The 57,671-nt window shown below is 30.7% G+C and carries 48 protein-coding genes, 1 other RNA gene and 1 pseudogene (1 of these 50 running past the window's edge); 13 read left to right on the forward strand and 37 right to left on the reverse strand.

Going from position 1 to position 57,671, the window contains the following annotated elements; genetic code table 11:
- Nucleotides 1-123 precede the first annotated feature (123 nt).
- From rpmG to O3884_RS03290, 21 genes are all read right to left on the reverse strand, one after another.
- Nucleotides 124-273: a 50S ribosomal protein L33 gene (rpmG, locus tag O3884_RS03190; RefSeq protein WP_003145675.1), complete on the reverse strand. Its 150-nt coding sequence runs from the start codon at nt 271-273 to the stop codon at nt 124-126.
- A gap of 151 nt (nt 274-424) precedes the next feature.
- Nucleotides 425-1,078 (reverse strand): fructose-6-phosphate aldolase, encoded by a 654-nt coding sequence (gene fsa, locus O3884_RS03195; protein ID WP_314160290.1) that lies wholly within the window; start codon nt 1,076-1,078, stop codon nt 425-427.
- 754 nt (nt 1,079-1,832) lie between these two features.
- On the reverse strand, nt 1,833-2,675 hold the full coding sequence (locus tag O3884_RS03200) for a DegV family protein (RefSeq protein WP_371451602.1): 843 nt from the start codon (nt 2,673-2,675) through the stop codon (nt 1,833-1,835).
- Nucleotides 2,676-2,694: 19 nt separating this feature from the next.
- A complete protein-coding gene (locus tag O3884_RS03205) occupies nt 2,695-3,123 on the reverse strand; it encodes a DUF1836 domain-containing protein (RefSeq protein WP_371451604.1) in 429 nt (142 codons plus the stop codon).
- A 129-nt stretch (nt 3,124-3,252) separates the two neighbouring features.
- Nucleotides 3,253-4,614 carry an MATE family efflux transporter gene (locus O3884_RS03210; RefSeq protein ID WP_371451606.1) on the reverse strand — a complete coding sequence of 454 codons (1,362 nt, stop codon included), beginning with the start codon at nt 4,612-4,614 and terminating at the stop codon, nt 3,253-3,255.
- Between the two features lie 91 nt (nt 4,615-4,705).
- Nucleotides 4,706-4,970, reverse strand: an RNA gene (gene ffs / locus O3884_RS03215) — signal recognition particle sRNA large type.
- Between the two features lie 131 nt (nt 4,971-5,101).
- Nucleotides 5,102-5,362, reverse strand: a complete 261-nt coding sequence (locus O3884_RS03220) for a hypothetical protein (protein WP_371451608.1) — start codon at nt 5,360-5,362, stop codon at nt 5,102-5,104.
- A 45-nt stretch (nt 5,363-5,407) separates the two neighbouring features.
- Nucleotides 5,408-5,857, reverse strand: coding sequence for a threonine/serine exporter family protein (locus O3884_RS03225; RefSeq protein WP_371451610.1), 450 nt, complete (start codon nt 5,855-5,857; stop codon nt 5,408-5,410).
- Between the two features lie 9 nt (nt 5,858-5,866).
- A complete protein-coding gene (locus O3884_RS03230; protein ID WP_371451612.1) occupies nt 5,867-6,637 on the reverse strand; it encodes a threonine/serine exporter family protein in 771 nt (256 codons plus the stop codon).
- A 26-nt stretch (nt 6,638-6,663) separates the two neighbouring features.
- Entirely contained in the window at nt 6,664-7,344 is a 681-nt protein-coding gene (locus O3884_RS03235) for a tRNA (adenine(22)-N(1))-methyltransferase (protein ID WP_371451613.1), read from the reverse strand.
- A gap of 13 nt (nt 7,345-7,357) precedes the next feature.
- Entirely contained in the window at nt 7,358-8,566 is a 1,209-nt protein-coding gene (locus O3884_RS03240) for a DNA polymerase IV (RefSeq protein ID WP_371451614.1), read from the reverse strand.
- A 117-nt stretch (nt 8,567-8,683) separates the two neighbouring features.
- Complete coding sequence (locus O3884_RS03245) at nt 8,684-10,549, reverse strand: ribonuclease J (protein ID WP_371451616.1); 1,866 nt, start codon at nt 10,547-10,549, stop codon at nt 8,684-8,686.
- The gene (locus O3884_RS03250) at nt 10,542-11,318 is read right to left on the reverse strand and encodes a ribonuclease HII (protein WP_371451618.1); all 777 of its coding nucleotides are present in this window, start codon (nt 11,316-11,318) and stop codon (nt 10,542-10,544) included. The genes O3884_RS03245 and O3884_RS03250 overlap by 8 nt, the downstream gene beginning before the upstream one ends.
- The gene (ylqF, locus tag O3884_RS03255; RefSeq protein ID WP_371451620.1) at nt 11,308-12,186 is read right to left on the reverse strand and encodes a ribosome biogenesis GTPase YlqF; all 879 of its coding nucleotides are present in this window, start codon (nt 12,184-12,186) and stop codon (nt 11,308-11,310) included. Before ylqF ends, O3884_RS03250 begins: the two co-directional genes overlap by 11 nt.
- A gap of 236 nt (nt 12,187-12,422) precedes the next feature.
- Nucleotides 12,423-13,085: a methionine ABC transporter permease gene (locus O3884_RS03260; RefSeq protein ID WP_371451622.1), complete on the reverse strand. Its 663-nt coding sequence runs from the start codon at nt 13,083-13,085 to the stop codon at nt 12,423-12,425.
- Nucleotides 13,085-14,098 carry a methionine ABC transporter ATP-binding protein gene (locus O3884_RS03265; protein WP_371451624.1) on the reverse strand — a complete coding sequence of 338 codons (1,014 nt, stop codon included), beginning with the start codon at nt 14,096-14,098 and terminating at the stop codon, nt 13,085-13,087. The genes O3884_RS03260 and O3884_RS03265 overlap by 1 nt, the downstream gene beginning before the upstream one ends.
- Nucleotides 14,099-14,456: 358 nt before the next feature.
- Nucleotides 14,457-15,446 (reverse strand): DHH family phosphoesterase, encoded by a 990-nt coding sequence (locus tag O3884_RS03270; protein WP_371451626.1) that lies wholly within the window; start codon nt 15,444-15,446, stop codon nt 14,457-14,459.
- A gap of 16 nt (nt 15,447-15,462) precedes the next feature.
- Entirely contained in the window at nt 15,463-16,770 is a 1,308-nt protein-coding gene (locus tag O3884_RS03275; RefSeq protein WP_371451628.1) for a DRTGG domain-containing protein, read from the reverse strand.
- A gap of 271 nt (nt 16,771-17,041) precedes the next feature.
- Nucleotides 17,042-18,424: a bifunctional UDP-N-acetylglucosamine diphosphorylase/glucosamine-1-phosphate N-acetyltransferase GlmU gene (glmU, locus tag O3884_RS03280; protein ID WP_371451630.1), complete on the reverse strand. Its 1,383-nt coding sequence runs from the start codon at nt 18,422-18,424 to the stop codon at nt 17,042-17,044.
- Nucleotides 18,414-19,271 (reverse strand): pur operon repressor, encoded by an 858-nt coding sequence (gene purR, locus O3884_RS03285; RefSeq protein ID WP_371451632.1) that lies wholly within the window; start codon nt 19,269-19,271, stop codon nt 18,414-18,416. The genes glmU and purR overlap by 11 nt, the downstream gene beginning before the upstream one ends.
- A 216-nt stretch (nt 19,272-19,487) precedes the next feature.
- Nucleotides 19,488-20,789: a hemolysin family protein gene (locus O3884_RS03290; protein WP_371451634.1), complete on the reverse strand. Its 1,302-nt coding sequence runs from the start codon at nt 20,787-20,789 to the stop codon at nt 19,488-19,490.
- Nucleotides 20,790-21,012: 223 nt separating this feature from the next.
- On the opposite strand from O3884_RS03290, the gene O3884_RS03295 reads away from it, so the two are divergent.
- Complete coding sequence (locus tag O3884_RS03295) at nt 21,013-21,939, forward strand: alpha/beta fold hydrolase (protein ID WP_371451636.1); 927 nt, start codon at nt 21,013-21,015, stop codon at nt 21,937-21,939.
- A gap of 9 nt (nt 21,940-21,948) precedes the next feature.
- On the forward strand, nt 21,949-22,776 hold the full coding sequence (locus tag O3884_RS03300) for an acetylxylan esterase (protein ID WP_371451638.1): 828 nt from the start codon (nt 21,949-21,951) through the stop codon (nt 22,774-22,776).
- Nucleotides 22,777-22,832: 56 nt separating this feature from the next.
- Here O3884_RS03300 and O3884_RS03305 read toward each other — a convergent pair whose 3' ends face one another.
- The 6 genes from O3884_RS03305 to O3884_RS03330 all read right to left on the reverse strand — a co-directional run bounded on the left by O3884_RS03305 (nt 22,833) and on the right by O3884_RS03330 (nt 31,890).
- Nucleotides 22,833-24,092, reverse strand: coding sequence for a Glu/Leu/Phe/Val family dehydrogenase (locus tag O3884_RS03305; RefSeq protein WP_371451639.1), 1,260 nt, complete (start codon nt 24,090-24,092; stop codon nt 22,833-22,835).
- A gap of 222 nt (nt 24,093-24,314) precedes the next feature.
- Nucleotides 24,315-25,241: a homocysteine S-methyltransferase gene (mmuM, locus tag O3884_RS03310; protein WP_371451640.1), complete on the reverse strand. Its 927-nt coding sequence runs from the start codon at nt 25,239-25,241 to the stop codon at nt 24,315-24,317.
- A 10-nt stretch (nt 25,242-25,251) separates the two neighbouring features.
- Nucleotides 25,252-26,619, reverse strand: a complete 1,368-nt coding sequence (locus tag O3884_RS03315) for an amino acid permease (protein WP_371451642.1) — start codon at nt 26,617-26,619, stop codon at nt 25,252-25,254.
- A gap of 212 nt (nt 26,620-26,831) precedes the next feature.
- On the reverse strand, nt 26,832-29,471 hold the full coding sequence (polA, locus tag O3884_RS03320; RefSeq protein ID WP_371451643.1) for a DNA polymerase I: 2,640 nt from the start codon (nt 29,469-29,471) through the stop codon (nt 26,832-26,834).
- Between the two features lie 203 nt (nt 29,472-29,674).
- Nucleotides 29,675-30,877 (reverse strand): glycosyltransferase family 4 protein, encoded by a 1,203-nt coding sequence (locus tag O3884_RS03325; RefSeq protein ID WP_371451645.1) that lies wholly within the window; start codon nt 30,875-30,877, stop codon nt 29,675-29,677.
- 287 nt (nt 30,878-31,164) lie between these two features.
- Nucleotides 31,165-31,890: a rhodanese-like domain-containing protein gene (locus tag O3884_RS03330; RefSeq protein WP_371451647.1), complete on the reverse strand. Its 726-nt coding sequence runs from the start codon at nt 31,888-31,890 to the stop codon at nt 31,165-31,167.
- A 143-nt stretch (nt 31,891-32,033) separates the two neighbouring features.
- Here O3884_RS03330 and O3884_RS03335 point away from each other — a divergent pair, with 143 nt between their 5' ends.
- A complete protein-coding gene (locus O3884_RS03335; RefSeq protein ID WP_371451649.1) occupies nt 32,034-33,557 on the forward strand; it encodes a ClC family H(+)/Cl(-) exchange transporter in 1,524 nt (507 codons plus the stop codon).
- Nucleotides 33,558-33,599: 42 nt separating this feature from the next.
- On the opposite strand, the gene O3884_RS03340 is transcribed toward O3884_RS03335, so the two are convergent.
- On the reverse strand, nt 33,600-34,397 hold the full coding sequence (locus O3884_RS03340) for a Cof-type HAD-IIB family hydrolase (protein WP_371451651.1): 798 nt from the start codon (nt 34,395-34,397) through the stop codon (nt 33,600-33,602).
- Entirely contained in the window at nt 34,390-35,403 is a 1,014-nt protein-coding gene (locus O3884_RS03345) for a LacI family DNA-binding transcriptional regulator (protein ID WP_371451653.1), read from the reverse strand. Before O3884_RS03345 ends, O3884_RS03340 begins: the two co-directional genes overlap by 8 nt.
- A gap of 430 nt (nt 35,404-35,833) precedes the next feature.
- Here O3884_RS03345 and O3884_RS03350 point away from each other — a divergent pair, with 430 nt between their 5' ends.
- The 9 genes and pseudogenes from O3884_RS03350 to O3884_RS03390 form a co-directional block, all read left to right on the forward strand.
- Complete coding sequence (locus tag O3884_RS03350; RefSeq protein ID WP_371451655.1) at nt 35,834-36,568, forward strand: ATP-binding cassette domain-containing protein; 735 nt, start codon at nt 35,834-35,836, stop codon at nt 36,566-36,568.
- The gene (locus O3884_RS03355; RefSeq protein WP_003146663.1) at nt 36,561-37,232 is read left to right on the forward strand and encodes a methionine ABC transporter permease; all 672 of its coding nucleotides are present in this window, start codon (nt 36,561-36,563) and stop codon (nt 37,230-37,232) included. The genes O3884_RS03350 and O3884_RS03355 overlap by 8 nt, the downstream gene beginning before the upstream one ends.
- A 4-nt stretch (nt 37,233-37,236) precedes the next feature.
- Nucleotides 37,237-38,061 (forward strand): MetQ/NlpA family ABC transporter substrate-binding protein, encoded by an 825-nt coding sequence (locus O3884_RS03360; RefSeq protein ID WP_371451658.1) that lies wholly within the window; start codon nt 37,237-37,239, stop codon nt 38,059-38,061.
- 91 nt (nt 38,062-38,152) lie between these two features.
- Entirely contained in the window at nt 38,153-38,986 is an 834-nt protein-coding gene (locus O3884_RS03365) for a MetQ/NlpA family ABC transporter substrate-binding protein (RefSeq protein ID WP_371451659.1), read from the forward strand.
- A gap of 354 nt (nt 38,987-39,340) precedes the next feature.
- Nucleotides 39,341-39,568, forward strand: a complete 228-nt coding sequence (locus O3884_RS03370) for a helix-turn-helix domain-containing protein (protein ID WP_371451661.1) — start codon at nt 39,341-39,343, stop codon at nt 39,566-39,568.
- A 15-nt stretch (nt 39,569-39,583) separates the two neighbouring features.
- On the forward strand, nt 39,584-41,323 hold the full coding sequence (locus O3884_RS03375; protein ID WP_371451663.1) for a type I restriction-modification system subunit M: 1,740 nt from the start codon (nt 39,584-39,586) through the stop codon (nt 41,321-41,323).
- A 1-nt stretch (nt 41,324) separates the two neighbouring features.
- Complete coding sequence (locus tag O3884_RS03380; protein WP_371451664.1) at nt 41,325-42,431, forward strand: restriction endonuclease subunit S; 1,107 nt, start codon at nt 41,325-41,327, stop codon at nt 42,429-42,431.
- A 12-nt stretch (nt 42,432-42,443) separates the two neighbouring features.
- Nucleotides 42,444-45,680: a type I restriction endonuclease subunit R gene (locus O3884_RS03385; protein WP_371451666.1), complete on the forward strand. Its 3,237-nt coding sequence runs from the start codon at nt 42,444-42,446 to the stop codon at nt 45,678-45,680.
- Nucleotides 45,673-45,792 (forward strand): annotated as a pseudogene (locus tag O3884_RS03390) (MetQ/NlpA family ABC transporter substrate-binding protein); the annotation flags it as partial. The gene O3884_RS03385 and the pseudogene O3884_RS03390, both read left to right, overlap by 8 nt.
- 231 nt (nt 45,793-46,023) lie before the next feature.
- Here the strand turns inward: O3884_RS03390 and O3884_RS03395 are convergent.
- The 4 genes from O3884_RS03395 to malQ are packed head-to-tail and all read right to left on the reverse strand — an operon-like array spanning nt 46,024 to nt 52,199.
- Entirely contained in the window at nt 46,024-47,610 is a 1,587-nt protein-coding gene (locus O3884_RS03395) for an alpha-glucoside-specific PTS transporter subunit IIBC (protein ID WP_371451669.1), read from the reverse strand.
- 18 nt (nt 47,611-47,628) lie between these two features.
- Nucleotides 47,629-48,423, reverse strand: coding sequence for an endonuclease/exonuclease/phosphatase family protein (locus O3884_RS03400; protein ID WP_371451670.1), 795 nt, complete (start codon nt 48,421-48,423; stop codon nt 47,629-47,631).
- 25 nt (nt 48,424-48,448) lie between these two features.
- On the reverse strand, nt 48,449-50,707 hold the full coding sequence (gene glgP, locus O3884_RS03405) for a glycogen/starch/alpha-glucan family phosphorylase (protein ID WP_371451671.1): 2,259 nt from the start codon (nt 50,705-50,707) through the stop codon (nt 48,449-48,451).
- A 1-nt stretch (nt 50,708) separates the two neighbouring features.
- On the reverse strand, nt 50,709-52,199 hold the full coding sequence (malQ, locus tag O3884_RS03410; protein ID WP_371451672.1) for a 4-alpha-glucanotransferase: 1,491 nt from the start codon (nt 52,197-52,199) through the stop codon (nt 50,709-50,711).
- Nucleotides 52,200-52,436: 237 nt separating this feature from the next.
- Between malQ and O3884_RS03415 the strand changes: the two genes are divergently transcribed.
- Nucleotides 52,437-53,144 carry a UTRA domain-containing protein gene (locus O3884_RS03415; RefSeq protein WP_003145472.1) on the forward strand — a complete coding sequence of 236 codons (708 nt, stop codon included), beginning with the start codon at nt 52,437-52,439 and terminating at the stop codon, nt 53,142-53,144.
- Between the two features lie 534 nt (nt 53,145-53,678).
- On the opposite strand, the gene O3884_RS03420 is transcribed toward O3884_RS03415, so the two are convergent.
- The 4 genes from O3884_RS03420 to O3884_RS03435 all read right to left on the reverse strand — a co-directional run.
- A complete protein-coding gene (locus O3884_RS03420; RefSeq protein ID WP_371451675.1) occupies nt 53,679-55,028 on the reverse strand; it encodes a glucose-6-phosphate isomerase in 1,350 nt (449 codons plus the stop codon).
- 23 nt (nt 55,029-55,051) lie between these two features.
- On the reverse strand, nt 55,052-56,035 hold the full coding sequence (locus O3884_RS03425; protein ID WP_371451677.1) for a gluconeogenesis factor YvcK family protein: 984 nt from the start codon (nt 56,033-56,035) through the stop codon (nt 55,052-55,054).
- 4 nt (nt 56,036-56,039) lie between these two features.
- Nucleotides 56,040-56,900 (reverse strand): RNase adapter RapZ, encoded by an 861-nt coding sequence (gene rapZ, locus O3884_RS03430; RefSeq protein WP_371451679.1) that lies wholly within the window; start codon nt 56,898-56,900, stop codon nt 56,040-56,042.
- A 185-nt stretch (nt 56,901-57,085) separates the two neighbouring features.
- Nucleotides 57,086-57,671 carry the 3' end of a transglycosylase domain-containing protein gene (locus O3884_RS03435; protein WP_371451681.1) on the reverse strand. It continues 1,961 nt past the right edge of the window, so 586 of the gene's 2,547 nt are visible here — the last part of the coding sequence; the start codon falls outside the window, past its right edge — the gene reads right to left on this strand; the stop codon is at nt 57,086-57,088.

Consider the following 57,671-nt stretch of genomic DNA (forward strand, 5'->3'; position numbering starts at 1 on the left):
ATTTATTATAACATCACATTTTTAAAATTTCATTTATGTTATTTAAATATGTGGGTCAAGTGAGGGTCAAAAGGCAAAACAAAAAGCCTTAAACGTTGATACTTTAAGGCTTCTCTAACTTTATTATTTAGTTTCTCTGTGTAAAGTCACTTTTTTTAATCTTGGACAGTATTTTTTAAGTTCAATACGGTCTGGATTATTTCTTTTGTTCTTTTTAGTAATGTAGTTTCTGTCACCACATTCTGTACAAGCTAATGTTACATTTACGCGCATTAATATAACCTCCTATAAAATTTAATCTTAACAACTTTTTCATACAACAAAATATATTATAACATTACTTTATAAATATTTCTAGTATAAAATACAAAATTTTTAAATTTTTTTAAAGGAAAATTTTTTTGACGTAAAAGTTATCTACTGATTATTCACCAAATACTTTATAATAATCTTGTTTGAATTTTTCAATACCGATATCAGTTAAAGGGTGTTTAACCATTTGTTTAATTACATTATATGGAACAGTAGCAATATCACATCCTAATTTAGCACATTCTGTAACGTGAATTGGATTTCTCACACTCGCTGCAATAATTTGTGTATCAATATCATTATTCGCAAAAATTTCTACTATTTCTTCGATTAATAATAGTCCATTATGAGCAATATCATCTAATCTACCTAAAAATGGAGATACATAAGTTGCTCCTGCTCTTGCAGCTAGTAAAGCTTGAGTTGGGCTAAAAATTAACGTAACATTAGTTTTAATCCCCTCTTTTTTCAGTACATTCACCGCTTTTAGACCATCTTCTGTCATAGGAATTTTAACTACCATATTAGGATGAATTTTAGCAATTTCTCTAGCTTCCTCTACCATATCTTTCCAATCAGTAGTCGTCGCTTTAACTTCTCCACTTATTGGTCCATCTACGATTGACGCAATCTCCTTAATAACTTCTTTGAAATCACGTCCTTCTTTAGCTATTAAAGATGGATTAGTAGTAACTCCACAAACTACCCCTAATTCATTAGCATTTTTAATATCTTCTACATTGGCTGTATCAATAAAAAATTTCATTATTATTGTTCCCCTCTCATTTGTTAATATAATAATCATAGCACATTTAAAAAACGGTTTCAAATTTATAGATTTCATTGCGTATATTTGTTTATTGTTTTTTAATTCAATATATGATAGAATAACACTATAATTAGGAGGCAGATTGATGAAGAAATTTTTAGAAAAAGTACCATATTTAATTTTTTCTTTCTTTTTATTTATAATACTCCCTCTGTGTTCTTATTTTATATCGAATAGATCAGGTATGATAATATTACTACTAATTATCCTATACCCTGTAATTAGTTTTTTAATATCGTTTCTATATGCATATAATAAAGAAGACTTTAGCTATATTTTCTCATTTATTATAGGAATTTTTTACATTATATCTTGTTTAATTATTTTAAACTTCGATATTCTTATATACGGTTTAGGATATATATTCTTCAGCCTTTGTGGTCAAGGGACTGGATTTTTAATTGGGAAGCTGCGCAGAAGTAAAAAAAGAGCTAAACAGAGTTAGTTAAATTCAATAAAAAAAGGAGAAGTGTTTTACACAGAGTAATCACTTTTCCTTTTTTATTATTTTATTTAAATGGGAGTGACTCAAAAATCGTGATTTCGGAGAAATTGATTTTGTCGAGTCACCATTAGATATCTAAAAAGCTTTTATAAAGCGAATTTAGATATCAATAAACCACTGCGTCTATGAGTTTTCATCTGAACTATGTTACATTTTTGGACTTTTGGGTCAGCTCCTATACATATTCTATATTTCATATCCTAAAAGCATTCCGCCTTCTTCTCCGTAGAAACTACAAATCCCAGAAGTAGGCACAGTTATAAATTCTACATCAGAAAATCTTTCTTTTAATTTTTCTTCTATTTTTTTACATATATTTTCGTTATTTCTATGAGTTATTACAGCTCTTCCACCTTTATATCCAGCTTTAATCATCTCATCAACCACTGTTGAAATAGCTTTTTTCTCTCCTCTTACTTTATGTAGTAAGTGTAAAGTCCCTTCATTACTCGCCTCTCCTACCATACGCATATTTAATAATCCTACAACGGCTGCAGCTAATTTAGATAAGCGTCCATTCTTCACCAGATTATCTACTTTTTCTAGAGAAAAAATAAGTTTTGTATTTTTTTGATACTCATTAATTTTTGCGACTACTTCATCGAAAGATAATCCTTCTTTAATTAGTTCATTTATCTTTAGAAGAAATAAGTCATTTTGCCCTCCTGCTGAAAGAGTATTTACAATATGAATATTAACATTCTCATTTTCTTCTTTTAACATTTTTTCGCCAATTACTGCACTATTATAACTTCCTGACATTCCACCAGTTAAAGTTAAAACTATAACATTTTCTGCACCTCTATATGCTGATAGATATGCCTCTGGACTTGGGCAAGCTGATCTTGCTGCTTCTGAACTAGCATACATTTCTCTCATCATTTCGTCAATATCTAGATCTAAAGTGTCTACATATACCTTATCCTCTATTTGCAATGAAAATGGTACCCTCTCATAAGTAACATTTTCAGCTTTATTAGGGATCTCTCTAAAATCGCATGCAGTATCAACTACAATCTTCCACTCCATCATTTACCTCCAAGTGTATTTATTTTAATTTTTCTACTAAATCATGAGTTTTTTTATATAATCTTACAGTATCACAAGCTGCAACTATTACATCTGCTAGCCCATCTCTTTTTTCTCCATTCATACACATAACAAAGTTATCGTACATTTCTTCAGAACTACCTTCTGAAGTTAAACTATTTATTGTCTTACTAATTTCTTGAATTGAAAATACATTTTTTAAACATGTGATAACTATTAATCTTGCTAATTGTTTTCGATTATATTTTTTCTTAATCGGTTTATCCAGATGACCATTTTTAACATAATTATTTATCATTGCGGATGTTAAACCTTTATCATCATCTACAATTGAGGAGCTATCTAATTGATTTACGTATAATAACACTTGATCTAAATACAAATCAAGATTTGGCAATTCAGACCATTTTGGATATACTTTGTTCAAATTTTCACCTCCTTTTTATCTAGTTTTAATAATCACATTATATAGTTTTTCAAAATTTAAGTCAAGTGATTATACAAGTGAAAATAAAAAAGATTTTGTAGTATTTACATTTACTACAAAATCTTTACACTATTTAGCTAATTTAATTTTTTTACTAATTCCTCTTCTCATGTATAGATAATAGAATAATACACCTAAGGCATAAGCAGCTAGTCCAATTATCCATCCTATCCATAGACCTTCTATACCAATACCTTGTTTAAATACAAAATAGTATGCTGTAGGGATTCCTACTAAATAATACCCGATAAACATTACAACACATATTGGTACAACTTTTTTATATCCACGTAGAACTCCTGCTAATGCTGAGGCGAATGAGTCACAAATAGCAAAGCCAATAGCGAATAATAATAACTCTGCTGTTAATGTGATTACTCCGCTATCATTAGTATAAAGATACGGGATTTTTGTATCGAAGAAAAATACTATTAATCCTGCTATACTCGAAAATATCATCCCCATTATTACCGTTAGTTTAGTGTACTCAGATGCCATTTTATAGTCTTTTGCCCCTACATGAAATGCTATAATAATTGTTGCAGCATTTGCAACACTAACTGGTAATGTATATAAAAATCCAGAGAAATTTAACGCAGCTTGATGGGACGCAATAACTGTCGTATCAAAACGTGACACCATTAAAGATAACGTTGAAAAGACAACCGTCTCAAGTGCTGTGGCTAGAGCTATTGGAATTCCTAGCTTAAAGATTTCTCCCCACTTTTCAAATCTAATTTTTTCTTTTTCAAATATTTTATACTTATTGATTTTAGGGTTTGTTAAAACTATAAATAATGCAATGAAAAATAGTACTGTATACGTCACTGAAACAGCCACTGCATTTCCTGCACCACCAAGCTCTGGCATACCAAACTTTCCAAAAATAAAACTATAAGCAAAGAATACATTTACAGGCACAGATACTATCATCATTATCATCGATAATCTTGTTAATCCTAAACTATCTATAAACGCTCGTAAAACTACATATAAGAAGATTGATAGCACCCCGAAACTTTCGTAAAATAAATAGTTCTTAGTTATTTCTGCAATATTACTATCCATACCTAACTGATCTACTATAGGTGTTGCTAAAGTATTTAGTCCAATAATCAAGATAATACTAATTATTACAGCTATGTACAGAAACTGTCTAACAACTGTAGGTATTTCTTCTTCTTTATTTTTACCAATCAACTGTGAAACTATTGGGATTAACGCTAAGACGATCGCATTTAAAGTATACATAATTGGATTCCAAATATTAACACCCATACTTACACCAGCTAAATCTGTAGGACTATAATGTCCCGCCATAAATGTTCCAATCATCCCAGATGAATATGAAATTACTTGATAAACTAAAACAGGCAATAGTAATTTAATAAAAATACTTGCACGTTCAGAAAAGTTTTTTCCTTGATGCATAAGCCCTCCTATTATTTACATAATTTTATTTTTTCAAAACACAAAAAAAATCCAAAAGCGAATTTACTTTTAGATATCATCGATTTATACTATATGCAACCGAGACTTGAATAGATTAAAAAACCGTTAGTTTAATCGACAACTCAACCTCGACAAAAACTCACACCCACAATAGACTTACTTAATGCTGCTTCCTTCCGGACCTGACATGGTTCATAAGTATTGCGTCGTAAGGTGCCTTAGTCTCAACATTACGTGTTAAACTCGACATTCCCTATTCTACCCGCATCTCGGTATTCGGTCTTGCTAAAGCGGATTGCAAGTACAGGGCACCGCTAACTCCCCACCTAGCATTTTTTAATTATATCAAATTTAAAAATAAAAAGCAAGGAATAAATGTAAATTCAAAAATAAACTCCAGACTAGGAAATTTTTTAATTAATTCTATAATTAATCATATTATCCCAATTTGGAGTTTACTATTGATTTATTTTTTCAATTTACCTAAATCATTAAGATCCAAGATACATTCATTTTCATTAACAACTAAACAAGGAATACCGATTTTCATATTACCTCTGATTCCTTCAAATTGTGAATATGTGTCTCTGACATACAGAAATTCTTTGAAATTTCTTAATGAAGTCATTACTTCTACTTCTTTATATGTGATTCCTAATTCTGATAATTTTTCTTTGAACGGTGCTGTATCTGGACAAGTTTCTGCAAAATATAAAATATATTCCATTTGTCTTAATCTCCTTCTAAAAATCTTAATTATATTATATCACTTTTATCGTTTTCTTTGTATTTTTACTCTCTGAATTGAAGATGAAAATACTGACGCAAGTAATATCCCCATAGCGATTGCTCCAGCTTGAAGTATTGTTTCAATTCCTACCTTAGACGCAACCCCATAATTCTTAGTTACAATATTTTGCATCGTATTATACATACCATAACCTGGAACTAAAGGTACCATACCCGTATAAATAAATATAGTTGCTGGCAATTTTAATATTCTAGATGCATTAGTAGAAAGAATCCCTACACAAACTGCTCCAAGAAAACTACTTACTACAACATCTGCTAATAACAAATTAGTAACTACATGTACTAACCAACCGATGGCACCAATTAACCCACAAGTAAATATTGATTTCTTAGGTGCATTAAAAAAAATACCAAAAGATGCACTAACCACAAAGCCAGCTATAAATTGTATAAAAATATTATTTTCCATAGTTTCTCCTTACACCAATTTTAATCCCATAACAACCCCAAGTGCAATAGCTGTAGATACAAAGATTGCTGCTTGTATCCCTATCATTCCAGACAGATAATCTCCAGCCATAAAATCACGAACAGCATTTGTAACCTGAACCCCAGGAACAAGAGGCATCAGACTCATAATAATAATACTAAATGGATTATATATTAAGAAAATCTTATTTAATAGCATTACTAATACTGTTGCAATGAATGCTCCCAAGAAATTACTTACAAATAATGTCAGTTTATATTTCGAAGTAAGAGTTATAAACGCAGCCTGTATAGCCATTATTAAAAATGCAACCAGACTATCTTTAAAAGTTCCTCCAAACATTATTGCAAAAAATGGAGCAGATAATGTTAAAGCAACTATAACAGAAGTAGTTGAATATCTTTTTTTCGCCTTTATCTCTTTCATTTTTTTAAATGCATAGTCTAGCGTACAACCACCCATTACCATTTTCCTAGATATATCGTTTAGAAGTGCAATCTTTTCTAAATCACGATCTCCCAAAACAACCCTTCTCATTGTCGTATAAGTGTTGTCATTATATGTAAAAGATACAATAACAAAGTTATAAGTAACTAAACTATTCGCCGCTTTAATATTGTCAAACGACTTATAAATTCTATTAACTGTATCTTCAACCCTATATACTTCTGCTCCGTAAGACAGCATACTTTTAGCAATTTTCACACTAAAATTCAATAACTTTTTAGCTTCTCTTTCGTCATGTAAAGATTGCAACATACCTTTCCCTCCTTAATATAAAATTTTTAAGAAATAATATCTAATATTTTTTTATATTTATTTTTAAATTCAGCTACTTTATTTTCTTGAACTTCATTTGCTTTTTCTAATTGATTTAAAATATATTCAATTTTTGAAAGTTCTTGTTTTTGTTTTTTTACGAACAATTCATTTTTTTCTATTAATAAATACTTACCAAAATTAATTTCATCTTCAGATAACTTCATAACACCAGGTTTTGCAACGATAATTTCATATATATGACCATCTTCTTCAATAATATTCTCTGCTGTTATCTCATACCCTAATTCTTGTAGTTTTTCTCTAACAAAATTTTCTCCAACATTTGGTTGTAGTACTAAATTCGGTTTATTCGCTAATTTTTCTTTACCTTTTTCTAAAATATCTGCAATTAGCTTTCCACCCATACCACAAATTGTTATTACTTCGATATTATCACTTAACTCAATAGCATCCAAACCTGCAGCTTTACGACAATCGATAGTACCAACCAAACCTTCTTCTCTAACATTTTTTATAGAAACTTTATGTGGTCCTTCAACGATTTCTCCCGCTACAGCATAATCAATTTTATTATTCTTAGCTAAATAAATTGGTAAATAGGCATGATCACTTCCAATATCAGCTAATCTTCTGTTTTCTACATATTCAGCCACTAATTGTAATCTCTTATTAATTGCTAACATTCTATCTCCTTTATTAATCTAAAAAATCTTTACTAAAACTTGTCGTTATAATTGACTTATCTTTTTTATCAAAATTTTCAAAATCGGTTATTATTGTATCACCGAACTCTGCTTTTAATTTCTTAGAAAGTTTTCTAAGTTTCTCTTCTTCTTTATAATCCTTTTTATCAAAAATATCAAGCTGAACCTTTAATTCTTTCGCTTTTTTAATTTCATTTAACGAAACTCCAAGTAATCTTACGCCTTGCGAAAAATCATAGTGTTCAAGTAGTAATTCCCAGGCATAATTAAAAATATCATTAGCATTGCAAATAAATTCCGGAATCTTTTTAGATCTAGTAATCGTCTTAAAGTCACTAAATTTAACCATTATCGAAATATTATTTCCTACATAGCTACGTGATTTTACTCTTGAACTAACTTTCTCACTTAATTTTTTAATTTCTTTTAAAATATCATCTTCGTCTATTAAATCATTGGTAAATGTTTTTGAATTACCAATAGATTTTCTATCAACAGTGTACTTCAGTTCAGAATTACCTTCGCCATTAGCCTTATTCTTAAGCCTCAATCCTTGAACACCAAGAAGACTATGTAGAATTACCTCATTTGCTACAGCAATATCACCTATTGTGTTTATTCCAATTTTTTTCAGCTTTTTTGTAGAAGCATTTCCACATCCATGCATCTCTCCTATATCCAGATTCCATAGTATATCTTTATAGTTTTTCTTATTAATAATCGAAAAGCCCAAAGGTTTTTTCAAATTCGATCCCATCTTTGCGAAAAATTTATTAAAAGAAACACCCACTGATGAAGGCATACCTAATTGTTTGTATATTCTTCTTTGAATTGTAGCTATCACCTTTATTGGTTCTGAAAAATCGGTTAAATCAATATATGCTTCATCAACAGAAACTATCTCAATCTTGTCTGTATATTCACGTACTAAATCAAAAATCAACTTAGATTCTTGTTGATATTTAGGCATATCCGGTCGAAGAATTTTTATGTTGGGGTATATCTTCCTAGCATCTCCGACTCGCATTGTTGTCTTAATCCCTAACTCTCTAGCCTCATAGTTAGAGGTTACTATTATTCCATGTCTAGTTTTTACTTCACCTGCAATTGCTAAAGGCTTACCTTTTAATTCAGGATTATACTTTTCTTCAACACTTGCATAGAAGCAATTCATGTCGATATGAGCAATAACTTTTGACATTTTTTCACCCCTTTTAAATAGACTAAAAACGGGAATAATAAGGATCAATTCAAAATAGACTTTATATGAAAGCTATTTGAGTTGTTCCTCATTTCTATTTCCCGTTATGTTTCATTACTAAATTAATGAAAAGTTAATAATTATTATTGGTTTTCGCTTAGTATTATCGTATAGTAAGCTTGAAAGCATACTTCTTATTTCAGCTTTAACAGCTGCACATTCTCTAATACTCTTAATTGGATTATTCTCTAAATATTCAATTACTTTTTCTTCCGCTTCTTTAATTAACTCCATACTCTTCTTAACATAAACGAATCCTTTTGTTTGAATTACTGGTCTTCCAACTAAAGTTTTCTCTTTTCTGCTAATAGCGTAAGAAGCTACAAAGATACCATCATTTGATAAAAGTTTTCTATCTTTTAATACAGTATCTTCCACATCACCAATACCACGTCCATCAACTAGCATATTACCTACTGGAACATTGTTTTGCAATATCTTAGATTTGTTTCCACTTAATTCTAAAGTTGTTCCTTTAGATAAAATATGTATATTTTCAGCAGCAACACCAGTCTCACCTGCGATTTCAGCATGCTTACGAAGATTTCTAAATTCTCCTTGAACTGGAATAAAGTGTTTTGGCATAAGCATGTTTAACATCATTTTCAACTCTTCTTTTGTTGCATGGCTAGCTGCGTGAAGACGTTTAGAAGCTGTTACTACGTTTGCTCCAAGTTTAACTAATAAGTTTAGAGTTTGGAATAACATTACTTCCATATTTGGTGAAGGAGTAGCCGCGATCATGATTGTATCACCAGATTCAATTTGAATTCCTTCAATTTTTTTCTCAGCAATATTCTTCATAGCCTCTATTGGTTCACCTTGATCACCTGAAGAAAGGATACATACTTCATTTTGTGGATAATCTTTTAATTCTTCTATCGAAATTAAGTTACTATCTTCAATTTGTAAATAATTCATATTTCTAGCAGTATTGATTGATGCTTCAATAGCTTGTCCTAGAAGTAATATTTTTCTATTTTGAGCTAATGCTGCTCTTACAATATGAGAAATTGTTAGGAAGTTAGAAGCATAACAAGTTACAATAATACGCTTGTTTGCTTGATAAAATGCATTATCAATTTGTTCTGCCGCTTCGTTTTCAGGAACATTATATCCTTTAACATTAGCATTGCTTGAATCACTTAATAAAGCTAGAACACCTTTTTGACCTAATGTACTAATCTTCACAATATCAGATTTATATTCTTTACTTACTGATTGGTCAAATTTAAACTCACCAGTATAAACAATATTTCCTTGACTAGTTTCAATACAAATACCTAAAGAATCAGGCATTGAATATGTAGTTTTAAAGAATGTAACACTAGCATTATTAAAGTCATACTTATTATTATCTTTTACATAATAAAACTTGATTCTTCTTTTAATTCCTAGTTGTTTAAGGTGATTCTTTAATAAATCTATTGTTAACTTAGAACCATAAACCGGACATTTTAATTTATCAATAATATATGGTACAGCTCCCATAGAACTTACGTGCCCATTAGATAAGAAAATCCCTTTAATTTTTTGTTTATTACGCACTAAGTAACTTATATCAGGTATAACAGCATCAATACCGATCATCTCTGTTTCTGGGAACATTAATCCAGCATCAAGAACAAAGATCTCATCCCCGATTTCAACCATATACATGTTTTTAGCTACTTCTTCCACTCCACCTAATGGAGTAATGCGAATTTTTGCTAATTTCTTAGATTTATTTGCTTGAGATTTATCCTTGTTGACATTATTAATTTTCTTAATAACTTGTTTTGAATTATTATTTTGTTCTTTTGCTACTATTTTATTTTTATTATTAGAGCGACTATTATTTTTCTTCTTTATTTGAGTATTATTTTTTTTACTATTATTATTTTGTAAATTTTTAGAAATACTAATACCACTATTATTACTCATGTTTTCCTCCTTGTACCATCGATTTTATAGGTTCAAAGTCTCTTCTATGGATTGGTGTTACACCATGCTCTTTTAAACCTTCTAAATGTTTTTTTGTTCCATACCCTGCATTATTTTCAAAATCATAATGTGGATATTTTTTTGCATATTCTTTCATTAAATTATCACGATAAACTTTTGCTATTACCGAAGCAGCTGCAATAGACACACTCTTCTCATCACCCTTAACCATACTAAAGTTAGGAATCGGATAATTTTCAAATGGCATAGCATCTATTAGTAAGAAATCTGGCTTAACATCCAATTTCTCTACCGCTCTCTGCATAGCAATACGTGCAGCATTATAAATGTTATATTTTTCTATCTCAATATTGTCTACTTCACAAATTGCATATGCCACAGCTTCTTTTTTTATTTGTTCATATAAATCTTCACGTTTTTTCTCTGATAATTTTTTTGAGTCATTTAATCCTTCGAAATAGCTATCTTGTTTTAAAATTACCGCTGCAGCAACTACTGGTCCAGCAAGCGGTCCTCTTCCTACTTCATCTATTCCGCAAATATACTTACATCCATTATTATAACATTTATTTTCGTAAAATGATTTTTTTTCATACTCTTTTTTATAAAAAAGTTTTTTTTCTTGCTTTTTAGCATAGCTTATAAGTAATTTCTGAACTCCGCTTCTCTCATCTTTTTTTAACTCATTTAGTATTTCTTCGGAAATATTATCCTGATTTAAGAGTTCTTTTACCTCACTAATCTTCATTTTGTTCCTCATTTTCTAATAAATCATTATAATTATCTAATGTAATAAGTCCAAATTTTTGTGTTCTAAAATCTTGAATTAATAGCTTAATCGTTGAATCATAATCATAATCTCCACCGATTTTTTTAAATCTCTTTTCAGCTACTTTTTCCATAATAAACACATTTTCATCTTCACTTGAAACGTTTATTTTATAAAGATTATTTAAATTCTCTAAATAATTATTTTTTAATAATTCTATTAAATATAAACTTACGTCATCAAGTGGTGTAATATCATCCTTTATAGAACCAATCAAACTTAATTTTTTACCAATTTCTTGATTATCGAACTTAGGCATAAGTATCCCTGGTGTGTCTAATAATTCTATATCTTTATTTAATTTTAACCATTGTTGTTTTTTTGTAACACCAGGCTTATTCGCTGTATTGGCGACATTTTTCTTAATAAGTTTATTAATAAATGTCGATTTCCCAACGTTTGGAACACCTATTACCATAGATCTAATTGCTCTTGGTTTAATTCCTTTAGCTACTTGACGTGCAATTTTTTCCGCAAGTTCTTCTTTCGCTTTATCTATTACTTTATTCAAGTTATTACTATTTTTTGCGTCAGTATAAACTACTGTATATCCTTTATTTTCAAAATAACTTTTCCACTTTGCTGTCTCAGCTCTATCACATAGATCAATTTTATTAAATATAATTATTTTCTTCTTATCTTTAACAACTTCATCTAGGTACATATTATGTGAAGAAAGTGGGCAACGTGCATCTACTAATTCGAAAACTATATCTACTAGTTTTAGCTTTTCTTTTACTTCTCTTGTTGCCTTGGCCATGTGACCTGGAAACCATTGAATAACCATAAATTTAACTCCTTATCTTTTTATTTTATAAATTTCTTGATTTAAACAGTCTTTATTATTTTACCACATTTTCAAGTTTTTTTAACCTATTTTGGTGTCAATTATTCGTAAAATATTAATATTTTATAATTTTAATGCATAATAATTTATAAAATTGTTCATTATTTGTTTATAAGTATGATTTTTTTATTAATACACAAAAAAACAAGATAGCTATGCTACCTTGTTCTTCATATTTATCTTTTATCAACTTTCTTAACAATTGTATCACCAAGAATTTGTAGAGCAAATACGATAATTAAGATTAATACAGTTGCAACAAAAGTTAAAGTGCTATTATTACGTTGGAATCCGTCTAAGTAAGCTAAGTTACCAAGTCCACCTGCTCCGATAACACCTGCCATAGCTGTTGATCCAACTAATGCTATAGCCGTAACAGTTAATCCTGAGATTATCGCTGGTAAACTTTCTGGAATTAAAACTTTTAAGATAATAGTCGAATTTTTAGCTCCCATTGCACGAGCTGCTTCAATTACACCTTTATCTACTTCACGAAGACCAATTTCTACTAAACGAGCGTAGAATGGTGCTGCTGAAATAATAAGTGCTGGAATCGCTGCTTGAACACCTATAATTGTACCAATTAAAAACTTAGTAAACGGAATTAATAATACAATTAAGATAATAAATGGAATCGCACGGAAAATATTAACTATTGCAGTAACAACAGCATAAAATCCACGTCCAAATGCACTCTTACTATTAGACGTTAAGTATAATAATAATCCTAAAAATAGTCCAATTATAAACACTGCAATAAGCGATTCAAAAGTCATAATCAGTGTTTCAATTGTTTTGTCTTGTACTTTATCCCAATTTACTCTTGCAAAATCAAACATTATAACACCTCCGTTAAAATACCTAGTTCATTTAATCTAGATATTGCCTTATCTGTATTTTCTTTAGTTCCAATTAATTGAACAAACAGTGTACCAATATTAGCATCCGCAGTTTTATCAATATGTCCATTAATTATTGTAAAGTCAAAATCGATTTCTCGTACTAAAGTACTAAGAATTGGTTTTTTCGATGTATTATTATCAAATGTAAATTTAATAATAACTCCCTCCGTGAATACTTTTTTCCATTCTTCAATATTTTCTCTCTCTTCAAACTCAGAAGCAAATGAAGTTTGAGCTAAGAATTTCTTAGTAACTTCTTGAGTTGGGTGGTAGAACACTTCTGAAACTAATCCATCTTCTGCAATTGTTCCACCATCTATAACAGCAACTTTTGTACATATTGTTTTAATTACGTTCATTTCGTGAGTTATAAGAACAACTGTAATATTAGTTTTACTGTGAATTTCTTTAATTAAGTTTAATACCTCTGCAGTTGTCTCTGGATCAAGAGCACTCGTAGCCTCATCACAAAGTAAGATTGAAGGATTACCAGCTAATGCACGTGCAATACCTACTCTTTGTTTTTGACCTCCAGAAAGTTGAGATGGATAAGCATTTAATCTGTCTTCTAAACCTACTAATTTAGCTAATTCTTCTACTCTTTCTTTAATTTCAGTTTTTGACTTCCCTAGAATTTCTAACGGGAATGCAATATTTTCTGCAACAGTTCTACTCCATAATAGGTTAAAATGTTGGAAAATCATCCCTATTCTTTGTCGTTTTAAACGACGTTGTTCTTCAGTTATTTTGTTGAAATCATCACCATCGATAATTACTTCACCATCTGTCGCTACTTCAAGTCCGTTTAACAGCCTTACTAACGTACTTTTACCAGCTCCAGAATAACCGATTATTCCATAAATATCACCTTTTTCAACTTTTAAATTAATATCTTTTAGCGCATGAACTTTATTATTGTATATCTTATTAACATTTTTTAATTCAATCATGTCTATCTCCTTTCTCTTTTTAAAAATAAAAAAACACCCTTACTCTGAATTTCAGAATAAGGGCGTTATACGCGGTACCACCTTATATTTTACTTATTGCAACTACTAACATAGTCTATCCTATAACGTGGATCGCCGAACAAAGTTTACATTTTATGTTTACCTTATTAACCACTCGAACCATTTTCATAGATTTTATAATATACCTTCTCAGCTAACGGTACTCTCTTAAAATATTCCATCTATTACTTATACGAGTATTGGTTACTATTAATTTCTAATAAGTATACCACTATATTTTTTTGGTGTCAAGTAAGATTTTTGAAAACATTCTATAAAATATTCTGAAAATAATTATCTAATTTTCTATTTTGATATTATTTTCTCTAAGATATTCTGCCACCACTCGAGCCATATCATCTAGTAGATCATCTAACTCTTCCCAGTTTTTCACCGTTGCTCCACTCGCTAACGGATGCCCCCCACCAGCATATTTTTCAGCAAGAGTATTTATCACAGGACCTTTAGAACGTATACGAACACGTACCTTGTTACCTTCATCAATAGCAAAACACCATGCATATAAATCTTCTAGACTTCTAAGTAAGTTGACTCCTGTTGAAACTTCACCAGGATCTACTCCATATTTATCCATATCCTCTTTTGTAATTTTCAGATATGCAACCCCATCTTGATAGACATCGTAATTTTCAAAAATAAATGCTCTAAAACGCATAATATTTTCACTAATTATCTCCATCTTATCTAATAGCGCACTCATATTAAAATCATATTTTATTAATTCTGAAGCAACTCTTAGTGTATCGTTAGAAGTATTCGGGAATAAAAATCTTCCAGTATCTCCAACTATACCAAGGTATAATAATTTAGCAGCTTCATCATTTAATTTAATACCATAATTTTTATTTAAATACTCATAAAAATTATATATTAATTCACTACATGATGAAACATCAGTATTAACTAAATTAATTCCTCCATAATTATCTAAAGGTGGATGATGATCTATTTTTATAAGAAAGTTGTTTTTAGTAAATAGTTTTCCGTCTATTCTAGGGAAGTTTGCTGTATCAGTTACTATCACCAAAGCATCCTTGTAATCTTCTTCAGTTACTTCTGAATTTTTAAACAGAAATTCTAGTGATGGTGAATCTTTACCTACTGTTATAACTGTCTTTTCAGGAAAGTTTTCTTTAATAAGCTGATACATTGCCCCTTGTGAACCATAAGCATCTGGGTCAGGTCTTTCATGTCTATGAATAATTATCTTATCATTTTCTTTTATTTTTTGGAAAATTTCCTCATATAAATTTTCGTATATATCCATTTAATTTCTTCTTTCTTTAATTTCTTTGGAATACTTGACATGTTACCATAGCTTTGGCAACTAATTCTGTTTTATCATAAACTTCTACATCAAATTTAGCAGTCTTTCTACCAATATCCAAGATATTTACTTTCGTAGTTATAGTTCTATCTAATGGTACTGATTTTAAGAAGTAAAGTGTTGTGTTCTGCATTAGAACTTCACTTCTATTATAGTTATAGCTTGTGATATGAATAGATTCATCTATAATACTTAATAAAGCTGAACTTGAAAATGTACCAAACTGATCTAGCATTTGAGGAATAACTTTAACCTGAAGTCCATCCGCTCTTGGAACTATACCTTTACGCATTATTTCATCAAATGTATCATTATTATTTCCATCTTGGAATCTATTATTAGTTAATAAAGAGTTTATTACAATTTTTCTAGTTACAACCCCTAATAACGTATTCTTAGAGTCAATTACAGGCATAAGTTCATAACCCTCAGATAACATAGTATTAGCTACTGAAGATATAGGAGTCTCTAAAGTAGTAGTTTCAACTTTTCTCTCCATAACTTCTTTAATTAACGCATCTTTTTCTTGTAAAAATACATCACGTGCTGTAACTATACCAACTAATTTACCATATTCGTTTACAACTGGATATCTAGTATGTCCTGCTTTCAACTGAAGTTCATACCAATCTTTAACAGTATCATTTAGATTAATAGTATATAGTTTTTCAACTTTTATATAAATACTTTCAACCGTTATTATATCACGTTTGATTATTTGGTCGTTAGTTACCCTATTTATTAAGTGAGTAACAGAGAACGTATCGTGAGGTGTAATTATTAGTGGTAGATTCTTACTATCTGCTAATGCTCTAATTGAATCATTTGGAACATATCCTCCTGTTACTAAAATAGCGCATCCTTTTTCAAGTGACATCTCTATAATTTTCGGACGATTTCCAATTATTAATAATGTACCTTTTCTAATATGTTGACCTACTTGCTCAGAGTCCATTGCACCAATTGCAAAATCTTGTACTATTTCATGTACTCCTCCACGTCCAGCAATTAATTGTCCGCTTACAATATTTACAATTTCAGAATAAGATAATTTTTCTACATTATCTCGTTCTTTCTTCTGAATCCTTACCGTACCAACACGTTCAATAGAAGAAACAAAACCACGATTTTCCGATTCTTTTATCGCTCGATAAGCTGTCCCTTCACTAACTTTTAATTCTTTAGCTACTTGACGAACTGATATTTTACTTCCAATAGGAAGACTCTTAATATATTCTAATATTTTCTGGTGTTTTGATTTCATGATTTTTCCTCCTTATGTTTTTATTATAATACAAACATGTATTTATAACACATTATACTCATATGTAATTATATACTTTTTATAAAACTATTTCAAGATAAAAAAATATGAAAGATAAGTTATTTCACTTATCTTTCATCAATTTAATTAAAAATATTTACTCATATTCTTATCGTTAAAACATATTGAAGTTTTCTCTGTTATTTAACTAATACAGTTTATTTTAGTTTTTTTTACTATAACAATCAAATAAATATTTAACTATAATATTTTACGATTTTCTACCTGCTGGCATTTTTTTAGCATAACCCATTTTATTTTCTTGTTTTACTCGAGCTATTACTAATGTATCATCTGGAGCATTCTCTGTAACTGTTGTTCCTGCTGCGACTACCGCGCCATCTCCAATTTCAAGAGGTGCTATTAAGTTTGAGTTACATCCTATAAATGCATCACTTCCAATTTTTGTACGATATTTATTTTTTCCATCATAGTTAACTGTGATTGTTCCGCAACCAATATTTGTGTTGCTTCCTACTTCTGTATCTCCTAAATAGCTTAAGTGAGCAGTTTTTGACCCGTCTCCGTATATAGTATTTTTTAATTCTACAAAGTTTCCAACTCTCACATGTTCACCTAAATCACAATTATTTCTTATATGCGCATATGGACCTACACTAGTAAAATCTCCGATTTTTGAATCACTAATAGTTGAAGATAATACTTTTACTCCATTTCCTATTTTTGCATTTTCTAAATATGAATTCGGCTTAATTTGGCAATCTTCACCAATAACCGTATTAGATTTAATAGTAACATTTGGATAAATTGTTGTATCACGACCAATAATTGCATTCGGTGCAATGTACGTATTATTAGGATCTACTAATGTAACTCCAGCAAGCATATGCCTAGTATTAATTCTATTTCTCATAACATTTTCTGCATAAGCTAGGGCTACTCTGTCGTTTACTCCAAAAGTCTCATCGAAATCATCACATAGATATGTCTCGATTATTTCTTTTTGTTCACGAATTAAAGCAAGTACATCTGGTAAATAATATTCCCCTTGATTGTTATCATTTTTAACTTTTTCTAACATTTCAAATAACAGTTTATTATCGAAACAGTAGATTCCAGAGTTAATTTCCTTAATTTTTTTCTCTTGTTCTGTTGCATCTTTTTCTTCAACGATCTTCACTAATTTTCCGTTAACATCACGAATTATACGACCATATGCAAATGGATCGTCAGCTATTGCTGTTAATACAGTTGCCTTAGCATTTGTATTCTCATGGTGATCTAGCATACTATTGATGGTTTCAGGACGAATTAGTGGAGTATCTCCATACATTACTATAGTCGTACCTTCTTTGTCTTTAAGTTCATCTTTAGCAACTTTAACAGCATGGGCTGTTCCTAATTGTTCCGCTTGTAGAACAAATTTAGTTCTATCACCTAATACTTCTTTAACTCTTTCTGCTCCGTGACCAACTACAGTGATTACTTCTTGCATTTCTAAATCATTAAGGCTATCTAAAACTAATTCAACCATTGTTCGGTCACAAACTTTGTGTAATACCTTATATAACTTCGACTGCATTCTAGTTCCTTTTCCAGCCGCTAATATAACTGCATATCTATTATTGCTCATTTTCAATATCCTCTTTTTCTACTTGGCGTAATTTTTCTATAACATTCCCTAGTTTAACATCAAATGTTCCATTAAATTCATCGATATTTTCAATTTTTGATAAGTATAAATAATCATCCTCATGTTCTCTTGGCGAATCAAAACATTGCGTGATTATTACTTTTCCAACAACATCAACATCAAATTCACTCATTAGACTTTCCATACCTGTTAGGACTCCCCCTCCACGCATGAAATCATCCACTAATAGTACTTTTGATCCTGTATTTAAACTTCTCTTAGATAAAATCATCGTTTCTATTTTCTTAGTCGAACCTGAAACATAGTTTATTGCAACAGTAGTTCCTTCAGTAACTTTATTATCTCTTCTAATAATAATTACTGGCTTATTCAGTATTGAAGCAATAGCGTAAGCAACAGGAATACCTTTTGTTGCTACTGTAACTACAGCATCAACTTCTTTGTTCTTATAAACTGTAGCAACCACTCGTCCTAGCTTGTTCATTAAACTAGGATCTCCTATTATATCAGACATAAAAATATATCCACCAGCTAATAAACGATTTCCATCATTTATTTTATCAAGAAAACCATTAAGAATTTCTCTAGCATCTTCTTCTACTAATGTCGGTGTAAATAAAACACCTCCACTTACTCCTGCTAGAGTTTTAACTTCTCCGATATTTTCTTCTTTAAAACCATTTTTTATTATGTGGATATCTTCACTAATAGAAGACTTAGCTTGATTGAATTTTGAAACGAAATATGTTAATGGAATTAATTTATTAGGATTATTTAATAAATATTCCGTCATAACTACTATTCTTTCACTTCTCTTTAACTTCATCTTATACTCCTTACATGTACATATAATGATTCACAATCATTATACAAAACATTCAATATATTTTATTCGTATATTATATGTATATAATACCACCATTGTTCGGAATAGTAAAGATATAGCAGAGATTTTTAAGTTCATTTTAACTAATTAAACAATTTGTTACCATATATATAAAAAGAAGAGATAGCATTTTCATTCTATCTCTTCTAATTTCTATTATTTTTCTTTCCAAACTTCTAAAGTTCGTATTTGATTTTCCTCTACTTTTCTAACTACAAATGTTAATTTATCTATAGAGTAAACAGCCCCGACTTTAGCTTCATATTTTTCTAAATATACATAAGCTCCAATAGTATCTACTTCTTCATGAGGTAAATGTACATGGAACAATGCATTTACATCTTGAATTGGAACCCAACCATCAACTAGATAGTGACCGTTTTTTAATTTTTTAATTAAGCTTTGTTCATCTTCATCGAACTCATCTCGAATTTCTCCAGTAATCTCTTCAACTATATCCTCAAGTGTAACTACCCCACTAGTCCCTCCATATTCATCTGTTATAACAATCATATGTTCTCTATTTTGCTTAATAGTTGCTAAAACTTGAGAAATAGGTGTATGCTCAAAGATTTTTATCGCTGGTGTAATGTATTCTTCTAAGTCTTTAGTTGTTTCTATAGGTTTATCTGTAAATAATAATTTCTTAACATTCAAAATTCCTAGAATTTTATCTTTATCTCCATCTTCAATTACCGGATATCTTGTGTATTCTTCTTGCTTTAACTGTCTCATTATAATTCCTAGAGAATCACTCATGTCTATTGCTTCAACTTCAGTTCTAGGTGTCATAATTTCTTTAGCAATTTTATTATCGAACTCAAATACTCTTTCGACATATCTGTATTCTACATCGTTAATTTGACCGTGTAGCCTTGAAGATTTCATAATAGTTCTAAGCTCTTGTTCACTATGAATATCATCATGTTCAGAAGCAGGTTCGAATCCAAACATTTTCGCTATAAGATTAGCTAATGAATTAAGTAACCACACTAACGGTCTCATAACTTTGTCGAACATATACATCGGCCACGCCACTCTCAAACATGTTTTTTCGGCAGATTGAATCGCTATAGTTTTAGGAACTAATTCTCCTAAAACAACATGTAAAAGCGTCATAAACCCAAATGCCACTACTAATGAAATAGTATGCGTAACAGTTTCATTTAAATTTAATAATTCAAAAATAGGATTAAATAAAGCGTGGAATGTTGATTCCCCTATCCAACCTAATCCAAGAGAAACAATTGTAATCCCTAGCTGTGTTGCAGACAAGTAGTGATCTAATTGTTCTACCATCGTAACTAATATTTTTGCAGTTTTATTTCCTGATTCTACTAATTCATTCACCCTTGTTGGTCTAAGTTTAACAAGTGCAAATTCAAACATTACAAATATTGCCGAGGCAATAAGTAATAATACAATTATCAATATTTTAATTAAGATACTGAGATCCATATGGTTTTAATTTAACCTCTTTCCTTATTATTTTTTAGTCATTAATAAATAATTTTACTACATATAAACTTTTTTTTCAATTATTATTGCACCTTTTAAAAACATTGATTTAACAAACATGATGTCTATACTATACTTTTCTTTGAAAATTCATTATATTGGAATTATTTGTTATCGAGTGGTAGTATATAAAATATATGAAAACGCTATAATGAGGTGTCAGATGAAAAATTTTGTAGACTTTAATAATTTTTGGGATAAAAAAATAAAACTTATCGAGGATATACAACTAAAATATGATTTAAATAAAACTTCATTTTCAAAATTTGATAATATTGAATTTTATGATTTAACTTTCACTAGCTATGATAATTCTGTTATTTATGCAAAATATATAAAAAATATAAAATATAGAAAAATCTATCCTCAGAAAAATATTCCTGTATTATTTTATTTTCATGGATATCCTGCATCAAGTAGAAACTGGTTAGAAAAATCAACATTCGCTTCCCTTGGTTACGATGTAGTTGCCTTAGATTTTAGAAATCAAGGTGGCAAAAGTAAAGATTCAAGCAACTCTGCACCCTCAGTATTTGGCCATCTAACAGTTGGACTTGATGAAAATATAGAAAATATGATTTTTTATAAAAATATTTTAGATAGTCTTATTTTATCCAAAATCGTATCATCCTTTGGAGACATTAACGAGAAAGAAATTGTTAGTTTTGGAGCATCTCAAGGAGGAGCATTTTCTATAATATTTTCAGCGCTAAACAAAAACGTTACTAAATGTATTAGCCTCTATCCCTTCCTCGCAAATTTCAAAAATATCTATGAAAAAGACAATAGAAAAAATGCCTATGGTGAATTAACTCACCACGGGCGTTGGTTTAATACAACTGGTGAAAATACTAAAAACTTCTTGAATAACCTTTACTATCTAGATACTATAAATTTCGCAAAAAATTTAAAATGTTCCGTTTTGTTCGGCATCACTAACCTTGATGAAGATTGTCCAAAAGAGACTCAAGAAAAAATATACAATGAGATTACTAGTAGAAAAAAAGCTTGCATCTACAAAAAGTACTATCATGAAAACATCCCGAATTTTAATGATGAAATAGTTAAATTTTTATTAGAAATTGAATAGGAGTCAAACATGAAATTAGAAAAAAATAGAAAACTAGTATACAAAGAAAATATAATTGATATTCCCCATCCATTCATTCAATATAAGAAAATAATTTTTAAAGGAATAGATAATTCACAAATAGAATTAGATTTAGCTATACCTAAGTCAAACATTAAAGGAGTCATAGTTGACTTCCCTGAATTCAAAGTAAAAAATAAAGATTATTTGAATTTAACTAAATACAGTATGCTAGACTATGCTTTAGCCTCTCTCCATATTAGAGGACAAGCAGGTAATAGCGAGAATAAAACACCTTGTTCTCATTTCCCATTTTTAGATAATAGCTCATCACTTTTATATTTTAATTTAGTTTTTCAAGATGCGCTAGACACTATAAGTATTGTAGAAAAACTCTTTACAAATAAAGAAATTATAGTGACTGGACTAGGTCAAGGAGCAGCTATTAGCATTGTTTGTGCTAGTTATTACGATTCTATTAAAGAACTATTCATCTCTGACTGTTCACTTTGTGATATTAAAAATACTTATAACAATAATAAAAAGGATCCTATTTTCAAAAATATTTATAAATTTGAAAGAGATTTTTCTGATAAGATAGATTATTTAAATGCCACACTAAATTCAATAGATATACTAAATTTCAGCAATTCTTTAACTCAAAAAGTACATTATGGATTATCATACCTAGACCCTAGAACGCCTATCGATGCACAATTGAAACTATTAAGCACTCTAGAAAATGTAGAAATTCAACATTATTTATTCTTAGATTATAAAAAAATATTCCAACATCAATTTGATGATTACATACTCGAAGTTCTTTCAAATAAATAGTAAAAGGTGAATCTCTAGAAATTATACCTCCTAGCGATTCACCTTTTAAATTATAATTAGCTTAATTTACCTTTTAGTTTCATGTTTTTAACAATTTTCTCAATAGAATTTACATAAGCAGCTTTTCTCAACGGAATAGCAAATCTTTCTTTCACTTCCCAAATATCATTAAACGCTTTTGTCATAACTCTCGCTTGTTTTTCTACAACTTCTTCTTCTGTCCAGTAGTAACCTTGTAAGTTTTGTACCCATTCAAAGTAAGATACAGTAACACCACCACTGTTCGCAAGAATATCAGGAATTACTATAATTCCTCTTTCTTGTAGAGCTTTATCGCCAGCTAAAGTTGCTGGCCCATTAGCACCTTCAGAAACAACAGTAGCTTTTATTAAATTAGCTTCTTTTTCGTCAATTGCATTCTCTAATGCACAAGGACACACTACATCAACATCTAAAGCCCAAAACTCATCTAAAGTTAAACGTTTTGTGTTTGGTAATGTATGGAATCTTACTCTCTTATCTTTACATTCTTGCAGTTCTGCATATGATAATCCTTCTTCACGATAAACAGCATATTGAACACCATCATCATCACGCTCAGTTACTGCAACTACAGTAGCACCAAACTTCACAGCTGTATCTACAGTATAGCTACCTACGTTACCGAAACCTTGAACAGCAAATCTCGCACCTTCTGTAGATTTACCTAATTTCTCTAGCGCTAATTTTGCAGCAAGTGCTACACCGTATCCAGTCGCTTGAGTTCTACCTAAAGAGCCGCCTAATTCTAATGGTTTCCCAGTTAACGTTCCTATACCTTGTTCTCCAGTAAGAACATTATATTCATCAATCATCCAAGACATAATTTGTCCATTAGTATTAACGTCTGGTGCAGGCACATCTTGTTTTTCACCTAGATATTTGTACAATCCACGAATATATCCACGTGATAATCTTTCTAATTCACCTTTTGATAAATCTTTTGGATCTACTATAATACCACCTTTACCTCCACCATATGGTAGATTAGCAACAGCACATTTAAATGTCATCCAAATTGATAATGCTTTAACTTCATCTTCTGTTACAAGTGGATGGAATCTTAATCCACCTTTTGTAGGACCAATTGCATCATTATGCTGAGAACGGAATCCTTTGAAGTATTTCACCTCACCATTATCCATTCTAACAGGAATAGAAATCTCAATAAATCTTTGTGGATCTTTTAAAGATTCATACACTTCTTCTTTATAACCTAAAACTTCACAAGCACCTTTAATTTGCTCTCTTGCGTTAACTAATGGATTGTTATTCATAATCACATCTCCTTAGAATGTTATTTTACATTTGTCATGTAATATTTTTTATTAATTATAACAAATACAATATATTTTTGTAAACGTTTTTGTTTTCACTTCATATTTTTCTTATTTCTTAATATATTTACTCTTAAAAACAAAAACTTTATAAAAAAAGCTAGTATTACAAATTTTATTTATTGTAATCTAGCTTTTTTATATAACCTATAAATTTAATTATTATTTAATTTTCTCTAACAATGTTTTAGAAAGAACTTCTATATCATCTTTCGTTGTACAACAACAACCACCAATCATCGAACAACCTTTTTCATACCAATCTAGACAATCTTTACTAAATATATGTTCACTACTATCACTATTACTCCATTCTTTTGTTAATGGATCATAAATTGCTCCACCATTCGGATAAGCAATTATTTTTTTCGAACGATTTTTAGACAATATTTCAATTGTTCTAGCAACAAATTCCGGTTTTACACAATTTATTCCGTAACCTATAACTTGATTATTCTCTTCAAGGAGAACCTGTACATCTTCTAATCTATTCCCATCACTTATATGTTCCGAATCTCTTAATGAACAAGTTATCCAAGCAACAACTTCTGGATATTTAGACAATATATTTAATAATACTTTAATTTCTTCTAAATTAGGAATAGTTTCAATAGCAAGTAAATCAACACCTTCTTTAATAAGAATATCAATTCTCTTTTCATGGAATTCTTCTAAAAATTGATTATCAACTGTATAATCTCCTCTATATTCTGAACCATCAGCTAGATATGCACCGTAAGGTCCTACTGAGCCTGCAATCCACATATCTTTATCTGAGACTGCTTCTTCTCTTGCTTCTTTTGCCAATTCGACTGACTTTTTCATAAATTTTTCCGCTTCTTCTTCAGAGTATCCTAAATCTTTAAATCCTAAAATACTCGCTTGATATGTTGATGTTATAGCTACATTAGCACCCGCTTCAAAATACTCTCTATGAACTTCTTTTATTTTTTCTGGCTTTTCTACCAGTACCTTCGCCGTCCATAGTTTATGATTTAAATCCATACCTTTTTTCTCTAATGCTGTAGACATAGCACCATCAATCACAACATATTTTTGATTATTCAACCATTCTCTAAATTTACTCATAAGATAACTCCTATTTTTTATTTTTAAACACTAATTGATAATATCCAAAACATAATATAACAAAAGGAATAAATATTATTAATCCTATTCGTTGATTAGGGTCAATCGCTATACCCACCATAGATACTAAACATAGAGTAATTACTAAAATAGGCACTACTGGATATAAAGGCGCTTTATATTTTAAATCATTTATAAGCCCACCGTTTCGAATATATTGTTTTCTAAAATTATAATGTGACCATCCTATTCCTAACCATACCCCTACTACAGCTAAACCTGAAATAGATGTTAAAGCTAAATAAACTGTTTCTGCCGCATAAATACTTGAAAATAACGATAAGAAACCTCCTAGCATAGTAAGTGCTAAACCATAAACGGGCAATCCTTTTTTATTTAATTTAGAAAATGATTTCGGTAAAGTATTTTGATTAGATAATGACCAAAGCATTCTTGAAGCTGCATATAATCCTGAATTAGCTGCAGATAATAAAGTTACAATCAAAATAAAATTCATTATATCTCCAATATACGGAATACCTATATTAGTTAATATTGTTACAAATGGACTCTCATCTAATCCTGCTTTTTCTTGTGGTAATAAAGCTCCAATAACAACAATCGTTCCAATAAATAGTACGATTAATATTACCAATGTTTGGAATATTGCCTTTGGAACACTTTTCTCAGGATTTTTTGTTTCACCTGCTGCAACCCCGATAATTTCAGCTCCTGAAAAAGCAAAGTTAGCTGATAATATAGCTAAAGCTATTGCACCAAATCCATTTGGAAAAACACCATTTTTAGTAAATTCTTTAAATAAAGGGGCTTCAGATGCACTTTGATATTTTAAAACACCAAAAATTGCTAATAAACCTAAAACTAAAATAACAGCTAATGCTATAACTTTTATAAACGACATCCAAAACTCACTATTAGCAAATAATTTTAAGTTGAAAATATTTAAACCTAAAATAAATAGTGCAAAAATTAAACACCAAATCCACTGCTCAACACCAGGGAACCATCGCCCCATAAATATTGCAAGTGTAATAAATTGATATCCCAAGGCAACTGTCCAAGTTAACCAATATAGCCAAGCAACGACAAAACCTACACCTGGATGAATATATTTACTAGCATAAGTATGAAATGCTCCTGTATTTGGATCATGAACTGTAAGTTCCCCTAAACATAACATAACTAGACACACCAAAAATGCTCCAATAAGGTACGCAATTATAGTTCCTACTGCTCCAGCTTCTTGAATCAAGTAACCTGAACTAAGAAAAATTCCAGTACCTATAACTCCACCTAGTGATAATGTAATTAGATGCTTACTTTGCATCTCTTTAACAAAACTTTGTTTTTCTTCCATAAAAACATCCTTTCATATAATAAATTAAGAGAATGATAATATCTCGATAACGAAAATAATTATCATTCTCCCTTGTTCCTATTATATATTATTTTTGAAAATTTTAACAGAAAAACATTATGTAAATTTACATTTATTTCTATTTTAAGTTGACTTTCTCTTTTATTTTCTACTATAAATCACTTTGTGAATTTACATCAACTTTCTTAAAACTACTTAGCATCATACCACGATGCTCCACTACTAGCCTCCGCTTTTAGTTGAACATCTAAATTAGCTGCTTCTTCCATGATTTTTATCATTTCTTTTGTAAACTCTTCTTCGATATCTTTACTTACATCAAAGATCAATTCATCATGTACTTGTAATAATAATTTTGCATCTACATTTGTTTTTTCTAAATATTCAAATACATTAACCATAGCTATCTTAATAATATCCGCAGCAGTTCCTTGAATTGGTGAATTCATCGCAATACGTGCATTTAGATTAGCTACAATCTTGTTTTTCGCATTAATATCCGGTAATGCTCTTCTTCTATTGAATAAAGTTTCTACATAACCATGTTCTTTTGCAAAATCTACGATATCAGTCATATACTTATCAACACCTTTGAATGTTTGTAAATATTTATCAATGAATTCTTTCGCACGTTTTCTAGTAATTCCAAGGTTGTTAGATAAACCAAAATCAGAAATTCCATAAACAATACCAAAGTTAACAGCTTTAGCCTCTCTACGCATTGAAGACGTTACCTCATCAAGACTAACTCCATTAACATCACTAGCTGTTTTCGTGTGAATATCTACATCATGTTTAAATGCATCTATCATTCCTGCATCTTGTGCGATATGAGCTAGAACACGAAGCTCAATTTGAGAATAGTCAATAGATAAGATTACTCTATCATCAGAAGCTGGAACGAATGCTTTTCTGATTTTTTTACCTTCTTCAATTCTCGTCGGTATATTTTGAAGATTTGGATTTACTGAAGATAAGCGTCCAGTTTGAGCTAATGTTTGCTCATAACGTGTATGAATTTTCCCTTCTCGAGTAATATCTTTTACTAAGCCTTTTGCATAAGTTGAGTTTAATTTTGTAATTGTTCTATATTCCATAATCAATGGAATAATTTCATGACTATGTTGTAGTTGTTCTAGTACCTCTACAGCTGTAGAATATCCAGTCTTCGTTTTCTTAACTGGTGGTAATCCTAGATCCTCAAATAATACTACTCCTAATTGTTTAGGTGAAGCTATATTGAATTCTGAACCAGCTAAAGTATATATGCTAGCTTCTAAAGTTTTAATTCTTTCATCAAACTCTGCACTCATTTCCTCAAGAGCTTTCTTACTAACATGTATTCCTTCAAATTCCATATTAGCTAACACCTTAGCAACTTTTATCTCTATATCTTTATATAAATCCACCATATTTTCTTCTGCAAGTTTTTCTTCCATCAATGGTTTCATTAACGAAATACTCTCTGCAATTTCAGCTATATACGGATTAATAACTTCTTGAGCCGGTAAAGTTCTTTTTGCCCCCTTACCATAGATTTCTTCGTCACTGCTTATTATTTTCCCAAGATAGTTAAAGACGATTTTATCAATTTCAGTTTTTGCATTAACATCAATTAGGTAAGACACAATTTTTACATCGAAAACTTCTCCATTAATATCTACGCCATTTCTCTTAGCTATAAATAAAATCTTCTTAAAATCATAAACAGTTTTAGCAATTTCACTTTGAAGATAATCAACTACAAATTTATTAGTAAAAAACTGTTCTTCACTAAAAATATAAGCAGTTCCTTCTTTATAGACTACTATTCCAACCACATCTGAGTTATGGTAATCTTCTGTGTAACACTCAATATGTAAAGTACTGTCGGTAAAATCTATTTTCGTATTTTTATCCGCTAAAACAATATTAATCTCTTTTTTAGGAGTAGTATTCTCTTCAACTACTTCTCCTGCCTCTTCACTAGAAGTTTCTTGAGATAATTTTCTTAAGAACGAAACAAACTCAAGTTTTTCAAATAACTCTCTTTTAAGTTCTACATTCTCACTATATGTTAAATCTTCTAACTTATTGTCAACTGGAACTTCAGTATAAATAGTAGCTAACTTCTTACTTAACAGAGCATCTTCTCGCCCTTCAGTTAAACGCTCTTTTAGTTTTTTACCACTAATATTATCAATGTTATCTAGCACATTCTCAACAGTTTTATATTCTGTTAATAATTTTATAGCAGTCTTTTCACCAACTCCAGCTATTCCTGGAATATTATCGCTCTTATCTCCCATAAGACCTTTCATATCAACGATTTGTTCTGGAGTTAATCCATATTTTTCAGCAATAAACTCAGGAGTATAATAATCTATATCTGTAACACCGCGTTTAGTGTAGTAGATCGTTATATTTTCACTAGCTAGTTGAGTTAAGTCTTTATCTCCAGTTACTATTATTACTTCTAGCCCTTCTTTTTCAGCGATTTTAGCATAACTTCCGATAATATCATCCGCTTCATAGTCGAAATGTTCTTCATACTTTATTCCATATGAATCTAGAAGTTCTCTAACATACCCGAATTGTTCTACTAACTCACTAGGTGTTTTATCCCTAGTCCCCTTGTATGCTTCATAACTTTGGTGTCTAAACGTCTGTTTACCTTTATCAAAGGCAACTAACGCATATTTTGGATTAGTATCTGCCAATATTTTTTCTAGCATCAATGTAAAACCATATACACTATTTGTATATAGTCCTTTTTTATTTTTTAAAGCTGGCATAGCATAAAAAGCACGATAACTTAAACTATTACCATCTATTAATATTATCTTATCCATCTAATTCTCCTAAATATTTGTTTTTTAAACAACTAAAATGGGGTAACTTCAAAAATCGTATTTATTAAATCGATTTTCTATAGTCACCCCCGTACTATCTATCTCATATTCGAAAATCACTTCTTAAATATATTTAAATACCTGCAAACTACGGCACTTTGTTTTTAAGTATTTACTTTTAGAAATATTCACTACCTATTATTCTACAATAATTTGTAAATAATTTCTATTTTTCTCTTCCAAGAGTGGTGTTCAATTTCTTCTAGTAATTCAGCAGGAATTTCACGTTGCTCTCTTGTTCTTTCTATCATAAGTTCTAAAGCACCTACTATTCTATTTACAAATGCTGGTTTTTCCTCTTCAACAGCCTTATCAGTGTCATAAATAGTTGGCATTGCTATATATTCTATTATCTTAGAATTATTAATTTTATCTCCAAGAAATTCAATAAGTCCCTCTATCTCAGTAGCAACTACTCTTAGTCCACTTCCTAAAGCTTCCACGGCAATAAGACCTAATCCCTCAAAATAAGATGGTAGTATAAAAATATCTTTATGCCTCATTATTTCCCCTAAATGTGCTTGATCTACGGCATTATAAATTTTTATTTTCTTAGAATCGCCAACTAAAGCTTCAACCCTAGGTCTATCCTCTTCTTTTAAATTCCCTATTAATTCTAATTCTACATTATTGTCTTTTTTCTCTAATAATCTAAACGCCTTTATCAACTCATAAAAACCTTTTGATTCATCAAATTTCCCTGCATATAAAATTTTTACATTATCCTGTTTTTCGTATTTTTCAGCAGGATAAAAAATCTTCTCATTATATCCAGCACCAATATTTACAATCTTATCCTCAGGATAATTGTAAATATTAGAAATCCCTTCTATAACACCGCTGCTTAGTGCTAATATCTTATCTAATTTGCCAAGGCTTTTGACATACTTATCTTTCATTGCCGGGTTCTTTTCAGCTTGTCTTATATCCGTATTATGACAAACTCCAATTACTTTTTCACCTTCAAACACATCACAAACTATAGAACTTAAAATCCACAAGTGATGTGTGATTACAACATCTGGTTTAAATTCTCTTTTAGCTCTCTCTAATTTTTTACGGAATACTTCCTGCCAAGTTTCCAACATTTCATCTGTCATATTTTTATACAAAGTATTTTCATAAGGCATAATATCACTCATACCAACGATAGGAAAACTAATATCCTTACCTTGAAACTCAACTTCGAATTTCTCTTCTAAGAAATTAAAATCATATTCCGACGTTGTTGCATAAACCGCAGCCTGCTCAACATCAAACTGTTTAAGCCCTTCAATTACATTAGTAAAATATACACCACTTCCTGTCTTAATAGGTAATTGTGCTAATACGTGTAAAATTTTCATAATTATCTTCCTCTATTTCATATTTTCCGTCACTTATATTATAACCTAATTTAACATTTTTTTATAGTAAACGTATTAAATCTTTATGCTAGTCATATAAAAAAGAAACTCACCTAGAATAATCCTCTGCTCTAAGTGAATTTCTTATAATTAAATTACTATCTCTATATTCTATAATTTCACAAGGGAGTGACTCAGAAATCGTGATTTCGAAGAAAACGATTTCGTCGAGTCAGCCCCTAAAAATTTATTAAAACGATAACCTATCGTCTTTTTAATTTCTACGCTCAACCACAAGATGATGATTCTTGATCATCTTTAGTTTCTATATAATCATTTTTATTATAAAACGCATTTTTATATCTATCTAACTTAAATGGTTCGACTAGATTAATAACAGTAAATCCATCTAAACCAAGTTTTTTACATACTTCTTTACTTTCTTCAGGTTTGTCACTATAAACAAAAATTTCTGCGTCTTTATTTAACTTATCTAAAATACTATCTATTTCATTAGGTGAAACTTTGATTTCTTCATCATTTAAAATTTCACTACCTAAGTTTAAAAACTGCTTATTTTTACTTGCAGAGATACGATATTTGAATTCAGATAATAATGCATTGCTGTATATTGCTTTACCATAATCATATTGCTTAATTCCATCTCCAATATGAAGTTTCGTGAACCCACGCTCTCTTAATAATTTTTCAGTATTACGAGATGTTACATCAACTACACAATATAGAATTATATCTTTGTCCTTATACTCATCTAGCACATCGCTATTATTTTTGAAAAGTTTAATAGGTAAGTTTACCGCATTAATTGCATGCCCTCTTGCATATTCTTTTCTCCAACGAACATCTACAACAAGTGCTTCTTCAAAAGTTTTTTTCTCTACTTCAGCTCCAGCGATTCTCCCTGGCTTACCTTTAAGTAATTTAAGCCAAAACGCATAAAGTCCTAATAGGATAATTAATAGTACAATTACTATAATAACAAATATTTTCATCTATTTTACTCCTTTCTTAACATAATTATATTATATCACACATTTTGTATTTTTAATAATAAATGATATTTAAAATTACTTTGATTTTTTTATAAAATAAGAGTAAAATTATGTTATAGACATTTTTTAGAAAGGAGATTTAAATGAAAATTTCCAAAATAAGTAAAATAGACAACAAAAATTTAAAACTCGAATCTTCATTACTTTTTGATGGAATCTTAGTTGGACTAGCCGCAGGAATAGTCGGTGCCAGCTATAGATTACTTATTGGATATAGTGAAAAACTTGTTCACTATACAGCTGACTTTATAAAAACTGGTTTTATATATAAAATTATATTATTAGCAGTTTTAATACTACTCGCATTATTTTCTGGATTCTTACTTAAAAGAGAACCTATGGCAAGTGGAAGTGGAATTCCTCAAGTATCAGCAGAAATAACAGGAAGACTTAATTCAAATCCATTACGTGTGCTTATTTATAAAATCACCGGAGGATTAACAGCTAGTTTAGGTGGTCTATCTTTAGGTAGAGAGGGCCCATCCATTCAACTCGGCGCCATGAGCGGAAAACTTGTATCAAGAATTTTAAAAAAGGATAGTATTAAAGAAAAATATCTTATTACTTGTGGTGCTAGTGCAGGTTTATCTATTGCCTTTGGTGCGCCACTTGCAGGTGTCCTGTTTTCTATAGAAGAAGTTCATAAGCAAATCACAAAAAAAATTGTAATTTGTTGCTTCAGTGCTGCTGTTGTGGCTAATATTGTTGGACAATATATCTTTGGACTTACTGCTATTTTTAAATTCCCAGAGGTACCGTATGTGGAAGTTAGTATATATCCTTGGGTTGCTTTATTAGGTATTTTGCTAGGAATATTTGGAACATTCTATAATGTTACTATAAAAATACTATTTAAAATTTATGAATTCTTGAAACTAAATATAGTATTTAGACCTCAGGTAGCATTTCTAATTTCATTTGTACTTTTTATTTTTTATCCTATAGTACTTGGAAGTGGGCATAATCTAGTAGAATTTTTAATTGAGAATAAATTCAGTTTTATGTTTTTATTAACATTGTATTTTATAAAAACTTTATTTTCACTTGTATCATTCACATCCGGTGTTGCAGGTGGTATTTTCCTACCAATTCTGATTCAAGGAGCTGTACTCGGTACATTATTTAGTAACTTCTTTGATGCCAAATATACTGCTTTATTTGTCATCTTGTCAATGTCTGGATATTTAACAGCAATTGTAAGAAGTCCTATTACTTCAATAATATTATTATTTGAAATGACACAAAAACTTAACTATTTCCTTCCAATAGCACTTTGTTGCTTATTTGCATATATTACTGCGAATATACTCGGGACAAAACCAGTTTACGAATATCTATTAGATCGTATTTTATCAAGCAATAAACTAGACGATGATGAAGTTGAAATGGAAGTAGAGATTCTTACAACAATATCAAACGATAGTTTCTTAGTTGGAAAATCAATAAAAGAAATAGAATGGACTGAAAATACACTTATCTCTAATATCGAACGTTCTGGTAGAGAAATCGTACCTAAAGGAACAACAGTTTTAGAAGCCAACGACAAACTTACTGTCATAATGCCTAAAGAAAGTGTTGAAACATTTTTAGAAAAATTTAGTAAATAAATAAAGACTAGAAGATTTATTAAAATTCTTCTAGTCTTAGTTTTATATTACATTAAAATGTTTTAACGCATTTGTTATTCCATCATCATCTACGCTTGTCGTGATATAATCTGCAATCTCTTTAACATTTTCTCCAGCATTCCCCATCGCTACACCTATTCCAGCATGTTTAAGCATATCTATGTCATTACCACCATCACCAAATGCCATAGTTTCCTCTAATTTAATACCAAAGTGTGCGATAACCGCATCAATGCCAGTATTTTTTCCACCATCTTTTGGAATAACATCTGTAAAATGAGTAGTCCATCTTGCTGCTTTTGAATTAGGCATATATGCTAAAAAGTCCGCTTCTTCCTCTTCTGATACAAAAACATTAAGTTGATAGATTTTTTCACTAATTGCTTTATCATATGCTAGCGGATCTTCTTTAAAACGCTCTGGATCTCCTAGCTCATCTTCTAACCATTTCACCCTTGAATTTTTCAAATTCATAAATGCTCCATCTAATAAAGCAAAGTCACATGCAATCTTATTTTCTTTAAAATAAGGAAGGACATTTTTTATATCTTCTTGCGATAATATCTTATCATTTAAAACTTCACCATTTTCTAAATAGCAATATTGCCCATTTATCGTAATATATCCATCAAATTTAAAATCTAATAAGTCATTTAAAAATGTAGTATGGAATGGTGCTCTTCCTGTAGCTATAAATATCTTAATTCCTTGTTCTTTTAATTTTTTTAAAGTATTTGCTGTATTTTCAGGAATTGTTTTCGTTTTAAAACTTCTTATAGTTCCATCAATATCAAAAAAAACTGCTTTTATTTTAGTCATTTTTATTCTCCATTTTGTTTAAGTCAACTACACTATCTCTTGTTTTTAATTCATAACCAATTAATAGTTTCATAGCTGTTTCTTCTTTTTTTATTATATTTAATAACATTTCTACCGTCTGCTTAGCCGCATCTTTTAAATCAAATTTTATAGTTGTTAATGGTGATTTTAATAATGCAGATGAAGTATAATCTCCAAATGCTGCTACAGAATAATCTTTACCTACATTTAATCCTTCTTCTTCAAGAGCCTTTATCGCTCCATAAGCCAAATTATCAGTTGCGCAAATTAAACAACTATCTTCTTTTAACTTTTCTATGTTCTCTTTTACTATTTCATATCCTTCTTCCATTCCGAAATTAGTAATCAATATACTCTCAGGTTCTAGATTATACTTTTCTAAGGTTCTTATTACCCCTAATTTTCTATAATAACCTACAGCAATATCATCTTCTCCAACTCCTAAGTAAGCTACTTTTTTATGACCACTTGCCAATACATAATTCGTTAAATCTCTAGCAGCATTGAAGTCATTGTACTCAACACTATATGTATACTCTCCTTCTTGCCCTAGCATAACAACAGGAACATCAATAGATTTAATAGTACTTTCATAAGCCTTACTCATCGTAGTAGGTAATAAAATGATCCCATCTACATTTATTCTTGCTAATTTTTTTATATACTCCAATTGCTTATTCTCATCAAAATTAGCATTCATTATTAGCGTCTCATAATTATTTTCTTTTAATTCTTTATCAAGATATTTTAAAGTATTTCCACTGATATAAGAGTGTAAACATGGAACGATTACTCCAATGATCTTACTATCAGTACTTTTTAACGCTTTAGCAAAAGTGTTTGGTGTATAGTTATACTTATCTACTATTTCTTTAATTCTTTCTCTTGTTTCTTTTTTTAAATTCCCACCATTAAAGTATCTTGAGACAGTAGTAGTACCTACTCCGGCCATTTTTGCTATATCTACTATTGTCAATTTTTTCATAGATTACCTCCTTAGACCATAACTATAATTATAAACGATTCAACTAAATAAATAAAGAATTATATAAGAACATTTTTAGAAAATATAAACACTAATTATTTGTTAAATACATTAAATTTTCATTCTGTAATACAAGAAAAATAATTCACTTTTGCTTTTTATTGTAATACAATTCATTTTATATCTTCTAAATAAAAACAATACGAATCGTTATAATGATAGTAATCTTTACTATTTTTGTTGTATTTTTTAAACTATTTTCAATCTACATCGATAAACTGTATCAGTACAAATTAAAAAAAATCGAACAACAGATGTCTAAACACTATCAAACATGCATAGAACAATATGAACAAATAATTTTAAAAAATTAAACAAAAACCTTGAAATCCTTTACTAAAAGTGATATAGTTTTGATTGGAGGTATATTATGATAGTTCAATTAAAAAACGTATCAAAACAATATAAAGATGCTAACTTCAAATTAGAAAATATATCCTTTGATATTAATAAGAAAGAAGTTATTGGAATTATCGGAAGAAATGGTACAGGTAAAAGTACTATTCTTAAAATGATCAACGGGATTGTTTCATATGATAGCGGAGATATACTTTACAAAAACTCTTCTATTAAAGGTATGGATGCAAGTACCCTTAGAAATACTAGAAAAAATCTAGCATACATATTCCAACACTCTAATCTTATTGATAATAAAAGTGTATATTATCATTTAAGTCTAGTATACAAACTAAATAAGGTTTCTGTTGATAAAAAGAAAATAGATGATATTCTTGAATTCATGAATATTACAAGACTAAAAAATAGTCTTTGTGGTAGCTTAAGTGGTGGTGAACAACAAAAAGTCGCTATTGCTATGGCACTACTACAAGAACCTGAAGTTCTGCTTTGTGATGAAATCAGTTCTGCTTTAGACACTAATAGTGAAAAAGAGATCTTTGCTCTTTTAAATAAACTACGAACTACAACTGACATTTCAATTGTTATGATTTCACACAGTCTTTCATTACTAAAGAACTTCTGTGACAGAGTGGTAGTTATCGATGATTCTACTATAAAAGATATTGTCGTACCTAATAAAAATGCAAAAGACGATTACGACAGTAATTACTATAACTACGTAAAGGAGTTTTTATTAAATGATTGATTTATTTAAAGCCAATTACGATGGTATTATGAAAGCATTTTGGGAAACAAACTATATGATGATTTACTCTATGTTAACAGTATTTTTCATTTCCCTACCATTAGGTATTATGCTTTTTGCTTTCAGTCGTGATTATTTATTAAAGAATAGAGCAGTTTATGAAGGACTAAGCATTTCCCTTAATGCCCTGCGTAGTGTTCCGTTTCTAATTTTTGTATTCATATTAATCCCTGTAAATAGATTCCTATTTAAAACATCTTTTGGGAATATTGCAGCAATCTTGCCTCTTACACTAGTTGGTGTAAGTATCTATGCTCGATTTGTTGAACAAGCCCTTATAAATGTTCCTAAAAAGATTGTAGATAGAGCTATAAGTATGGGAGCTACTAAAATTCAAATTATTAGATACTTCTTATTACCTGCTACAATGGATAACTTAATCTTATCATTCACCTATACTACTATTAGTTTACTAGCGTATACTACTGTAATGGGTGTAATCGGAGCAGGTGGTCTTGGTGAATTTGCATTCAGATATGGATATCAAGAATACAATTATGATCTAATGTATTTAATAGTAATAATATTTATTATATATGTATTTATTATTCAATCTATAGGTTATGGATTAGCTAAACGTTTCACAAATAAGAAGGAGAAATAGATTAATGAAAAAAGTATTATCTATTGTTGCTAGTCTTTTAGCTCTTGTGCTTGTATTAACAGCATGTTCTAGCAAAACTAGCGATAAAAAAGAAGAAAAACAAGAAAACAAAACAATTAAAGTTGCTGCCCATGTCCCACCATTTACTGACATGTTAGAATTAGTTAAAGAAGATTTACAAAAAGAAGGATATACTCTTGAAATTGTAAAAGTATCTGATAACGTTCAAGCTAACGTTGCTTTAGCAAACAAAGAAATCGATGCTAACTTCTTCCAACATGAACCATTCATGAAACAGTACAACGAAAAAAATCACACTAACTTAGTAGCAGTAGCAAAAGTTTATAACTCAATTCCTGCTTTCTACTCAAAAACTGTTAAAAACATCAAAGATCTTAAAGATGGTGCTGACGTAGCTATTCCATCTGATGCTTCAAATATGGCGCGTGCATTAAGATTATTAGCTCACGGTGGATTAATCACATTAAACGATCCTAACAGTTACAACGTTACTGTAAAAGATATCAAAGATAATCCAAAACATCTTAAATTTACAGAAGTTGGTCTTTTAAACTTAAGTGATGCATATGCAGAAAAAGATTTAGTATTCAACTACCCAACTTACATTGCTAAATTAAACCTTACACCAATAAAAGATGGACTTTTAATGGAAGATAAAGCTGACTTTACATACGCTGGAGTTCTTGCAGCTCGTGAAGATAACAAAGACGACGCAAAAGTTCAAGCAGTGAAAAAAGCTTTAACTAGCCAAAAAGTTAAAGATTTCTTACAAAAGAATTACGAAGGTAAAGCTACTGCAGCCTTCTAATAAATATTTATTATTACTAATCCAAAATCTATATTATACAATCAACAACCTTACCTCTAAATAAAAAATATACTTAATAGGAGAATATATAATGAAGAAAATAATTTCATTTATAGCTAGTTTAGCTGCTTTATTATTAGTTTTAACAGCATGTTCAAGCAAAACTGAAGCACCTAAAAAAGAAGAGAAGAAAGAACCAGTTACTGTAAAAGTAGCTTCTCACACTTCTCCAATGACAGACATGTTAGAAATGATCAAAGAAGATCTTAAAAAAGACGGTTACAACTTAGAAATCGTTAAAGTTTCTGATAATGTTCAAGCTAACGTTGCATTAAACAATAAAGAAGTTGACGCTAACTTCTTCCAACACAAACCATTCATGGAACAATTTAACCAAAAAAATAATGCTCACCTAGTAGCTGTTCAACCTATTTACAACGCTACTGTAGCATTCTACTCTAAAACTCTTAAAGATATCAAAGATCTTAAAGATGGTGCTGATGTAGCTATCCCTTCAGATCCAACAAACTTAGCTCGTGCTTTACGTTTATTAGATCACGCTAAAGTTATTACTCTTAAAGATCCAAACAGCTTTACAGTAACTGAAGCGGATATCAAAGACAATCCAAAACACCTTAAATTTACTAAAGTAAGCTTACTAAACCTTAACGAAGCATACAACGAAAAAGATTTAGTATTTAACTACCCAACTTACATCGCTAAATTAGGATTAACTCCTGATAAAAACGGTCTAGCTCTTGAAAAAGAAGGAGACTTAACATTCGCTATCTCTCTAGTAGCTCGTGAAGATAACAAAGACGATGCTAAAGTTCAAGCAGTTAAAAAAGCATTAGCTAGTGAAAAAATTAAAGATTACATCAACAAAGAACTTAAACCAAAAGGACACGCTACTCCAGCGTTCTAATATAAATTAAAATAAAGATCATCTATAACATTAGATGGTCTTTTTTTATGCGTACTTTTTAAACAATTATACACGTATTAAAAGAAACAATTTAATTTGTAAAATTGCTTTTCTTTATTTTCTGCAATATTATATTTCTTTTTTCCATACAGTATATATATAATTAATTTTCATTTCATAAGATATCTTTTATAACTATTATTTTCACTATTTATCTTTATATTTTAAATATTAAATTCCATAATAAATAACCCTACAACTTTATAGCAATCAACCGATGTAGAATGGAAAGATTTACAATAATATGGTATAATAACGCTATACTAATGAGTAAAAAATGAGAAGGAGATGCAAATGAGTTTTCCTGAAGAAATAAAGAAAATTAGACAACGTTCATTCCTCACACAGCAAGACTTTGCTAAGAAAATTGGTGTGGCATTTTCCACTGTGAACCGTTGGGAATCTGGACGCGCAAAGCCAAACTTAAAAGCGATGAAAAACATTAATACATTTTGCTTAGATAATAACATTCCTTATGAAACTATAGAGGAAGCTTGGCTTAATTACAGAATAGAGAAATAAAGGAGCAATATTTCCATGACAGATAAAGAATTGAAAGATTTAAAAGATACCCTATGGCACTCCGCAGATGTTCTTCGCGCAAGTGCACATTTAGCTGCAAATAAATATGGGCAGCCTATTCTTGGGCTTATCTTCCTTAGATATGCAGATATTTTATATAAACAACATAAAGAAGATATTGAAGATGAATATAATCGACTAAAAGGTGGACGTATGGAAAAGTCACTGAGAGAAATTTCTATCGAGAAATGTGGATTCTATCTTCCAGAATGTGCTTATTATGACTTCATCAACGATGCGCCCGACGATGCGAACAAAGCTATTCTTGTAAAGAAAGCTATGGAAGCCATTGAGGATGAAAATCCTAAGATGGACGGCGTCCTTCCTAAAGAAGTATACGCTCAGCTTGTACCAGATGAAGAACCTGAGCTTCTTTCTAATATTGTGCGTATTTTTAAAGATATCCCTGAAAATAGTACAATTGATATTTTCGGTGAGATTTATGAATTTTTCTTAGGTAAGTTTGCACTTGCAGAAGGTAAAGATGGAGGAACCTTCTATACTCCTGCAACTGTAGTAAGATATATGGTAGAAGTATTAAATCCTCAACCAGGTGAAAAGAAGTTCCTAGATCCAGCATGTGGTTCTGGAGGTATGTTTGTCCAAGCCGCAAGATACATGCATGATCACAACGCCACTGAGAGTGAACAGATGAAGTTCCGTTGCTATGGTGTTGAAAAGGAACCTGACACAGTAAAACTGGCAAAAATGAACCTACTTCTTAATAATATTCGTGGCGACATTACACAAGCTAACTCATTCTATTCTGATCCATATAATGCATTTGGACAGTTTGATTACGTAATGGCAAATCCACCATTTAATGTTGATGAGGTTGTAGTTGAGAAAGTATCTGACGATATCCGCTTCAATACATATGGTGTACCAAGAAATAAAAGTAAATCGACTAAAAATAAATCTGATAAGAAAGAAACAGTACCAAACGCTAACTACTTGTGGATTGGCTATTTTGCCACTGCATTAAATGAGCATGGTAAGGCAGCGCTTGTTATGGCAAATTCTGCATCTGATGCATCAGGTTCAGAGTATGAGATCAGAAAGAAAATGATCGAAGAAGGTATCATCTCACAGATGGTGACTCTCCCTTCTAATATGTTCTCATCAGTTACACTTCCAGCAACACTTTGGTTCTTTGATAAGCAGAAACCAAATACTGAGAAGAAAAATGAAATCTTATTTATTGACGCTAGAAATGTATTTACTCAGATTGATCGTGCTCATAGAAAGTTCTCTGAGGAGCAGATTAAAAATCTTGGTATCATAACAAAACTATATCACGGAGATACACAGGCATTAATTGATTTAATCGATGAGTATAAAACAGAACTTGAAAACGCCCCAGAATCTTCTGATAACAAAGAAGTTCCAACCAAAGATTATTGGCAATCTCAGATTGACTGGTTAACTGAAAGATTCCCAGATGACGTATATACTGATGTGATTGGTCTTTGCAAGGCAGCACCATTGGATGGTGAAGATGGAATTGTTGATCAAGACTATTCCCTTAATGCAGGACGTTATGTAGGTGTAGTGATAGAAGATGATGGCTTAACACAGGAAGAGTTTAAGGAAGAAATGTATTCTTTACATAACGAGTTCACAACATTAAATGCTGAGGCAAAAAAACTTGAAGAATTCATCTCAAATAATCTGAAAGAATTGTTGGGTAAATGATATGAAGAAAATAACATTTGATAATTTTGTTAGGCTGAGTAGAGGATTTGATTTACCAGAGAGAAAGATTGTGGATGGTGAATATCCCGTTGTAGCCTCAACAAATATAAAAGCCTATCATAATGCATACAAAGTCAATCCTCCAGTGGTTGTTACAGGACGATCTGGGAGTTTAGGAAAAGTACAATATATAGATAGCAAATGTTGGCCTTTAAATACGTCTCTGTATTCTAAAGACTTTAGAGGGAATATCCCTAAATATATATACTTTTTTTTACAAACGATGCATTTAGAACAATATAACGCAGGAGCAGGTGTTCCTACATTAAATCAAAATCATTTGCAACGATTAAAAATAGTAGTCCACGATATAGATGAACAAAAGAAGGTTGCAGATATCCTCTCTACCTATGACAACCTTATCGAAAACAACAATAAGAGAATCAAATTGTTGGAGCAAATGGCTGAAAATCTCTATAAAGAATGGTTTGTAAGATTTCGCTTCCCTGGATACGAAGACGTGGAGTTTGAAGAGAAGAAACCTAGAGGTTGGCAAGTTAGCAACGAAGAGAAAAAACACTATGCACCTTCTATCTTCAAATATGATGAATTTGGAAAAATCGGGAGTTTTGCAAGAGGAAAAAATATTACTGTGGCGAAGATGATTGAAGGTGATATTCCTGTAATTTCGGCAGGATTGCAACCTTCTGGATACCACAACGAAGCTAATGTATATGGTACAAGCCTTACAATCAGTGCTTCTGGTGCTAATGCTGGATATCTTCAATATCATATGAATGATATTTGGGCCGCAGATTGTTCATACTATCAAGACGATACAAAAATTTGGTTTCTATATAATACTCTTAAATATTTACAACCAGTTATTAGTAACTTACAATGTGGGGCTGCTCAACCACATGTATATCCTAAAAACATCAATAAACTCTTTGTTTTAATACCTACAGAAGAATTGATTTATAAATATAATGATTTTGTTAAGACATATTATGAAGAAATCAAAATACTTAATCAGCACAATCAAATACTTACAAAACAAAGAGATATGCTTTTACCACGCTTAATGAGTGGAAAACTTAAAGTGTAAGGAGGTGTTCCTATGCGTAACTTTATATCAGAAGACAATATAGAACAGGCGATACTTGAAAAATTAAAAGCTGATCCCTTTAACTACGATATCCTTATTTGTAATGCTGATCCTAGCAAGCGTGACGATTTGAATGATGGTACAGGAAGATCTTCTAAGAGAGAATGTGTTCTTCCTGATATTATGCTACATTCTCTAAAACGTATTAACCCTACTATACCCGAAGACAAAATAAAGGAAATAGTAAAGACTTTAAGACAGGACTACACAGGTACGGATATTATTGATACCAACTATAAAATATACAGACAAATTCGAAATAATATAAAAATAACAGTTCGAAGAAATGGAAAAGAAGACTTTGATTTTGTTAAGCTCATCGACTTCGAGAATCCAGAGAACAACACTTTCACAGCTGTTTCTCAGATGTGGATTCAAGGAAAGGTCTATTATCGTAGACCGGATATCCTTATCTTTGTAAACGGGATGCCTCTTATATTTATTGAACTAAAGAATAGCATTGTTAAGATCGAAGAAGCATATAATAAGAATTTAAAGGATTATATACGAGATATTCCTAATCTATTTGCATTCAATCAGATTTGTGTTCTATCAAACGGACTAGAAACTAAACTTGGTGCATTCAATGCGACCTATGATTACTTTTTTGAATGGCTTAAAGTTGATAGTGAAAAGGAAATACTGGATCGAGAAGCTATTTACTCTTCAGAAACTATAAAAGATAGTTCTGTAAGATATTTTGTGGATGGTCTACTAAACAAAGATAGATTGATTGACTATCTAGAAAACTTTATTCTGTTTGAAAATCAACGAATAAAAATTATTGCTAAAAACCATCAGTACTTAGGGGGAAATAATCTGATGGAGTCAGTGGAAAACAGAAAAGAATTAAATGGTAAACTGGGGGTATTTTGGCATACACAAGGCTCTGGTAAGTCCTACTCTATGGTTATGTTTGCTCGTAAGGTTAAACGTAAAGTAGCTGGTAATTTTTCATTCCTTATTATCACCGACCGTGAAGATCTGGACACGCAGATTCATAAGAACTTTGTACGTACAGAAGTTATCGGTTCTAAAGAAGAGTGTCAACCAAAGGACAGCAAGCAACTACGAGAATTTTTAACTACCAATAAGGCTTTTATTTTCACACTGATTCATAAGTTCAGATACGATAAAACGAAGAAGTATCCCGTTCTTTCAACACGTGATGATATTATTGTTCTTGTAGATGAAGCACATAGAACACAATATAAAGATTTAGCAGAAAACATGAGAACTGCACTACCTAATGCAAATTTTGTTGCATTTACAGGTACCCCTCTTCTTGGTACTAAACGCCTAACAAATCAATGGTTTGGTGATTATGTATCAGAATATAACTTCGCGCAATCTGTTGAAGATGGTTCTACCGTTCCATTGTTCTATTCAAGAAGAGTTCCTGAGGTAGGTCTTGAAAATAATTTTCTTGATGATGACGTTGTGAATATTATCGAAGAAGAAAACCTTAATGAAGATGAAACACGTCTATTGGAGAATGCATCCTCTCGTATTTTAGAAGTAATCAAGCGTGAGGACAGACTTGATAAGGTAGCACAGGATATTGCATATCATTTTCCAAGACGAGGATTTCTTGGAAAAGGAATGGTTGTATCAGTGGACAAATATACAGCTGTTAAAATGTATGACAAAGTTCAACATTACTGGGCTATTGAAAAACAAAATATTACGAAGCAGCGAAATACTGCTACTACAAAAGAAGAGCGTGTTCAACTTACTCAAATTCTTTCTTATATGAATAAAGTAGAAATGGCTGTTATCATTTCCGAAGAGAACGATGAAGAAACTAAATTTGCTAAACAAGGATTGAAAATATCAGACCATCGTAAAAAAATGAAAGAAATCACACCAGACGGCAGAGATATTGAGGACAGATTCAAAGACCCTGATGACTCGCTACAACTAGTATTTGTGTGCGCAATGTGGTTAACAGGATTCGATGTGAAGAACCTTTCTACACTTTATCTTGATAAGCCAATGAAAGGTCACACATTAATGCAAGCTATAGCCCGTGCTAACAGAGTTTATCCTGGTAAGCCTGCTGGAATAATCGTTGATTATGTTAATGTCTTTAAATATATGAAGAAGGCATTAACGGAATATGCTACAGGTAATGACGGAACAGAGTTCCCAGCAAAAGATATTGATCAGCTAATTGGATATATTGATGGCACAATTTCTGAGGCAGATTCTTTCCTATTATCATTAGACATTGATCTAAATAAAATAATTGAAGATTCAAATACACTAGATAAATTGGATGCATTAAGACGTGCTTATGATACTATTATTGCTAAAGATAACGATAAAGAGAAATTCAAGGTTATTCTTAACACGTTAACAAATCTCTATGAAGCATCAAAACCTGAAATCTTTGAAAAAAACTGGAATAATGACAAATTTGCACCTCTTGTATATTTGCACGGACTATTATACCACATTATCGATGATGAGAAAGTAGCTCGTGCAAGACAGAAAATGAACCAAATCCTAGATGGTAGTGTTACCGCAAATCAAAATTTCGTCAATTATGTTCGAGAAGATTCTGCTCGCTTCACAATAAAAGGAACAAAGGCTATTGACCTATCAAAAGTAGATGTTGAACAGCTTAGAAAAGAAATAAAGACTGCTAAGTACAAGGCTATTGAAATTAATGACTTGAAAGAATACATAGAGAAAGTTCTAAAACAAATGCTTAATAGAAATCGCACTCGAACAAAATTCTCTGAACGTTTCAAGCGTATTATTGATTCCTATAATGCCGGTGGAACTGAAAATGAAGATTATTACGAACAACTTGTAAAACTTCTTGAAGAACTACGTCAGGAGGATAAGCGTGCCAACAAAGAAGGTCTTGCTGAAGCAGAACTAGAAATTTACGATCTGCTTATTGCTGGTAAGAAATTAACACAGAGTGACGAGCAAAAGGTAAAACTCTCTGCGAAAAACCTTTATAAGAAACTGAAAGATAATCGTAGCAACCTTCTTGTAGTAGATTGGTACAAGGATGAACAACCTCGTGCTAAACTAAAATATGAAGTGGAATTATCATTGAATAATGATCTACCTGAAAGCTATGATAAAGCAGCATTTGATTCCAAAGTATCATTGCTCATGAATCACTTTGTTGATATGGCAGTTCAAGGTTATGGTTGGATCGGTATCAGATAACAAAGACGATGCTAAAGTTCAAGCAGTTAAAAAAGCATTAGCTAGTGAAAAAATTAAAGATTACATCAACAAAGAACTTAAACCAAAAGAACACGCTACTCCAGCGTTCTAATATAAATTAAAATACTTAGCAGACAATGTTTGCTAAGTATTTTTTTACTTTAATATACCTTAATCACTCTGTTTAACAATGTTCCATCGCTAATAAAGTATATATTATTGTACTCTCAAATGCCTGTAGTAGACCCTAGAAAGCAGAATAATATCTAATAACTTGCTAGCACAATTGTCCATAACAAAAAAAGAAACTGACTTTTACATCAGTTCCTTTTTATTAATTATCTTATTTGTGTAATTCTTTTTCGAAAGCTTCTCTAACTTGTCCTACTGAGAATCCGATGATTACTTGAATTGCTTTACCGTTACGAGCAACTCCAAGAGCTCCAGAACGTTTTAAGAATTCATCATCTTTAACTAAGCTTTCATCTTTAACGTTAACACGTAATCTTGTTACACAGTTAGTAACGTCTACGATATTATCTTTACCACCTAAACCTTCAAGAATGATTACTGCTTGATCGTCATGAGTAGCTGCATCATCTCTAACTTCTGGTTTTGGTGCTTCTTTACCTTTTTCACGGTACTCTTGTTTAGAGTAAAGTTTTGTTTCAGCATCATCTGCTTCACGTCCAGGTGTGTTTAATTGGAATTTAAGGATTAAGAATCTAAATACGAAGAAGTAGATTACTGAGAATACTAATCCAATTGCGATTTGAACGAATACTTGAGATGAGTGATTTTTGAACATTGGTAACCAGTTAAGAGCTAAGAAGTCGATTAATCCACTTCCGAAGTTACCTACAACTCCAAATTGGTACATAGTTGCTGACATTAATGCACCTAATACTGCGTGAGTAGCGAATAACATTGGTGCTGCGAATAAGAATGTGAACTCGATTGGTTCAGTGATTCCTGTTAAGAAACCAGTAAGTGCTGCTGGGATTAATAATCCTGCTACAACTTTTTTCTTGCTGTCTTTAGCTGTTACATACATAGCTAAAGCTGCTGCTGGTAAACCAAATACTTTTGAGTTACCGTGTAATGAGAATCCACCTTGTGGGAATAACTCTTTTAATGGAGTTGAGCTTTGAGAGAACTCTTGAATGTGTTGTACCCAGTAAGCTGTGATTCCATTTTCTACTACTGCTGGTCCAAACATGAATGGACCATAGATGAAGTGGTGTAATCCTGTTGGGATTAAAATTCTTTCTAGGAATGTGTAAGTGAATACCCCTGCAACTCCAGAAACTTTTAAGAATCCTTGTAATGCAGCAATTCCTAATTGAACTTTTGGCCATAATAAAGCTGTTAAGAATGCAGCTGGAATCATGATAATAAATCCAACTAAGATAACAAATGTTGAACCTTGGAAAATTCCTAATAATTCAGGTAATTTTTTGTCAAAGTATTTGTTGTGAATCCATACTGAGATAGATGCAATAACGATAGAACCGATGATTGAAGTATCTAATGTGATTGCTCCAGCGATTCTTGTAATACCTGTAGGTAATTTAAGAGCTGGTGTTACATCTACTCCGAAGAATTTGAATTGAGTTAAGAATCCGTTGATGAAGTAGTTGTAAACCATGTAGATTAAGAACGCTTCTAATGCAGCACGACCATTTGCTTTTTTAGCAAGACCAATTGGAATACCAAGAGCGAATACTACTGGCATTTGGTTAAAGATTGTCCATCCTCCTTGTTCAACTACGAACCAGAAGTTATACCAAAGAGTACCCTCTGTCGCGATGCTCCCTACTAAGTTAGGGTTTTTAAAGATTGAAGTTAATCCTACTACTAATCCGAAGAATGCGAATATAATAGAAGGCATTAACATAGCGCCACCAAAACGCTGAATTTTTTGTAACATAACATTTTCCTCCTTTTTTTATTTTTCTGCTAATGTTACTTCTAAGCCATTATGATCAGAAATTATTGGATAATTATCATCATTAAATATAACAAAACTTTCTTTTACGTCCAATTTTCTATTAATAAAAACATAATCCAATTTTTTCTGACACATAGAATCTTCCCAACCACTTATATTTTTATATACGGTAACTCCCCCGTCTTTTTTCTCGGCTAATTCATATGTATCATATAATCCTTTATCAAGTATTCTTTTGTAATCATCTACTTGATGGAAATAATCCGTATTGAAATCTCCCATGAAAACTTTAAGATTTTTGTTATCTGTATAATTAATTAGGTTGCTAAGATTTTGATCTATGTCTTCCCCTTTACAAGTTGGCAAATTCATATGACAACTGTAAAATTCTACGATCTCATTATTTATTTTAAGATCGACTTTTAAAATTTTTCTCGATTCGATAGAAGTTACGGTTTGTTGTGCCGTACAGTAAAAATCCTCTACGGCAACAACTTCACCTTTAGCTAATATCGCTAAACCTTCTTCGAATTTATCAAATCCTATATGAGAATAAGTCCAATAGTAATTATAACTATCTTCTCCATATTCTCTAATTTTATCAAGTAATAATTTCCCAAAATTATCTTCTTTAATTCCATCGTGAACATCTTTGCTATTAATCAATTGATTTACTTCTTGCATGGCAACCACGTCATAATTTTTTTCTACAATTACCTTTGCTAAAATATCTAATTTTTCAAGCTGGTTTTCTTCTAACCAACTATGTACATTAATTGTTAATAGTCTCATTTAATGTTCCCCACTTCTTTATTTATTATTTTTTATTCCAAATATCTTCATTGTATTGAGCAATTGTACGGTCAGATGAGAAGAATCCTGCTTTTGCAATGTTCGCAATAACTTTCTTCATCCATAATTCACGGTTTTCGTAATCTGCTAACATTTCTTCTTTCTTAGCGTAATATTCCTCAAAGTCAATAAGTGTCATGAACCAGTCTTTATTAAGTAGTTCGTTGTATAATCTTTCTAATCTTTCTTTGTTTCCAAGTTTAACTAAATCTTTAGAAACGATGAAGTCAACAACTTCTTTAACACCATCTTTTTCATAGTATTCTTTAGAAACATATCCAGCAGTTTCGTAAAGTTTAATGATCTCATCACTTTCTTTACCAAAGATGTAGATATTTTCGCGTCCAACTAGTTCATCAATTTCCACGTTAGCTCCATCTAGAGTTCCTAGAGTTAGAGCTCCGTTTAACATGAATTTCATGTTACCAGTTCCACTTGCTTCTTTAGAAGCTAATGAAATTTGTTCAGAAATATCAGTTGCTGGAATTAATTTTTCTGCAACACTTACATTATAGTTTTCAACTAAGAATACGTTTAAGTATTTGTTTACTTCTGGATCATTGTTAATTAATTCTGATAGACATAGAATTAAGTGAATGATATCTTGAGCTATAATATAAGCTGGTGCTGCTTTACCACCGAAGAATACTGTAATTTTTCTTTCTGGTAATTTACCATTTTTGATGTCTAAGTATTTTTTGATTACATATAAAGCGTTCATTTGTTGACGTTTATATTCGTGGAATCTCTTGATTTGTGTATCAATAATACTGTTTTCATCAAGTTCGATACCTTGAGTTTCTTTTAGGTATTCTTTAAGAACAAGTTTGTTCTCATGTTTAATTTCTTCTAATTTAGCTGCTACTTCTTTACTATCTACAAATGCTAATAGTTTTTCTAATTTAGTTGCATCTGTTAAGTATTCATCACCGATTAGGTCTTTTAAGTAAGCCGCTAAAGGTCTGTTAGAGAACTCTAACCAACGTCTGAATGTGATACCGTTAGTTTTGTTGTTAAATTTCTCTGGATATAATTCATAGAAGTGTTTTAACTCAGAGTTTTTAAGAATTTCAGTGTGTAGGTAAGCAACCCCGTTTACACTGTTAGAGAAGTGAATATCCATGTTTGCCATGTGTACTCTATCATCTTTATCGATGATTTGAATATCTTCACCTTCATATTTTTCTCTAATAACTGCATCTAATTGTTTGATGATTGTTACTAAGTGCGGTACCACTTCTTCTAAGTATGCTAATGGCCATTTTTCTAACGCTTCTGCTAAGATAGTGTGGTTTGTATAACCAGTCATTTTTTGAACGATTGTGTATGCTTCTTCAAATTCAATTCCGTGTTTTTCAGTTAATAAACGAATTAATTCAGGAATTACCATACTTGGGTGAGTATCGTTAATTTGAACATATGCATATTCGTATAGATCGTGAACATTACTTCCTTTAGCAATTGCTTCATCTAAAATTAATTGAGCCGCGTTTGATACCATGAAGTATTGTTGGTAAATACGTAGTAATTCACCATTTTTATCACTATCATCTGGATATAAGAATAATGTTAAGTTTTTCTCGATATCAGTTTTATCAAAACTAATACCATCTTCAATAATACTGCTATCTACTGATTCGATATCGAATAAGTTTAGGTAGTTTTTAGTATCTTTTTTGTATCCTAATACGTCAATTCTTTTTAGAGTTGAAGTTAGGTTGAAGTTTTTGAATGGTACAGTGTATTTAACATCAGTATCTCTTAACCATGAAGAATCTTCAATCCAGAAGTTTGGCTCTGCATGTTGTTCATTTTTAACAAATACTTGTCTGAATAATCCACAGTGATAGTTTAATCCAACTCCATCACCATTGATTCCTAAAGATGAGATAGAATCGATGAAGCAAGATGCTAAACGCCCAAGACCACCGTTACCTAGTGATGGTTCTAATTCTGCTTCTTCAACATCACTAAGACGTTTGTTAGCTGCGTTTAATTCTTTTTCGATTTCTTCGTAGATACCTAAGTTAATTAGGTTGTTTGATAATAGCTTACCAATTAAAAATTCTGCTGAAATGTAGTAAACTTTCTTTTTATCAGAGTTTAAAGCTTTTTTATCAGCTTCTTCTTTTACATAGTTTAATAGTTGTTTATATATCTCTTTGTTCTCTAAAGTACTTAGTTCTTTATTTGTATTTTCTAATACATATTTACTAAATGACATTTTATACCCTCTCTCTTGAATATCTTACTGTAATGTTTCTTAAAAATTCTTTTCTCTCTTCTGTTAGATCTTCTGCAAGCATTCTCCACTCCCAGTTTCCTCCAACTGTTGATGGAACGTTCATTCTGCTTGTTGCATCTTTATCTAATAAATCTTGCATTGTTACGATTGCGTAATCACTTACTGAAGAGTAAATTCCTCTAATCATAGCTTCTGTGATTTTTTCCTCATCACGACGGTTTAAGTATTCAGAAACTAGTTCTTTTTCTGATTCGCTTAGTTTTTCATACCATCCATTAACTACATCGTTATCATGTGTTCCTGTGTATGCAACACTATTTTGAGTATAATGATGAGGTCGGTCTAAATTATCTTCTCCTGGGAAAGCGAATTGAAGAATCTTCATACCAGGATATCCAGAATCATCTAGTAATTTTTCTGCTTTAGCATCGATAAATCCTAGATTTTCTGCAACGATTGGTAAATCACCTAATTGTTCTTTAATTTTTTGGAATAATTCAATTCCTGGACCAGCTTCCCAAGTACCATTTACTGCATTTTCTGCATCTTTATCTATTTGCCAGAAATCTGAGAATCCTTTGAAGTGATCTATACGAAGTACATCGTAGATTTTAAAACTTTCTTGAACTCGGTAAATCCACCATGAGAATCCTTGTTCTTTGTGTTTTTCCCAATCATAGATTGGATTACCCCAAAGTTGTCCAGTAGGACTGAAGTCATCTGCAGGACATCCAGCTACATAAAGTGGTTCATTGTTTGCATCAACTTTAAATAGTTCTGGCATAGTCCACATCTCAACACTATCAGCACTTACATAAATTGGCATATCTCCAATAATTTTGATTCCTTTTTCATTAGCATATTCTTTTAATGCTAACCATTGTTTAAAGAAGAAATATTGTGTTACTGTGTAGTATCTTATGCTATCTTGAAGTTCTGTGCGATATTTTTCACGAGCTGCTTGTTCACCTTTTTTGATATCTTCATCCCAGTGAATAAAACTCTTATATCCGAAACTTTCTTTTATAGCCATATATTCAGCATAATCTGCTAACCAACTTGAGTTCTCAGCTTCAAATTTTTCAATTTCAGCTAATACTTCATTATTTTTACTAGTATTAGCAACTGCTTTTTCTAAAATTGGTCTTCTTGCTTCAAATAATAATGCATAATCAACTTTTTCAGGATTTTCTCCAAAGTTAACATTTACATAATCACTTTCTTCAAGTAATCCATCTTCTTTTAATAATGAGAAATCAATTAGATTTAAGTTTCCTGCTACAGCTGAGAAACTTTGGTATGGTGAATCACCATAACTTGTAGTTGTTAATGGTAAAATTTGCCAATAAGTTTGTTTTGTTTCTTCTAAGAAATCAACAAAATCATAAGCACTTTTACCAAATGTTCCTATTCCGAATTGACCTGGTAATGATGTAATATGCATTAAAACACCACTTGAACGTTTTGTCATTATTAGTTTCCTCCGTTATTATTTAACTTGTATTTACAAAATAAGTTCTTATAACTTAACATTTATTATTATAATAAAACACTTACATTTTGTCAACACATTTATGTAATTCTTTTTATTTAGTTATGTAACCTATACGTAAATGTTGAAAACACTATAAAACTTTTACATATTTCTTGATTTTTAATCCTTGTACATTTATAATAATATAGATAAACTTTGAGAGGTTAATAGTAAATGAGCAAATACAAACAAGTCTACAGAGACTTAAAAGAAAAAATTGACACTCGAGTATATAAACGTAATACTGAATTACCGAGTGAAAATGAGCTAGTTAAAGAATATGGCTATTCTAAAGATACAATCAGAAAAGCTCTATCTTTATTAGAAATTAATGGTTATATTCAAAAAATCAAAGGTAAGAACTCTTTGATTCTTGGGCATGGTAGGATTAAAAATAACTATCTTGGAAATATTAAAACTTCTTCTGAATTAAATATCGATGGAAAATACGAAATTAAAACATCTTTAGAATCCCTTTATATCATTCAAGGTGATAAAAAGATAATGGATATTTTCGGATCGAATGAAGATAATGATTTTTACAGAGTTAGTCGTAGTAGATTAATAAACGGTGAACGACTAGAATACGAGGTGTCTTATTTCGATCGTAAACTTGTTCCATTTATTAATAAAGAAATTGCAGAATCTTCTATCTATAAATATTTAGAAAAGGAATTGGGATTAAATATTACACACTCAAGACGTGAAATTTCATTTAGATATGCTACTGAAGAAGAAAAACAACATATGGACTTAGGTGAATATAATATGGTCGCTGTTGTTGAAAGTATCACATACTTATCAAATGGTAATATCCTACAATATGGAATACTAACATATAGACCAGACAAATTCACATTTGTAACTATGGCAAAAAGATAAAAACGACTCGTAAATTACGATTTTATTAGAATCGAATTTATAGAGTCGTTCTTTTTTTAAAAAAAATTTTACTATTCAAATATTTTAAGTATGGTGGCGAACGGTTCCATCTAACTTTAATTGTCATTTAGACAATTAAAGTGGATATTACACCTTGAAATTAAGCTTAAAATCTTAATTTCACCGATGGAACTTTTTCAAGTTCCATTATCACCATTACAAAATATTTGAGTAAAATTAATAATACTATTTAAAAATTAATCAATTTATTTATTAATCAAGTTTATATTTTTCTTACTGTTTTGTAGTAGCTGAAGTGAAAAACTTTTGTGTTTCACTGCGAGAAAATGAGACTACAGGCTCATTTTCTAACCGGAATATCCTTTTGAGATAACAAAAGATATGGAGGTGTCGCAAGCTACACTTAAAACAGGAAAAGGAAAAATATAAAATTCACTAAATATAGTATCTAATCACATATAAAAAACTGATAAAGGAAAATTATTCCTCTATCAGTTTTTATTTTATTCGAGATTATTTTAATCTTTCTTCTAATTCTGCTTTTAAGTCTTCAAATCCTGGTTTTCCAAGAAGAGCAAACATATTTTTCTTATACGCTTCTACTCCTGGTTGGTCAAATGGATTTAGACCTTGCATGTATCCAGAAATACCTACAGCTTTTTCGAAGAAGTATACTAAGTATCCGAATGTAAACTCACTCATATCTGGAAGTTCTACTACAAAGTTAGGTACTCCCCCATCAGTGTGAGCAAGAAGAGTTCCTTCAAATGCTTTAGTATTTACAAAATCCATAGTTTTTCCAGCTAGGTAGTTAAGTCCATCTAAGTTATTTTCAGCTTCTTTAAGTTCAATATCTTTATTTGGAGATTTAACTTTTAAGATAGTTTCAATTAGAATACGACGTCCTTCTTGAACATATTGTCCCATAGAGTGAAGATCAGTTGAGAAGCAAACACTTGATGGGTATAATGCTTTTCCGTCTTTACCTTCAGACTCACCGTAAAGTTGTTTCCACCATTCGTTGAAGTAAACCATTGATGGTTCGTAAGAAACAAGAATTTCAATTAATTTACCTTTTTGTTGTAATACGTTACGCATTACAGCATATTGGTAAGCAATGTTAGTACTTAAATCTGGTGAAGAAAGTTCATCTTGAGCTAATTTAGCTCCAGCCATCATTTTATCAATATCAATTCCACTCACAGCAATTGGAAGTAATCCTACTGCAGTAAGAACTGTGAAACGTCCACCGATATCATCAGGTACTACAAATGTTTCATATCCTTCATCATCAGCTAATGATTTTAATGCTCCACGAGCTTTATCAGTAGTAGCGAAGATTCTTTCTCTTGCTCCTTCTTTTCCATATTTTTCTTCAAGTAATTCTTTGAAGATACGGAATGCAATCGCAGGCTCAGTAGTTGTACCAGATTTAGAAATTACGTTTACAGAGAAATCTTTTCCTGTAGTTTTTAAGTAATTCACTAATTCTTGAGTATAACTTGAAGAAATAGTGTGACCTACGAAGAAGATTTGAGGAGTTTTTCTATCTTTTTCATAGAAGTTATAGAAACTATCGTTAAGCATTTCAATTGCTGCACGAGCTCCTAAGTATGATCCACCAATTCCGATAACAACAAGTACATCAGAATTACCTTGAATTTTTTTACTAGTTTCTTTAATTCTAGCGAATTCTTCTTTATCGTAGTTAGTTGGTAAATCAACCCATCCTAAGAAGTCACTACCAATTCCAGTTTTATTGTGTAATTGATCGTGAGCAACTTTCACATAACCTTCCATATTTTTCACTTCTTGTTCGTTAAAGAAGTTAAGTGCTTTCGAATAATCAAATTTTAAGTGCATTTTTGTTCTCCTTATTTGTTTTCTCACCTTTTATTATAAATCATTGTTGGCTTATCGTCTATAATATAATCGTAAATTAATTCAGAAACTTTATCTGCATTATGTCTAATCGTATTATTATCAACGATTCCAACGTCATTATTTTTTATTAATTTTATTCCTAACTCTTCAATTTTTTCATGATCGATTTTGACCGGTTCTTGTTTTTCTTTGTGATATTTCGATAAAATACTATCATCAAACTCACGTGAATTAGCAATTACTAAGTCAAATATGTTCTCTTCAACATGTTTATTGATCGCAAGGATATGATCGCAAACCGAATAATTATCTGTTTCACCATGTTGCGTCATTACATTACAAACATATATCTTCTTAGCATTACTTTCTCTAATCTTTTCCGACACATTAGAGATTACTAAATTAGGAATTATAGAAGTATATAAACTTCCAGGTCCCATAATAATATAATCCGCCTCTTCTATCGCCTTAAGTACATCTTCATTAGGCTTAACTCTTGAAGGCGTAATATAAACATGATCTATAACTCCACCAGCTTTTGTAATTGAAGATTCTCCACGAATAATTTCTCCATCTGATAATACAGCATTCAATGTCGCAATATCATTAGTAGTCGGCAATACAGTTCCACGTACATTTAAAATTCTACTCATAACTTTTACCGCAGTAGAAAAATCACCATGGATATCCGTCATAGCAGCTATCATCAAATTACCAACTGGATGCCCTTTTACTTCACCGCTATCAAATCGATATTGGAACATTTTTTCCAAATATGGTTCAACATCCGATAATGCTGCGATAACATTTCTTATATCTCCTGGAGAAGGAATATTCATATCACTTCTTATTTTTCCAGAACTTCCTCCATCATCTGCTACCGTTACTACAGCAGTAATCTCAAGAGGGTACTTTTTTAACCCCCTTAAAAGAACTGACAATCCAGTTCCTCCACCAATAGTAACTACTTTTATTTTAGTACTCATTTTTCTACCTACCCTTATTAATATCGCGATGTTCTAAATACACCCTATATCCTAATTTTGAAATATCTTCATGTAATCTTCTTGCTACACTGACAGAACGGTGTTTCCCACCTGTACATCCAACCGCTATAGCAACCTTATCGCGACCTTCATATTGATACTTATCTACCATAAACGTCATAAGCTCTAAATATTTATCATAAAATTCCTGAGTAACTTCATCCTCAAAAACATAATCATATACTTCGCTATCTTGACCAGTTTTTTCTCTTAATTCGTTTATATAAAACGGATTCCTCAAGAAACGAACATCGACAATATTATCTGCATCTATAGGAACTCCATATTTGTACCCAAAACTTGAGATTGTAATATGATAACTATCTTTTTTCTCAATTCCGAAATCTTCCAATATTTTTTTCTTCAAATCTTTTACAGAAGTATTGGTAGTATCATAAATATAGTTTGCAATTCCTTTAATGTCATTCATATCTTTTCTTTCTTGAGCAATACCTTCAAGCAAGCTAAACTCAGTAGATAAAGGATGATTTTTTCTAGTTTCTTTATATCTATTTACCAAGACTTGATCATCACTATCTAAAAATAAGATTCTTACATCAAAGTACTCACTTTGTTGTAGTTTTTTTAATAATTCTTTTAAATCAACAAAAATATGCTTACTTCTTATATCAATACTTATCGCTGTTTTATCAATATCTTTTTCTTCTATTATTCTCAAGAAATCTTCTACAACTAATCCAGGTAAATTATCTGTACAAAAATACCCTTGGTTTTCAAAGACTTGTAATGCTGTATTTTTCCCTGCTCCACTTATTCCTGTAATTATAACTAATTTTTTCTTCATAGCTTCACATCCATCTTTATAATAATATAAGTTTTATGGAATAATATATTCAGTTTAACAAAGAATAAATAAACTGCTCCATTTCTATATTGTACACCATTTCTAAATTTTTGTGTAGTATTTTAAAACGACAATAAAAAGAAAACTACTGTAAGAAATCTATCTCACAGTAGTTTAAATACTAATTATCTCGTATTTCTATTTGTATTGTTATTAACACCATTATTTACTCCATTATTGTTCCTTAAACCTGGAGTTGTAGCAGTAGTGTTATTATTGTTTCCTCTTGATGATTGATTATTGTTATTATCATTTGATGTATCATTTTGGTTATTATTTGAATTGTCATCATCAGAGTTATTATTACGATTATTGTTATTATCGTTATTATTCTGACGATTTCTTTCTTCTTGTTCACGTCTATTTTGTTCTTCTATTTGACGACGTTCACTATCAGAAATAACTTTAACTCCTCCATTTATAGATCCAACATTTCCGGGAACAGAGAATCCTTTTGGTGGATGTATTCTAACAATATTCTGCATATTTATTCGATACAATGCTTGTGTTTTCTGAGTATCATCTTGAGTCATATACTTCGTAGGACCATCTATTGCATCAAATCCTTGCCACACAGCCATTGTATAGTTACTTGTATAACCTATCGTCCATGAATCTTTCGAATAGTTATTTATATCGAAACCGAATTTCTGAGCTTCACCTTCTCCAAAAGTAGTAGTACCAGTTTTAACTGCCATATCCGCTCCACTA

Origin of the sequence: Gemella sp. 20925_1_85 (assembly GCF_041433735.1) — a bacterium.
GTDB lineage: Bacteria > Bacillota > Bacilli > Staphylococcales > Gemellaceae > Gemella.

What these genes read in the sequence shown, in the direction of transcription:
- rpmG (WP_003145675.1), bottom strand. Translation starts at nt 273, where the DNA reads ATGCGCGTAAATGTAACATTAGCTTGTACAGAATGTGGTGACAGAAAC.
- fsa (WP_314160290.1), bottom strand. Translation starts at nt 1,078, where the DNA reads ATGAAATTTTTTATTGATACAGCCAATGTAGAAGATATTAAAAATGCT.
- O3884_RS03200 (WP_371451602.1), bottom strand. Translation starts at nt 2,675, where the DNA reads ATGGAGTGGAAGATTGTAGTTGATACTGCATGCGATTTTAGAGAGATC.
- O3884_RS03210 (WP_371451606.1), bottom strand. Translation starts at nt 4,614, where the DNA reads ATGCATCAAGGAAAAAACTTTTCTGAACGTGCAAGTATTTTTATTAAA.
- O3884_RS03220 (WP_371451608.1), bottom strand. Translation starts at nt 5,362, where the DNA reads ATGGAATATATTTTATATTTTGCAGAAACTTGTCCAGATACAGCACCG.
- O3884_RS03225 (WP_371451610.1), bottom strand. Translation starts at nt 5,857, where the DNA reads ATGGAAAATAATATTTTTATACAATTTATAGCTGGCTTTGTGGTTAGT.
- O3884_RS03230 (WP_371451612.1), bottom strand. Translation starts at nt 6,637, where the DNA reads ATGTTGCAATCTTTACATGACGAAAGAGAAGCTAAAAAGTTATTGAAT.
- O3884_RS03235 (WP_371451613.1), bottom strand. Translation starts at nt 7,344, where the DNA reads ATGTTAGCAATTAATAAGAGATTACAATTAGTGGCTGAATATGTAGAA.
- O3884_RS03240 (WP_371451614.1), bottom strand. Translation starts at nt 8,566, where the DNA reads ATGTCAAAAGTTATTGCTCATATCGACATGAATTGCTTCTATGCAAGT.
- O3884_RS03245 (WP_371451616.1), bottom strand. Translation starts at nt 10,549, where the DNA reads ATGAGTAATAATAGTGGTATTAGTATTTCTAAAAATTTACAAAATAAT.
- O3884_RS03250 (WP_371451618.1), bottom strand. Translation starts at nt 11,318, where the DNA reads ATGAAGATTAGTGAGGTAAAAGAACTCTTAAATCAGGATAATATTTCC.
- ylqF (WP_371451620.1), bottom strand. Translation starts at nt 12,186, where the DNA reads ATGGTTATTCAATGGTTTCCAGGTCACATGGCCAAGGCAACAAGAGAA.
- O3884_RS03260 (WP_371451622.1), bottom strand. Translation starts at nt 13,085, where the DNA reads ATGTTTGATTTTGCAAGAGTAAATTGGGATAAAGTACAAGACAAAACA.
- O3884_RS03265 (WP_371451624.1), bottom strand. Translation starts at nt 14,098, where the DNA reads ATGATTGAATTAAAAAATGTTAATAAGATATACAATAATAAAGTTCAT.
- O3884_RS03270 (WP_371451626.1), bottom strand. Translation starts at nt 15,446, where the DNA reads ATGGATATATACGAAAATTTATATGAGGAAATTTTCCAAAAAATAAAA.
- O3884_RS03275 (WP_371451628.1), bottom strand. Translation starts at nt 16,770, where the DNA reads ATGAAATCAAAACACCAGAAAATATTAGAATATATTAAGAGTCTTCCT.
- glmU (WP_371451630.1), bottom strand. Translation starts at nt 18,424, where the DNA reads ATGAGCAATAATAGATATGCAGTTATATTAGCGGCTGGAAAAGGAACT.
- purR (WP_371451632.1), bottom strand. Translation starts at nt 19,271, where the DNA reads ATGAAGTTAAAGAGAAGTGAAAGAATAGTAGTTATGACGGAATATTTA.
- O3884_RS03290 (WP_371451634.1), bottom strand. Translation starts at nt 20,789, where the DNA reads ATGGATCTCAGTATCTTAATTAAAATATTGATAATTGTATTATTACTT.
- O3884_RS03295 (WP_371451636.1), top strand. Translation starts at nt 21,013, where the DNA reads ATGAAAAATTTTGTAGACTTTAATAATTTTTGGGATAAAAAAATAAAA.
- O3884_RS03300 (WP_371451638.1), top strand. Translation starts at nt 21,949, where the DNA reads ATGAAATTAGAAAAAAATAGAAAACTAGTATACAAAGAAAATATAATT.
- O3884_RS03305 (WP_371451639.1), bottom strand. Translation starts at nt 24,092, where the DNA reads ATGAATAACAATCCATTAGTTAACGCAAGAGAGCAAATTAAAGGTGCT.
- mmuM (WP_371451640.1), bottom strand. Translation starts at nt 25,241, where the DNA reads ATGAGTAAATTTAGAGAATGGTTGAATAATCAAAAATATGTTGTGATT.
- O3884_RS03315 (WP_371451642.1), bottom strand. Translation starts at nt 26,619, where the DNA reads ATGGAAGAAAAACAAAGTTTTGTTAAAGAGATGCAAAGTAAGCATCTA.
- polA (WP_371451643.1), bottom strand. Translation starts at nt 29,471, where the DNA reads ATGGATAAGATAATATTAATAGATGGTAATAGTTTAAGTTATCGTGCT.
- O3884_RS03325 (WP_371451645.1), bottom strand. Translation starts at nt 30,877, where the DNA reads ATGAAAATTTTACACGTATTAGCACAATTACCTATTAAGACAGGAAGT.
- O3884_RS03330 (WP_371451647.1), bottom strand. Translation starts at nt 31,890, where the DNA reads ATGAAAATATTTGTTATTATAGTAATTGTACTATTAATTATCCTATTA.
- O3884_RS03335 (WP_371451649.1), top strand. Translation starts at nt 32,034, where the DNA reads ATGAAAATTTCCAAAATAAGTAAAATAGACAACAAAAATTTAAAACTC.
- O3884_RS03340 (WP_371451651.1), bottom strand. Translation starts at nt 34,397, where the DNA reads ATGACTAAAATAAAAGCAGTTTTTTTTGATATTGATGGAACTATAAGA.
- O3884_RS03345 (WP_371451653.1), bottom strand. Translation starts at nt 35,403, where the DNA reads ATGAAAAAATTGACAATAGTAGATATAGCAAAAATGGCCGGAGTAGGT.
- O3884_RS03350 (WP_371451655.1), top strand. Translation starts at nt 35,834, where the DNA reads ATGATAGTTCAATTAAAAAACGTATCAAAACAATATAAAGATGCTAAC.
- O3884_RS03355 (WP_003146663.1), top strand. Translation starts at nt 36,561, where the DNA reads ATGATTGATTTATTTAAAGCCAATTACGATGGTATTATGAAAGCATTT.
- O3884_RS03360 (WP_371451658.1), top strand. Translation starts at nt 37,237, where the DNA reads ATGAAAAAAGTATTATCTATTGTTGCTAGTCTTTTAGCTCTTGTGCTT.
- O3884_RS03365 (WP_371451659.1), top strand. Translation starts at nt 38,153, where the DNA reads ATGAAGAAAATAATTTCATTTATAGCTAGTTTAGCTGCTTTATTATTA.
- O3884_RS03370 (WP_371451661.1), top strand. Translation starts at nt 39,341, where the DNA reads ATGAGTTTTCCTGAAGAAATAAAGAAAATTAGACAACGTTCATTCCTC.
- O3884_RS03375 (WP_371451663.1), top strand. Translation starts at nt 39,584, where the DNA reads ATGACAGATAAAGAATTGAAAGATTTAAAAGATACCCTATGGCACTCC.
- O3884_RS03380 (WP_371451664.1), top strand. Translation starts at nt 41,325, where the DNA reads ATGAAGAAAATAACATTTGATAATTTTGTTAGGCTGAGTAGAGGATTT.
- O3884_RS03385 (WP_371451666.1), top strand. Translation starts at nt 42,444, where the DNA reads ATGCGTAACTTTATATCAGAAGACAATATAGAACAGGCGATACTTGAA.
- O3884_RS03395 (WP_371451669.1), bottom strand. Translation starts at nt 47,610, where the DNA reads ATGTTACAAAAAATTCAGCGTTTTGGTGGCGCTATGTTAATGCCTTCT.
- O3884_RS03400 (WP_371451670.1), bottom strand. Translation starts at nt 48,423, where the DNA reads ATGAGACTATTAACAATTAATGTACATAGTTGGTTAGAAGAAAACCAG.
- glgP (WP_371451671.1), bottom strand. Translation starts at nt 50,707, where the DNA reads ATGTCATTTAGTAAATATGTATTAGAAAATACAAATAAAGAACTAAGT.
- malQ (WP_371451672.1), bottom strand. Translation starts at nt 52,199, where the DNA reads ATGACAAAACGTTCAAGTGGTGTTTTAATGCATATTACATCATTACCA.
- O3884_RS03415 (WP_003145472.1), top strand. Translation starts at nt 52,437, where the DNA reads ATGAGCAAATACAAACAAGTCTACAGAGACTTAAAAGAAAAAATTGAC.
- O3884_RS03420 (WP_371451675.1), bottom strand. Translation starts at nt 55,028, where the DNA reads ATGCACTTAAAATTTGATTATTCGAAAGCACTTAACTTCTTTAACGAA.
- O3884_RS03425 (WP_371451677.1), bottom strand. Translation starts at nt 56,035, where the DNA reads ATGAGTACTAAAATAAAAGTAGTTACTATTGGTGGAGGAACTGGATTG.
- rapZ (WP_371451679.1), bottom strand. Translation starts at nt 56,900, where the DNA reads ATGAAGAAAAAATTAGTTATAATTACAGGAATAAGTGGAGCAGGGAAA.